Below are 57,671 nucleotides of genomic sequence, written 5' to 3'. Positions count from 1 at the left end.
AGATGATGGGGAATTTGGGTGTATACTTATTAGTGGCAGCATCATAATTAAAGTCAGACACTTGTGCGATCCTGTCTGCCACCAGTCCATAATACGCATCTATCGGCTGACCTACGATACGTATCTGGTTGCCGATGGTTGGCGGTACACCACCCAGGCTCGTTACCTTATTTCTAACATCAGACAGGTTGAAAGAGGCTTCGTAGCGGAAATCGCCGGCCTGGTCGCGCCAGTTCACCTGCCATTCCCAGCCTTTATTCTGCACTTTTCCGGCGTTCTGCGGAGGATAAGAAGGTACACCCAATACATCCGGCAAAGGCACGCTCAGCAAAATATTATTTGTATTCTGGATGAAATAATCGAATGAAGTGGAAAGGCGGCCGCGCAATGTTACGAGGTCGATGCCGATGTTTTGTTTTTCCACGGATTCCCACGTGAGGGCTTTATTCGGAATGCCTGACTGGCGATAGCCAATGGTGAGTGCATTGCCCATGGGGAACGTATTGTTCATGGGAGATAATGTTGACAGATACGCATAATCACTTCCCACTTTATCGTTACCCTGTGTACCGTAGGACACGCGTATTTTACCGGATTCGATCACATTACGCAGCTTATCGAAGAAATGCTCTTTCGAAAAAACCCATCCTGCGGAAGCAGATGTGAACCAGTTCCAGCGTACATCAGGTGCAAAGCGGGAGGAACCGTCATAGCGGAAATTCACTTCCGCCAGGTATTTGCCATTGTAGTCATAGTTAAACCGGCCGAAGAAAGATTGCAGTGCATTCTGTGAACCACCGCCTGCATTCAGCTGATTAGCCGTACCGAGGTTGATGGATTCTACATCCTGCGAAGCAAGATCCGTACGGGAAGCATTGAACGAATTGGTGACTGTTTCTTCCTGAGACAGTGCCAGCATGCCCTTCACGCCATGTTTACCGAATGTTTTCTCATATTCGAGGAAGCCGAGCATCGTTTGATAGAGGGATGTATTTTCCCTGTTCTCCACCTTGTTCTGAGGGTTCGTTTGATAAATGAGCGCGTTATCGATAGGGCTGTAATAATCTACTGTTTTGCTGAACATGGAGCGGAAAGAGTTACCCCTGATCAAGCCATACTGGCCCCGCAGTGTAAGCCCCTCCAACAGTTTCAGTGATGCGTTGATATTGCCCGTAAATTCATGCGCGAAGGTCCGGTCCGTACCACCTTCCATCAGGTATGCAACCGGATTGTCCTGCCCGCCGAGGTAACCCCAGCCACCAGTGGTAAAACGTACCGGCGTTAGCGGCAATATCTGGTGTGCTGCGTACAGCGGGCCTTCCCAGATACCGGCAACTGGTGTAGAGTTGTTTCTGTCCACATAACCAGCATTGATATCAAGATGTAATTTATCCAGCAGCGTGGTGTTCATTCTGAAGCGCACGTTGTGACGTTGTGCATTATACTCATCGCCTACCACCATGCTGCCTTCTTTCAGGTAACCATACGATATATAATAATTGAGGTTCTTTGCACCACCAGTGATGTTCAGATTATGGCTTTGCTGTTGTGCGCTGCTTTTATACAGTTCATCTACCCAATCTGTATTCGCAAAATAATTCGGATCAGTGCCGTCTTTTGCTTTCTGGATGTCTGCATCCGTGTAGGTAGCGTTGCGGCCAACGTTTATATTCGCTTCGTTGAGCAGCTGCATATATTCTACCGAGTTCACGAATTCAGGTAATTTGGTAGGTGTTTGCGCACCAAGATATCCATCATAACCGATCACAGGTTTGCTTTCGTTCTTTCCTTTTTTGGTAGTGATCACAATAACGCCGTTCGCGCCGCGTACACCGTAGATAGCAGAAGAAGCCGCATCTTTTAGCACAGAGATACTTTCCACATCGGAGGGATTCAGTACATCCAGGTTACCGCCGGGGATACCATCGATCACCACCAGCGGGCTTGCATCCCCCAAAGTACCAATACCACGGATGCGGATGGTGCTGCCGTTCTGGCCAGGTAATGCGCCATTGTTCACAACCGTTACACCGGGCATCATGCCTTGTAAAGCGGTACTCACATTACGGATAGGGCGGCTTTCAAAATCCCTGCTATTAACAGTGCTCACCGCTCCGGTGATGTTGATCTTTTTCTGTACACCATAACCCACCACCACCGCTTCGTTCAATCCTGCCACATCATCCTGCAGTTGAATAGTGATGGACGTTTCATCGCCAATGATCACTTCCTTTTTCAAAAAACCAAGAAAGGAGATTACGAGCACTTCCCCTTTATTCACATCGATGGTGAATTCGCCCGTTTCGTTGGACGATACAGCCTTGTTCCGGCCTTTCACCATCACAGAAGCACCGATGAGCGGCTGGCGGTTTTTATCCACCACTTTACCTGTTACTTTAAGGAATAGCGAAGCTGCCACCGTCTCAACTTTTTCGGGAGCAGGCGGCAGGAATTTCCGCAAAGGAGCAGATTTGAGGATAATGGTAGAACCATTGGCCGTGTAAGTAAGGTCAAATGTATTCATAATGTTATCCAGCACCGTACTAAGCTTCGCATTACGAACATTGAAGCTGATGCGTTGCTCCGGTGTTTTTTTGCTGGCCAGCACAAAACGTACCTGCGTAACATTGGATATCCTGTCCAGCACCTCCGGCAGGGATATCTGTTCTACCTGCAGCGTCACCGGTTTATCCAGTACCTGGCTGTAAGAGGTAGAAGCCAGTGCCATGCTGCTGCACTGGGCGATAATGAGCAGTATGATGGTAGTATATTTCATAAATGCCCTGATAAAAAGATGTAGATTTCTTCGAGGAAGCGTTTTTTTCATACTTTTGACTAATTAAAATGAATCAATTGCGAGGCTGACGAAAGTTTCCAAGGCTCAGGCAGCACGCAGTAGCAGTAGTTTTAAAAAAATAGCCCTTTGCTGCTTCAACAGTGAAGGGTTTTTTGTTTGTTGATCACCCCATACGGTAATAGATTTTTAGGTTATGCATATTATTAATCGTCACAGCCCTTTCCGGTAAGCTTATAAACACCCGGGCTGCTTTGTAACACTTTCCCATCCAGTGAAATGGCCAGTTGACCGAGAATGGACATCGGTGTGTCACCCGGTGCCACATCCACATAGATCAGGCATTGGAGCAGGTGATCATCTGTTTGTATCCTGATATCGAATTTCCGTTCCAGGTCGTCTATCACCTCTGCCAGCGGACTCTGGCGGAAGGAAAGTTTGTTGTTCATCCATGCAGTATCTACATGGTTTTTCACTGCCAGATGGCCGTTGAAAGAGGTAACTTCCTGACCGGGCAATAACACCACCCCGTCCTTGCTTTCCATTTGCTGCACAGCCACTTTACCGCTGATCAGCGTTACTTTGGATTGATGATCGCCGGGGTATGACTTTACCACGAAACTGGTCCCTAACACCCGCGTACTCAATTTATCCGTCTGAATAATAAAAGGTTGTCCCGTATGCGTCACTTCAAAATAGGCTTCGCCCGAAAGCCGGATCAGCCTTATGCTATCGCGAAATTCTTCCGGATAGCTGATGCTCCCTTGTTTATTTAATAATACGGTAGAACCGTCCGGCAATAAGATGCGCTTCATATCGGCTTTACCTGTTTCCACCATCAGCATTTTCACGGGAAATAGCTGATGACGGATCTCTGCCCGGTAAATGCCCAGCACGATGGAGATGCCCATCACCACTGCTGCCACACGCAGCCAGGTATAGTTAAAACGTTTCCGGGTGGCGGTACGAACAATGTTCTCATACAAACGATCTTTCACTACTTGCTGTGAACCCAGCAGTTGTTCATCCCATTGGGGTACACGGCCTTCAAGGGAAGCGCATGCATCGAGGAAACGCAGTTCTTCTTCAGGCGTAAGCGTACCTTTCAGATATTTATCTGACAGTGCTAAAAATTCAGATTTATTCATGACACCTATATGTGCTTATGAGAGAACGATACACCTAAGCGGTAACCGGACTTCATATTTTCTTAACACAGCAGGTTTATTGCCATAGGGCGGGTAGTGTCATCAGCACCCAGAATAAAAAATCACCGGTATGCAGCCTGAGCCTCTTCAGGGCATTGGTAAGATGGTTCTCGACAGTTTTGGTGGAGATCTGGAGATGTGCGGATATTTCTTTAATAGAGAGGTAATGCTTTCTGCTGAGGATGAACACTTCCCTGCATTTCTCGGGAAGCTCTTCGATATAGTGATCCAGCAACGCATGCAGATCTTTTGAAGTAAGCTGATCTTCCAGCTCTATACGTGAGGTGGCCAGCTCTATTTCTTCCGGAAGCTGGATAGTTACTTTGCCTGCCTTGATAACTTTGAACACCTGGTAACGTACAGCTGCGTGCAGATATGCAGGGACAGATTGAATGGAATCTATATCCCGTTTCTGCCATAGCTCTACCATTACATCCTGTACAATGTCTTCACTCGCCTGTTGGTCCTGCAGAATGCTATATGCAGAGAGGTACAGTTTAGACCAGTATTTGTTATAAATATCTTCGAAGTGTGCCATTTATGTTCCAATGCGGAGCACAAAGCAACGACTTGCATATTATATACTTAAAATGGTAAGGTTAATTTTACCTTAAGAAATTGGGATGTAACAAAAAAGAAACCCGGCACCATCATATCTGCTTTAAATATTTTACATATAATACGTAGAAATTCAAAAAATGATCCAATTTGACCATATATTGAAACGTTTTGACTAACTGCCTTGCTTATTTTAGTTGCAAATTCGCCCTCGTCTCACAAAAGACGGATACCATAATTATTTAAAACTGAACAAATTTATTATGACAGTGTTGGCTCAGCATTTCAGATTGGCTGTTATTCTTGTATGTAGTTCCCTTCTATCTATGGCCTGCCTTGCGCAGGAACAAAAAGCACCCAGTTATCCGCTTATCACCCATACCCCCTACTTCAGTATCTGGAGCAGTTCGGACAAACTGAACGGATCTGTTACAAAACATTGGACGGGAGCAGATCATTCCCTGGTCGGCATTATTAAAGTAGATGATACTTATTATCGTTTCCTCGGAAAGGAAACCAATGAGTTTATCACCGTATTGCCCGCTGCAGACGAGACGGCGTATGAGGTAGCTTATACACTCAGCAATCCCGGATCCGGCTGGTTCGAAACAGGATTTAATGATAAGGAATGGAAAACAGGCGGAGCGCCATTTTCAGACGACAGGCGGAAAGCAAAAACTCGCTGGAATACAGATGACCTCTGGGTAAGAAGAACCTTTACCCTTGGTAATGATGTAAACTTTGATAACCTGTTCCTGAAAATTAATCACGACGATAATATTGATATCTACCTGAATGGCAAACCTATTTATCATAAAGAGGGTTGGGTAAATAATTACACCTTCCTGGACCTGCAGGAACAATTAAAAACCAACCTGAAAACAGGTAAGAACGTACTTGCTTTTCATGTACGTAATACTGCCGGTGGTCGTTTCCTCGATGCAGGTATTGCAAGAAAGATAGAAACAACAGACAGCAAACTGATCAGGGAAGCAGCACAAAAGAACGTGGAAGTTAAAGCCATGGAAACAAAATATAGTTTCAGCTGCGGAAAAGTGGACCTCGAATTAACCTTTACTTCTCCCTTGCTGTTGAAGGACCTCGCACTGTTATCCACTCCTGTCTCTTATATCAGCTACCAGGTAAAGTCCAATGACGGTAATAAACACCAGGTATCTGTTCTCCTAAGCGCAAGCACGGACATCGCCGCCAACCAGCCTACACAGCAAATGACGGCAAAAGCAACGGCTACAGGTGGTATAAAACTGTTGCAAACAGGCACTGTGGAACAACCTGTATTGATGAAAAAAGGAGATGATATCCGTATAGACTGGGGATATTTTTATGTAGGTGCCTCTAAAGATTATTCCCAACAATATATTGCCGCCAATGAGAAAACCGGCATCAGCCAGTTTTTAAAAGGCCAGTACAAGGGTCAGACTGAAACAACCGGAAAACGTTTAAGTCTTAATACAGTGGTATCCTTTGGCCAGGTGGGTGCTACACCCATAGAAAAATTCATGATGCTGGGGTATGATGAAGTTTACGCTGTCCAATATTTTGGTACAAACCTTCGCCCCTGGTGGAATAAAAATGGTGATCGCAACTTTTCCACCTTAATGAATACAGCGGCTGTTAATTACAACACCGTGATCAAAAAGGCGAAGTTATTCCAGGACACTATTTATACAGATGCCCTTAAAACCGGAGGAGCCGCTTATGCCCAACTGTGCGAACTGGCTTACCGTCAAAGTATTGCCGCGCATGGATTAGTGGAAAGTCCTCAGAAAGAACTGTTGTTCTTATCCAAAGAGAATTTCAGCAATGGTTGCATTGCCACCGTGGACCTCACCTACCCTTCTGCCCCTTTATACCTCGCCTACAATCCAGAGTTAGAAAAAGGCATGATGAACGGGATCTTCTATTACAGCGAAAGCGGTAAATGGACCAAACCTTTTGCGGCTCATGACCTTGGCACTTATCCGCTCGCAAACGGACAGGTATATGGTGAAGATATGCCGGTGGAAGAAGCCGGTAATATGGTGATCCTGGCAGCTGCCATAGCCAAAGCAGAAGGTAATGCAGGTTATGCAAAGCAACACTGGGCCACATTGACAACATGGGCCAAATACCTGGACAAGGAAGGTTTTGATCCGGCCAACCAGCTTTGCACGGATGACTTTGCCGGCCACCTCGCCAGGAACGTGAACCTCTCCGCCAAAGCCATCATGGCATTGCGCAGTTATTCTTTCCTTGCCGGTATGCTGGGCCATACAGCAGATGCAAAGTACTACCTGGATCGCAGCCGCTCCATGATGGAGAACTGGATAAAACTGGCAGACGATGGAGATCATTTCAGCTTAGCTTTTGAAAAGAAAGATTCCTGGAGCCAGAAATATAACCTGGTATGGGATAAAGTGTTGGATTTTAATCTCTTCCCAAAAAGTGTATTTGAAAAAGAAATAAGCTTTTACCTGACCAAACAAAAAACATACGGCCTCCCGCTGGATTCCCGGAAAACCTATACCAAATCCGACTGGATCATTTGGACGGCTGTATTGACTAAGAATAACACGGAGTTCGAAAAATTCATCTTACCACTTCAGAAATATGCTTTGGAAACAACCAGCAGAGTGCCTTTGGGTGACTGGCACGAAACAACCAATGGGAAACAGGTAGGGTTCCAGGCAAGAAGTGTGGTAGGAGGTTATTTTATGAAGGTCTTAAATGATAAACTGAATAAATAACAGCTTATATTAGTCTGTCATGCAAAAACTCCTAATAGCTTTAATTATTCCACTTACAATTTCTGCAAGCGCCCAATCTCAGCAAACGGCGCTTGCAGATTATGTAAATACACTCCAGGGCACCAATTCCCGTCATGAATTAACCAGGGGGAATACCTATCCAACCACGGCCCTTCCCTTTGGGATGCATACCTGGACACCACAGACAGGCAATAACGGAGATGGATGGAAATACCAGTATCACAAGAAAAGTATCAGGGGCTTTCAACAGGCACATCAATGCAGCTCCTGGTCAAATGACTATGCTGTTTTTTCACTGATGCCGGGTATTGACAGCCTCACGGTAAATCAGGATCAAAGGGCCACTAGTTTTGAGCATGAAAATGAAATAGCCAAACCCTACTATTACAGCGTAATACTTAATAATAAGGTCCGCACCGAAATGGCGCCCACAGAACGCGGCGCGCATCTGAGATTTTCATTTCCCAAAGGGCACAAAGGAAATATTGTGCTGGATGGCTATACCGGCTTAAGTGGTGTTAAGATATACCCGAAAGAAAAAATGGTGACCGGGTTCGTCAATAATGGCAGAGGATTTAAGAAGGGATGGAAAAGTTTTTTTGCCCTGGTGTTTGATACACCCTTTACCGGTTATGGTACCTGGGAAAATACAACAGGGGCTGTGCAACCGGGAAACCTCCAGGGCGAAGGAAAAGGCACAGGCTTGTACCTTCAGTTCAAAGAGGGCACTACTGTACAGGTTAAAACAGCTTCTTCCTATATCAGCGAAGAGCAGGCAAAACTTAACTTATCCAGGGAATTGGGTGATCACAAAACGTTAGAGCAAACTAAGGCAACTGCAAAAAAGATCTGGAATGAACATCTGTCACAGGTCCTGGTAGAGGGCGGTACGGAAGCAGATAAAGCCACTTTTTATTCCTGCTTTTTCAGGGCCAGTTTATTTTCGAGGAAATTCTATGAGCTGGATAAAAACGGCAAACCTTATTACTTCAGCCCATATGATGGTACAGTACACGAGGGCTATATGTTCACCGATACCGGCTTCTGGGATACATTCAGGGCACAGTTCCCACTGAATGCATTACTACATCCCCAAATGCACGGGCGGTATATGCAGGCCCTGCTGGATGCTCAAAAACAATGCGGATGGTTGCCTTCCTGGTCCTTCCCCAATGAACAGGGCAGCATGATCGGCAATCATGCCATATCATTACTTGCCGATGCCTGGGCAAAAGGAATACGCACCTTTGATCCCGCCGCCGCACTGGAAGCCTACTATCATGAAGCCAACAACAAAGGCCCCTGGGGCCCTGCAAACGGAAGAGATGGTTACGCAGCATACAATCAGTTAGGTTATGTGCCCTATCCCAAATACAGGGAAGCCACTGCCAAAACACTGGAATATGCGTACGACGATTTTTGTGCTTACGCACTCGCTACAGATACAAAACAGGAAAAATACCTGCAGGGATTTAAGGAAAAGATGTTTAACTACCGGCACGTTTATGATAGCACTACCGGTTTTATGCGTGGCAGGGATGAAAATGGGAAATGGCTGAGTGATTTTGATCCCGTAGAATGGGGTGGCCCCTATACAGAAGGGAATGCCTGGCATTGGTTATGGTCTGTATTCCATGATATTAACGGCCTTAAAAAGATGCTCGGCGGAGATGAGGCTTTCTGCGCCAAACTGGATGCCGTATTTACAGAACCCAATAAAGTAAAGGTGGGCACTTACGGCGGTATGATCCATGAAATGACGGAAATGGTGATAGCCAACATGGGGCAATACGCCCATGGCAATCAGCCCATTCAGCATATGGTATACCTTTATAACTACGGAGGCCAGCCATGGAAAACACAGTTGCATGTACGGGAGGTGATGAAAAAACTATACAATGCATCTGAGGATGGATACCCCGGTGATGAAGACCAGGGACAAACATCCTCCTGGTATGTATTAAGCGCACTCGGATTTTACAGTGTATGCCCCGGAACAAACGAATATGTACTGGGAAGTCCCGTGTTTAAGAAAACAACCATCAGGCTCGAAAACGGGAAAAAATTCATCATAACAGCCAACGGTAATTCAGACGAAAATGTATACATGCATCATGCCCTGCTGAATGGCAAACCTTATTCCAAAACATATATTACCTACCAGGATATAGTCGCAGGAGGAACCCTTTCCTTTGACATGAAGAACACAGCGGACAAACAAATAAAGCTGCAGCCGGAAGACCTTCCCTATTCAGTATCAAAGTGATAGCACAGATGGTTGGGTAAATGTGTTTTATTCTTTAAATTGTATACCATGGAAGGGGTCAACCAAATTCTAAAACACACCAAACCAGGTATCCTCATCGTTGATGATAACGATGATATCCTCGACTATCTGTCGCATGACATGGGAACGTCCTATGCCGTCTATACCGCAAAAGATGGCGAGAAAGCCTTTTCCCTTTTACAACATGAACCTATACAGTTAGTGGTGAGCGATGTGATGATGCCCAGGCTGGATGGATTCGAACTATGTGAAAAGATCAAACTTACTTTAGAGCTCAGTCACATACCGGTTATATTATTAACCGCGAAGAATACCTTACAGGCCAGGATACAGGGATTGAAAGCAGGAGCCGATGCTTATATAGAAAAGCCTTTTTCATTAGATCATTTATATGCGCAGATAGAAAACCTACTGGCCAGCAGATCGAAGCTAAAGCAATGTTATGCCCAGTCACCCCTGGTGCATATAAACAGTATTGCGCACACCCAAATGGATGAAGCATTTGTGGAGAAGCTGGTCAGCACCATCCTTGCACACCTGGATGAAACACAACTGGATGTGGAGCGCCTGAGTCTGCTGATGAACATGAGCAAACCTACACTCTATCGAAAAATAAAATCCATCTCTGATCTGTCTCCCCATGATATCATTAACCTCACCCGCTTAAAAAAAGCCGCTGATCTGATCAACTCCGGTAACCACCGGGTAAATGAACTGGCGGAAGAAGCAGGTTATAATTCCCCGGGCCAGTTCAGAAGGAATTTCTATAAGTATTTCAAAATGTCCCCCTCCGAGTACATTGATAAAGCCATCACACGTTCTTATCAATTAAGGGAAGGATCAGTGTAAAAACATTACATCGCTCTTCCACACTATATTCCAAACTACCCTTATGCAGCAATGTTATAGATTTAGCCAGCGATAGCCCTATGCCGGTTCCCGCAGTCATGGTATTACCGGATCTGTAAAAAGGCTCAAAAATACTTTCTCTTTCTTCTTCCGGGATAATATCACCATCATTCATTACACAAAGGATAGCATTTTCGCCTGATGGGTTTGATTGAAGGGTCAATGTAATTTCGGAGCTGCAATATTTAATAGCATTGTCTATCAGGTTACTCACAATTTTGATCATCCCATCTTCATCGATATTGCAAATGAGCACCGGATCTTTGATCATAAGCTCACAGGTGTTTTTCTTCTTGTTGATGGCGGGTTGAAAACTACCATATATTTCTTCTATAATAGGAACGATATTCCTGGCGCTCAGATGTAAAACATAATTTCCCGATTCTACCATCCTGAAATCCAGCAATTGATTGGTTAAAGTCAATAACCTGTCTGTATTCTTATTCATCACCATTACCTCATGCTCCATTCCCGGAATAGCAGACACATTTTTAAGGATCTTACTCATCGGCATTTTTATTAAAGTAAGCGGTGTTTTTATCTCGTGCGCTACCTTCGTAAAAAAGTCAATCTTTGCCTGATACAGTTCCTTTTCCTTATTCAGGGTAAAGATCTCCATCAGGCGGAGTTGCTGTTCTTTATAACGTTTGCTATAATATTTTGTCGAAAAATAGATAATAGCAATAGTGATCAACGTGTAAACAAAATAGGCAAGCCCCGTTTTCCAGAAGGGCGGCGTTATATTTATCTTAAAGGATGTTTCATTGGATGCCCATATGCCGCTGCTATTGGTGGACTTTATCTTAATAGTATAGTTGCCCGGTGAAAGATTATTAAAGTGAACGATCTTGTTCTTATCCGTAAAGTTCCAGTTTTCATCAATTCCTTCAAGCATATAAGCATACCTGATATTATCCGGCGCAGTGAAACTGAGTGCTACAAAATCAAGACTGAAAGTGGAATTATTATAAGGCAGCTGAATATCCCGTTTATGCAGGAAGAGGTAATCGTAGAACAGGTGCCTGGAGTTGATGGCGGCATCTTTATTGAACACCTCCAGCTGCGTGAGATAAATAGGAGGCACATGATCAACAGTAGTAAGGTTTCGCGGATTAAATCTTATAAGACCTTTCAGGCAGCCAAAATAAATATTCCCTTCCTTATCCTTAAAGGAAGAACGATGGTTGAATTGATCACTTAACAATCCATCGCTTTGTTTGAAAGTTTTTATCTGCCCGGCTTTCTGATCAATATAAGCCAGCCCCATGGAGGTAGCCGCCCAGATCCTGTTACGATCATCTTCCACCGTACTATAAACAATATTACTGGGCATACCGGATTCCGTATTATACACCTTCACGGCATGATTGGCGGGGTTCATCCTGAAAAGGCCGGATTCTGTACAGATCCAGAGATGATGGTCTGTATCTTCCAGTAAGTTTAAGATCTTGTTGTTATCAAATGGATAATTCCCATTTACCTGCACAGACAATTTTCGGGCCTTCTGACCCGTATCAATGTAATAAATACCATTACTGTGTGTACCCAGCCAGATACGTCCTTTGCTATCTTCCGTAATGGCGGAATAAAATTCATCCCGTACAAGGCCCTCCAAATAATGAAACGTCCCTGTTGCTTTATCAAAATTGTACACACCATTAGAGGTACCTACGATGATGGCACCGGTGGTAGTTTTATACAGGATATTGATATAGTTGCTGTTTAACCCGTTGTTAGTGTATGCTGCGTAATGCTGTATGATCTTGTTCTTCTTCAGATCAAAAACATACAGCCCGTCTTTAAAAGTGCCGATATATAAGTTATCGCCATCAGCCAGGAGTCCATGTATGTTACCGGGTCCATTATTATAGTTAACAAAAGATCTCTTCTCAGGATCAAATACAGCAATCCCCTTATCCTCAGAACCTACCCATATCTTACCATATTGATCCTGTACCATTTCGCGCACTACATTCCCCTCAATAGCGTTGGAGGCAGATGTTGGAAAGAACTTTTCAAAGGCGATGGGATGATGTGCGTAATAGTTGATACCACCGAAAAAGGTACCTACCCAGATACCCCCTTCTTTGTCTTTACAGATCGAATAAATAGCATTATCTGTCAGGGAATACTGATCATGCGGCACTTTACTAATGTGCTGTATAATATTAGTGCGGCTGTTTAAAATATACAGCCCGGATTCCGTGCCGATCCAATAGTCCGTGTCATTTACTTTCAACAGGCTTCTTACAAACAGGCTGGCGCTTTTGGCCGGGGATAACGCAATGGAAGTCCATTGCTGATCACGCATGCTGAATCTGAGCAATCCCGTTTGTGAGGTACCGATCAGCAGGCTTTCATGCTCGTTGTCTTCACAAATAGTTTCAATGGTATTGGCTGTGCGCACAACTTTATCAGAAGTGTAATAAACAAAATCATTACGCGGCATATCATACTTTGCCAATACACCATTGGCACAACCCAGCCACAGCGTACCATCTGCAGATCTATACAACGTCGTGATATTTTGTAACGCCGGTGCCCGGTAAACATCAATGCGTTTTGTACCGATATTATACTTGTATAATACTGTTCCTTCAACAAACCAGATATTATTATCCGCATCCCCATGGATCACCCTTACCAGCTGTCCTTTTGTAGCAGGCAGTTTCGTGAATGCCCCGGTTGCTGTATCAAAATAAAACAACCCCTTAAGAGTTGCTACCCATAAGGTTCCTTTCACATCCTCGTGTAAGTGAAAGATCGGGTTGTTATTAAGGTTGTTGGCCTCTCCTATTCTGAAGGTCTTGAAATTGTATCCGTTGAACCTGTTTAATCCATCCCCCGTACCAAACCACATAAAGCCATCCTTGTCCTGCAAAGAGGTGATCACAGAATTGTTGGACAGGCCGTTCTCTACCTCATAATGCCTGAAATAGATGGGTTGCGCACTGCATTCATGCAGCAGTAAAAATAGTATCACCGTACAAATGAAACGTTTTGGCATAGCGTGGAGGCTTATATGTCATCTATCTCTTAGTTGATTATCAATAATTTAAAATAAGACAGGTTTGCCGGATTTTGAAACTGCGGGGAAGCGATAACGCAAGAATGATACAATATAAATCTTTTTTGATTCGAAATGACCGTATGCAAATTTCGACAACCTGTACATTTACTTTTAAATACCTGACTAGAATACCTGTGCAGAGTTTTCCGCGTAATTAACATCACAGCTCGTTATGAAAAAAATCCTGACAATGCTTCGAAGAAGCATTCCCCTTGCCGTTACCGGCAGTCTTTTATTGGCTGCCTGTTCCAAAAACAAACAGTCTGACACCGTTGTTAAATTTGATCCTTCCAAACCAGTGACGCTGCAAAGGTTCACACCTGACAGTGGCGGAGTAGGAACACAGATGATCATTTATGGTGAGAACTTCGGAAGTGATCCGGCTATCGTAAAAGTATTTATCAACAATGTACCAGCGCCTGTTGTAGGTGTAAAGAACAACTCCATTTTTGTACTGATCCCTTCTCAGGCAGGCCAGGGACCGGTAAAGGTAAAAGTTGGCGCCGAAAGCAGTGTGAAGGAAGTGATCTCAGCAACTGACTTCAATTATCTTTTCAACCCGGTAGTAGGCACGCTGGCCGGCTTTACAGACAGGGACGGAAGAACCGCTATCGTGGATGGCGATATTAATAAAGCACAGTTTGAAGAACCTTACTGGCTTGCTTTTGATCAGCATAAGAATCTTTATGTGCTGGAAGAATTCAGAGGATTAAGGTTCATCGATTCCGCACGCACCACTGTAAAAACCCTGTTCAGAACGGGCAACGGCCTGGACAGGCCCAGGACCCTGGCATTTAACCCCACTTTTGACACCCTCTATGTCACGAACGACCAGTGGGATGAACGTGGGCTGAGCACTGCCATCCTCACGCCAGAATCCGGCTTTACAAGATGGAATGCACTGATCCTTTCCCAAACAACCAACGGAGGTGACGCCAATCCTAAAACAGGAGACTTCTTTTTTAACTCTTATGCAAAAGGAGAAATGTTTAAATGGGACCGTGTTACAAAATCTTCCAGGTTAATGTACCGGGTAGATGATGTGAACTGGGAGTTCAATATCCAGTTTGCACCCAGTGGCGATTTTGCTTACATCGTAGTAGTGAACCAAAGTTATGTACTGAGGACCAAGTACAACCGGGAAACCGGCATGCTGGATGCACCGGTGCATTTTGTGGGAGGAAGAGGCCAGCATGCTCACCGTGATGGGGTGGGCGCAGATGCCCGGTTTGATCATCCGCAGCAGGGCACCTTTGACAAGAATAATAATTTCTACCTCACAGATGTCTTCAATCATTGCATCCGGAAAATAACACCGGAAGGTGTGGTGAGCACTTTTGCCGGCAGGCCCCGTGAATACGGTTATGCGGACGGTCCCCTCAGAAGGGCGCAGTTCGACAGGCCACAGGGCATCGTGCTGGATGAAGCCACGGGTACTTTTTATGTAGCCGACCAAAAGAACCGCAGGATCAGAACAATCTCCGTTGAATAAATTAATTGTCTTTATAATGAGAATTTTTTACTTATCACTGATCTTCATCGCTTTTTCAACCACCGCATTCTCACAACAAACAATAGAAGTTACCGGTATCGTTACAGACTCGACTAATCTGCCATTACCGGGCGCTAATATCGTTGTGAAGGACAGAGTAGGGCTCGGCACCATGACCGACCAGAATGGCCGGTATAAGATCACCGTAGAGCCTTATCACACACTGATGTTCTCCTTCATAGGTTTTACCACCAAAGAGGTAGTTGTACGCGATAACCGCATTGTGAATGTAGTAATGCAGGCTTCCAACACCAATGCCCTGGAGCAGGTGGTGATCACTGCCACCGGACCACAGAAAAAAGTAACCGTTACCGGGGCTATTACAACGGTGAACCCTAAAGACCTCCGAACGGCCGGCGCCAATATCACCAATGCGCTGGCAGGAAATGTGGCTGGTGTAATTGCCATGCAACGATCCGGCGAACCCGGTAGTAACCAGTCTGAATTCTGGATCAGGGGTATTTCCACGTTCGGGGCCAATAGCGCGGCTATGGTAATGGTAGACGGTTTTGAACGCCCTTTCAACGAAATAAATATTGAGGATATAGAATCCTTCTCTGTATTAAAAGACGCTTCTGCCACCGCCATATATGGTAGCCGGGGCGCCAACGGCGTAATACTGATCACCACCAAAAAAGGAAAGACCGGTAAAATAAACATAGACGGAAAAGCAGAACACACTTATAGCACACGTACCCGCACGCCTAAGTTTGTAGATGGAAATGTATACGCAGCTTTAGTGAATGAAGCCAAAATAACAAGGAACCAGGAACCCACATACACCGCCAATGAACTCGAGATCCTTCGCCTTGGCCTGGATCCTGATCTCTATCCGAATGTGAACTGGCAGGATGAAATGCTGAAGAGTGGTGCAAACATCAACAGGGCCGCATTGAATATCAATGGCGGCGCCACCATTGCCCGGTTCTTTGTTTCCGGTAGTTATGTAGATGAAGGTGGTTTGTACAAATCAGATGCTTCGCTGAGAGAGTATAAGACCAATGCCAACCTCTCCCGCTGGAATTACAGGATCAACCTGGACCTCGATGTTACCAAAACCACTTTATTCCGGATAGGCGTAGCTGGTTTCCTGGAAAAGAAAAACTATCCCGGGCTGAAAGATGATATCTGGTATTCCCTGATCGGTCAGTCTCCCGTATCCATTCCAAAAGCATATTCCAATGGACTCGTTCCTGCTTATGGTACCGGCAACAGAACAAATCCCTGGGTACTGGCAACACAAACAGGCTACAGGGAATACTGGCGGAACAAGGCAGAAACCAATTTCGTATTGGATCAGAACCTGGATTTTATCACGAAGGGATTGAGGGCCACAGGCCGCATGGCATTTGATGCCAACAATGAGAATAATATCAACAGGAAAAAATGGCCGGAGCAATATAATGTAGAAAAAAGAAGGGACCGGAACGGCAACCTCATCATGCACCGCATCTCTGGTGAATCCCCCATGTTCCAGGAAACCAGTGCCGCAGGCGAACGTGTTTCCGTATACGAACTGGAATTAAGATATAGCCGCGCTATCCAAAAACACAGGATCGAAGGACTGGCCAAATACTTCCAGCGCGAGCAAAGGCAAACAGTGAACCTCGGCGCAGATATCATCAATGGCATTCCCCGCAGGAACCAATCCTTGTCCGGCCGTTTGATGTATGGATATGATAACCGTTACCTCCTTGAATTCAACTTCGGTTACACCGGCTCTGAGAACTTTAAACCCGGCCATCAGTTTGGCTTCTTTCCCGCTATTTCTGCAGCCTGGAATATCTCCGAAGAGAAATTCATTAAAGATAATTACGACTGGCTGGAGTTCCTCAAGGTGCGCTACTCCTATGGAGAAGTCGGTAACGATAATTTTGGCGGAAACCGCTTTGCTTACCTGAGTACCATAGGTCCGGGAGATGGCTACAATTTTGGCGAAAGCATTAGTCCTAATGCTTATACTGGTTTGTATTACCAGCAGGTAGCCTCCGAGCAGCTTACCTGGGAAGTAGCCCGCAAACAGGACCTGGGTATTGAAATGAACCTCTGGAAGAATTCATTCTCCATCACCATTGATCTGTTTAAAGAAAAAAGAGAAAAGATCTATAAACAAAGATCACATCTGCCAGCTATGGTGGGTATCGTCAGTCAACCATGGGCCAATGTGGGCATCATGGAAAACCAGGGCTTCGATGCACAGTTCAACATAAACAGAAAGATCGGCGCCGTAGACATCACCATGAGAGGCAATATCACTTATTTCAAAAACAGGGTGATCGCCTTTGATGAAGAAGCCAATAACCTGCCTTACAGGATGACGCAGGGATTCAGGCTCAATCAGGCAAGAGGCCTCATTGCACTGGGTTTATTCAGGGATTATGAAGACATCAAGAACAGCCCTAAACAAATGTATGGCGCCTACCAGCCCGGAGACGTTAAATACAAAGATGTGAATGGAGACGGTCTCATCAACGATGATGACATTGTTCCTATCGGCGCATCCCGCGTGCCCAGCCTGATCTACGGCGTAGGCGCATCAGTAAGATGGCATGGCATAGACTTCAATTTTCACTTCCAGGGCGCGGGAAAATCTTCCTACTTCATCGACGGCCCCAGTGTATATCCATTTGCAGATGGCGGATGGGGTAATATCCTCACAGATGTAGCCGCACCTGGTAACAGATGGATCGAAAAAGAGATCTCGGGCGATCCTGCAACGGAAAACCCCAATGCCAAATATCCCAGGCTCAGTTATGGTGGCAATGCCAATAACTACCGCGCCTCTTCTTACTGGTTACGCAATGGCGCGTATCTGCGTTTAAAGAATGTTGAGCTCGGTTACACCCTGCCACAAAGCATCACCAGGTGGGCGCATATCAATAGCGCCAGGTTCTATCTCATGGGACAAAACCTCCTGGTATGGGATTATCTGAAACTCTGGGACCCGGAACTCGCCAGTGGCAATGGTATGAGTTACCCTTTAGCTAAAACGATCACCGGTGGCCTTACTATCAACTTTTAATCAATGATCATGAACAAATATTATAAAGGATGCCTGTCCCTCGCTTTATGCGCAGGTATCCTGTTCCTCCCCTCCTGTAAAAAGTACCTGGATATGGACCACTTTTTCAAAGACCGGATGAACACAGATTCGCTTTTCACCAACAGGGATTATTCTGAACAATGGCTGGCCAGCACCTACAGCCACCTGCGCAGTGAAAATGCCGATGTTGCCAGTAAAGGCCTCACACCGTTCAATTTCATTTCCGACGATATGTTCTTTGGAGACAGGGACGATAAATACCGCAAGTACAAAAACGGAGAGTACGATGAAACCTGGGACCAGTCATCCTGGTCATCCTGTTACCAGGGTATCCGCAAGGCATCTATCTTCATCCATAATATCGACAAGAACCGGGAAATGACGCAAGAAGAAATATTGGAAAAGAAAGGAGAAGCACGTTTTCTCAGGGCCTATTATTACTGGCTCCTGTTAAGGAAATACGGCCCTATTCCACTTGTTCCCGATGAAGGAATTGATTACACCACAGAGTATCAGAATTTATCTCAGCCAAGGAACTCTTATGATGAGTGTGTGGATTTCATTACAAAAGAATTCGCGATAGCCGCAAAAGACCTTCCGCTGCAACATACCAATCGGGAAGCTGCCCGCCCGACAAAAGGCGCCGCACTGGCTGCTCGCGCAAAGGTATACCTGTTCGGAGCAAGTCCCCTTTTCAACGGAAATACGGAAATGTTTGATCTCGTGGATAACGCCGGTCGCAAACTCATCACCCAAACATACGATGAAGTAAAATGGGCGAAAGCTGCTGCCGCTGCTAAAGATGTGATAGACCTGAATGTTTACAAACTATTCACCGCGCCCTTTAATTCCCAGGACCAAAGCGCCACACAGCCGAAAACAATTATTCCACCCTATGATGCACGTTATTCAGACAAGGCTTTCCCCCTGGGATGGAAGGATATTGATCCCTTTCAATCCTACAGCCAGCTCTTTAACGGCGCTTTAGCTTTTACCGCCAATCCTGAGATCATTTTCTCCCGCGTTACGGAACAAAGTTCCGAGGGAATAAGCCAGATGGTGCTGCACCAGATACCTTATTCTTTGAAAGGCTGGAACACACACGGCATCACCCAGAAACAGGTGGACATCTATTACATGAACAATGGGGCCAATGTACCAACAACCCCGCGCGTAACAGGTTTCACCGTAAATAATACGGACTATAAGCCCCTGCCGGCAAAGGTATCTTTACAATACGCCGCCAGAGAGCCCCGCTTTTATGCCTCCGTTGCTTACAACGGCAGCATGTGGGAAGGCACCAGCGCCAGAAAGGTAGAAGACAGGTATAAGCAGGTTTTCTATTACAGGGGGTACTCCGATGGCAAGCAGCCCTCCTCCCCCGCATTCCACATCAGAACAGGCGTAGGCATCAAAAAATATTACAACCCCTTCGACTCTTTTATGGAAGGCGGATTTGTAGTACCTAAAATTGAACCGGCTATCAGGTATGCAGAAGTGTTACTGATCTATGCGGAAGCACTGAACGAATTAAGTGGCAACCACAGCATCCCCAATTACCTGGGCACCGGAAATATTTCTGTAGGAAGGAATGCGGAAGAGATCAGCAAATACCTCAGCCAGATACGCATAAGAGGCGGTGTTCCCGATTTTGACCAAAGCATTTATGCTTCCAAAGAAAACATGAGAAAAGCCCTGAAAAGAGAAAGGCAGATTGAATTATTTGCAGAAGGACATCGCTATTATGACCTGAGACGCTGGAAAGACGCACCTATTGAAGAATCCACACCAGTAATGGGTTGTAATATGAACATGACGGAAGATCAAAGGGACCTGTTCTATGTGCCGGTTGCCATCCCTTCCATGCCCACCATCTTTGTAAAGAAGATGTATCTCTGGCCCATCTCACACGGTGAGTTAAGAACGAATAGAAAACTGACTCAAAACCCCGGATGGACAATATTCAATTAAAATCTAACACCATGAAGTATTTATATTATCTCTGCTTGTTGATCGTGATCAGCGCATGTAACAAGGAATGGGAAGAAGAACTCTTTACAAAGTATGTTGCATTTGGCAAAAATGGTGTAGTGCAGGTATACGTGAAATACAAGGAGCAGGGAGGTAACATCCCCTTGAAGATCCCTGTTGTATTAAGTGGTTCCACCACCAATAATACCGATATAAGTATCTCGATTGCCCTGGATAAGGATACGCTGACCAATTTAAACTTCGACAGGTTCCGGCTTCGGGAGGATCTTTATTTCAAAGAACTCCCCGCTGAATACTATAGTTTTAAAACGCTTACTGCCACCATCCCCAAAGGTTCAAACACGGGCTATGTTACAGTTGATCTGAAACTGGATGGGATTGATCTGGTTAATAAATATATCTTGCCATTAGAGATCGTTTCATCTTCCGCCTATACGCCTTCTATATTGAAGCACTATAAAAAGTCGCTGATCACCATCATACCATTTAATGATTTTTCCGGAAGGTATTCTGTTGCCGGTGCTGTTTGGGACAGAACAAAAAATGAGAATGGCCAGACGGCGCTGACCACCCCTTACAGGAATACATGGGTGGTGAATGAAAAAGCTGTTTTCTTTTACGCAGGTGTAACAGAAGAAGAAGCTGTAGACAGGGCTGGCTATAAGATCAGTGCTACATTTAATGCGGACAGCACCGTTACGTTAACCTCCGGTAATCCTGCCATTCATTTTGTGCAACAAAAAGGCACTTACACGGTGAGTAAAAGGATGGATGAAGTACAACCATATCTTGAGAAAACATACACAACCGTATACCTGGAATATCACTATGATGATATTACAAATCCGGCATTCCCCTTAAAATACCGGTTTGCAGGATCTATGGTATTGGAAAAGGTGAAGAATATTCAGATCCCCGAAGAAGAACAGCAGGTGCAGATCCCGGATTAGTTTACACGAAACAGCCCTGTAGGTCAAATGATTTACAGGGCTGTTCTTTTTAATTATTTATTCAGTAATTTCTTCAAGGCCATAATCCCTCCTTCATTCTTCGGATTCAGTTCCAGTGATCTCTTATACATCATCACCGCATCTTCACGCGCGCCTGTTTCCATCAGCGCTTCTCCATAGCTATCATAAGAATTGAAGTTGCCGGAATCTAGAAAAGTATTCAGCTTAAAAGTCTCCAGGGACATTTGCTGATGACCTTTAAACGAAGCCTGATACAGGAAATCATATCCCAGGAAATTCATTTCTTTTGTACTGAAATAATAATGCGTCGTATCAGCCATAAACAGATGAAGCAAAGCCGCCGCATGATCAGCACCCTGTTCAATCAGTGCTTTAGCATAGGTACGCACTGCAGACTTCTTCAGATCTATTGACATGGCAGGTTTGTTGTTCAGCATATAAAAGCAGGAAGTAACATTTTCTCCAAACCTGCTCGTGCCATTTGTATAAGCCACTATCGTCTGTTTCCGGCTGAGGTTGCGATAATAAAAAGTGGCCATGCCGAATTTGAAGCCTCCATGCCCCACACCTTTCCCGAAACCAGGCTGGTTAAATATTTCCCAGCCTAATCCATATTGGCCGGTACCTTCGCCCAGCATAGTGTCCATTTGTTCCGAATGCTCCTTACCATTATTCAATTTCAAAGGTGTTATCGCTTCTTCCACAGTGGATAGCTTTAGCAGTTTACCACCGAAAAAGGCCGCATCAAATTTCAGCATATCACCCACAGTAGTGATCACATTAGAGGGGCCAATGCTGGCCTGGTTATTATACTCACTATAACGATACCGTTTTACAGTACTCACAGGAACAGGCACCGAATCATAATAAGTGGGCATTACCTGGTGTATCACCCGGCCGGTATCATTAAAGTTAGTGTTTCTCATCCCCGCAGGTTTGAAGATGTAAGTATCCAGGTAAACAGGAAAAGACATACCGGAAAGCTTTTCTACCAATATGGCCAGCAAGGTATAATTCGTGTTGCAGTAACGAAACTGATCACCAGGTTTGAAGTAAAGCCCTTTGTTCCATTTTTGCAACAAAGGCATTACCGAAGCATTTGTGATAACGGAATCAGGATATTGTTTTATAACAGCTTCATAAAGTTCCAGGTTAGGTAACCCGGAGGTATGTGTAAGCAAATGCCGGATGGTGATATCCTGAAAAGGAAACTCCGGAAGATATTTAATGAGCGGATCGTCCAGCTGCAGCTTCTTCTTATCCCTCAGCTGAAGCACAGCGGTAGAAGTAAATATCTTTGAAATGGATGCCAGGTTAAAGCGGGACAATGGATGATTGGCCTTAGACTGTGAATACGATGCATACCCGGCGGAAAACACATACACTTCCCGGCCGTTTTCTGACAGCGCGATATTGCCGTCATAAAGCCTGTTCTCAGAAAGTGTGGAAAAATAGCTTTTTATGGCAGCCATTCTGTCCTGCGCCGGCAAGGACGTATATAGCAATAATAAAAGGGCAGTAACAAAAGATCTCATGCTGCAATATTATAGACCACCTGCTGCTACCTGCCGGGAATGTTACCAAACCGGTATATTATGTGATGAAGCATAAAAAAAAGGTTGCCATCCAAAGACGGCAACCTTTTTATTTTATATCTAATGGCGGTTTAAAGCATATCCAATATTCCTTCATTTTCAATAATGATCATCCCCTGCCTGTCCTCCGTAATACCTTTCTGCAAGGTATACGTATACCTTGGCACAGCACCCTCCATCACCGTAGGCAGGAACTCAAACTGAATACGATCTCCCTGTGCCTTCAATTCTTCCCCTACCTCAAAAATATGCGTGGAAATTATAAAGAAACAATCACTGAAAGCAGTGAAGGCACCGGTTACCGCAAGCGTTGCATCATAAGCATCTTTTACATTCGTACCTTTAAAAAGCTCATCGAAGATCACAAACAGGTGTTTCTCCGCATCCACTTCTTCCGCCACCTTTTTTACCCTTAACACTTCTGCATAAAAATGACTGTATCCCCTGTTCAGATCATCGGGCACATTCACAGAAGAGTATATCCCATCAAGAACAGAGAACTGCAGCTCATCGGCTGCCACAGGGAAGCCCATATGCGCCAGGTACAACATGATCCCTGTTGCCTTCATCAACGTAGACTTACCCGCCATATTTGCCCCTGTAAGGAACAACACATTACTGGCTCCATTAAAAGCAATAGCATTCGGCACTGCTTTCTCCACCCTGGGATGCCTTAACCCTTTTGCCACCAGGGTATTTTTAAGTTGAGGCAAAGCAGTAGCATAAGAAAAGTTTTTCTCTCTTGCTATACCGGATACGGTGAGGTACACATCTATTTCATACGTTAGTTCCAATACGTTCTTCAACACATTATGAAATACATGTACAAAGAGGTAATGCAGCCTGGCTACCTGAAGAAGGGATCTTTTTACCACACCCTGTTCAGCCAGTACTTCTGTGAGGCGCTTATCCTTTATAATACCCTGTACAGCCTTTGCCCAGTTTTCCCAGGGTGTACCTTTATCCTGCCCTTCCCTTTCCAGCTGACTGAGCAGTCCTGCACAACCTTTCAATACATGGATGCAGGTATTGATCCCTTCCAGCTGCAGGCGATAAGTATCTTCCTTCACCGCCACTTCCATCAGTTTTTTCCTGCTTACCTGCCAGAACACAAGCGGTAAACTTCCGCCGCTTCCTTCCTCGAGATAAGCTTCCAGGCGGCTTAGCAGCTGCTCGTCAAATGGGAAAACAGCAGGATGATCCCGGAAATAACCAAAAGCCGCGCTTCTGCTGTTGATCTTATCAGCATCCGTGAAAGGATGCTGAAACATCGCGTCCAGCAGCTTTTCGCCTCCCCTGGTATGCACCTGGTTGAAGAGGCTGAATATGGAACTGGTATTATATTTTCCTAACAGCCCCAGGTCATCCAGTGTTTGTTTGTCTGCAATAAAGCTCATACAGTTCTTTTTCTGGTTAATATATCCAGGATGCCTTCATTCTTAATAATGACCATACCATGCCTGTCTGAAGTGATCCCCGAGGCCAGTTTATGGGTATACACCGGCTTACTGCCCTCCATTAACGTGGGCAGGTACACGAAGTTAATATTGCTGCATTTTTCCTTTAACACCTCACCGGCTTCGATAATGTGCGTGGATACAACGAACATGCAATTCTGCCTGCGCGCTATAGCGGAAGTAATGGCAATAGTAGCCTCGTATGCATCTTTTACATTGGTACCGCGGAACAGTTCATCAAAGATCACAAACAGGTATTTATCGCGGCTCAATTCCCGCGCTATTGTTTTAATGCGCAATACTTCTGCATAAAAGTGACTGGCTCCCTGGCTCAGGTTATCCGGCAGATTGATGGTGGTAAAGATGCCATCCCTTACGGAGAATTCCATTTTAGTGGCAGGTACAGGAAATCCCATATGCGCGAGGTACATGGTAATGCCCAGCGCCTTCATAAAAGTGGATTTTCCGGCCATGTTAGCCCCCGTCAGGAAGATGATATTGCTCGACGGGGTGATGGACAGAGAGTTCACCACTGCTTTTGTTAAAGCAGGATGATAGAAATCTTCCAGTATCACCGTTTGCGCCGTTTTGTTCAATGCAACAGGGAAGGAGAATTTCCTTTCCCTGGCAGTGCGGGCTACGGAGAGGTATACATCCGCCAGGTATATATGACCTAACAGTTTTTTAATGTTCTCCCGTTGCCGGAAACGGAGTACTTTATCGTACTCCGCCATCCTGGCAAAGGAAAATTTCTGTTTGGTATTTTCTTGTAATAATGGTTGTAATTCCACAATGCTTAACAGCTCATCAATAGCAGTGAATGCATCGTAAAAAGGCCGTATTGTATCTGCAAACACACGGGTAGATTGCAAAATGCTGATGAGGCTCACCACACTTTTTTCAATGGCTTTATATTCCGTATCCGCTGCGATCAGGTGATTGAACTTTCTGCTCAATGTATCATCCTGCTCATTCAGCTTTGTCCGCTCATCTGTATTTTGCAGGTACTGCTCTGCTGCATCAAACCATTCACTTTCATAAGGAAAACTGATCTCCTGTTCAGCAAAAGAACGGATCATAGCACTGCGTGCATTGATAACATCCTCCGATGAAAGCGGGGAACGGAACATTTCTTCCAGCAACTCGGATCCGCCACGGGTAAAGGTGCGGTTGAATATGGCATACACCGTATCGCCCCCTCCCTTCCCGAAAATATTCAGATCATTTAACGTTTGCTTATCAGTCATTAAGCTCATTACTTTCTTTTTCTCCTGATGAGTAAAATAGCACTGCCGATCAATAATATGCCGGGGATCAGTCCCATCAATCCGTATCTCACCATCTTCACACTGTCTTTGGTAAGAGAGATCTCGTTATCCGTCGGGCGCGGGCGGCTTACATCAACCGGCACAGTGCCGTAGGACAGCCAATGGAACATACCGGGGATCATGGAAAAGTTGGCTGAACCATAACGTCTGTAAGGTGGCGTCATCCCGCCGTTGCTGATACAATCAGCATCTCCCAGGATCATGATGCGTTGTTCTTTTTTGCCTACTTTCCTGGTCAGTGCCAGGGCAGGATGATAAACACCCATCTTTTCTCCGGACGCAACATCTACCGTAGCAGAGTCGTTCACAAAATCTATTGTTTGCAGTTCATTCCATGATTTCATGGTATCAACAGTCTGCAGCACAGGTGTTACCTTAAAGCCTTTATCTTCTGATTGTACGAGTCCTGCAGCTATTACCATGCCCACCCATTGCCTGCGTTCCAGCATGTTCTCATAGATCGGCGCCAGTGCTTTAGCTTCTTCTGTAGGCACACACATCACTACGTTGGCTGCTACATCCTGCTTAGGCTGCACCAATTGACCTGGTACTGTTTTCACTCCAAACTCTCCAATGAATGATTCCATGATTTCAGATCCGGGCTTGAGGGTGATCACCAGGTTACCACCATTAGCGATGTAGGCATCCAGCTTCTTTCTTTCCACAGAATCCATCGCCTGCTTCATATCGGCAATCACTATGATATCTACTTCCTTAGGGATCTGTTTATCACCGGAAAGGTCCAGTGTTTCCACATCACAACCCTGGTTAGTGAGTGCATAACGGAATGTTTTAACAGAAGAGAACATGGTGTAATCCTTGATCCTCTCTCCTTCAATTTTCCGTTCGCCATGCCCTTCCAGGAATGCGATCCTTGGCAGCTTCATGATCATCCGTTTGAAAACGGCGGTCACTTCTGCTTCACTGGGGAATTTCATCATGTCCTCATAGATCCTCAGCCATGCTTTCTGACCATTTTCTCTTTCTACAAGGCGCACAAATGTGTTGCCTTCGTCCGTGAGATTCACCTTTTTCTTTATTTCCGCTGGTGTCATGAAAAGGTCCAGATCAAGATCCCGTATGTTTGCCTCGCCTTTGGCCATTTCAGCCAGGCTCTTTTTAGGATAAACAAAATTGAGGCGGGGATTATTACTTGGCTTATCGTAGTAGTAAACGTATTTCAGTTTTGTTTCCGGTTTAAAGCGGATGTATTGCTTAAGCCGTTCCTTATCCTCATTTACCTGGGATGGAATGCCATTATAGTATTCCCTGTCCAGCAGGTTTACATAGGTGGTGATTGTCATTCCACCTTCAAGATGACTCATGATCTCCTGGCTGTTAGGCGTAAGGGTATTACGCTTTGTTTCAGTGGCATCATAATACGCCATCAGCATGGGCCTTGAAGTAGCATAACCCAGCATCATAGCACCGGCAACAACCAGGGCATATTTGCTCCATACGGCAGAGAAGGAAGCATGCGTACGGTTGGACTGCAATTTCATGATGCTCAATGAAAGGAACATGCAGACAACGATCGCAAAATACAATACATCCTCACTGCAGATCAGACCACTGATCATCTCATTACAACGGCCGGAGATAGAAAGCCAGTAGGTGATATCCCGTACAAAATTGATATCCTGCCAGATCTTGTTCATATAGCTCAGCGCACCCAGCAATACCAGTGTTCCCAATGCCGCTACTACCTGGTAAGAGGTGAGGCTGGACATGAACAGGCCGATGGCGGAATAAGCCAGCATCAGCAGGTAAATGGATAACAGGCCGGACCATACAGATGGCAGATCAAAATTATCTACCGTGCATAAGCCTATAATAACATATACCAATATGACCCCTATCAGCATAAAGCTGTAGGTCATCATGGCAAGGAACTTTCCGCGGATGATCTGGGATGATGTTACGGGAGAAGAATACAGCAGTTTTATGGAACCGCTGCTTAACTCGCGGCTCATCAGCCCCATGGTTAAGAGGGGCATGTACAGATAGAGGTACTTTTGTATCGTTGCAAACAACCCGCGCTCCCCTGAAAATATATTGGATGTAATAAACGCATTGCCCCAACCCGTGTCCTGGGCCCGTACTACTTCCTGCAGATGTTCAACAAAAGCCATCCCTGTCTGAAAGGTGAATACAACAAGGATCATCCAGGCTATCGGTGAATAGAACAAGGTGAATAATTCCGCCTTGGCGATCTTATAAATTCGTCTCATTTAATATCTTTTATCAGGTTTTTATTTGGTGTTTTTCCTGGACAGTCTGGCAAATACGGCATCTAAAGAGCTCTTTTCAATGATCAGTTCCATCAGTCCCCAACCCTTGTTAACGCTTGATTCCGCTATACGTTGCGCTGTTTTCTTATCCCCGTCATATCCCAGTCTGAAACGGGAAGGAGCCAATTGTTCTATAGACTTTACCCCTTCCAGCTTCAGCAGTTCGTCCTGGGCCGGAGGTGTATCCAGCGATACCACCAGCGTATTCGGTTCAATGTAATTGTCAAACATGTCCAATGTTCCGGAGAACACCATCTGACCTTCTTCTATCATCTTGATCTCCTGGCAGGTGGCCTGTACTTCCGTAAGGATGTGGGTAGACAGTAATACGGAACGGTCCAGTGCAATTTCTTTGATCAGGTTCCGCACTTCTACGATCTGGTTTGGATCAAGACCATTGGTGGGCTCATCCAATACTACAAAGCGGGGATTATGTACAATTGCCTGGGCAATACCCACCCGTTGCTGATAACCACCGGAGAGGTTACGAAGCAGGCGTTCTCTGAAATGCAGCACACCGCATCTTTCCATGGCTTCTTTCACAGACTTTTTCACCTGTGTTTTCTCTACCATTCTCAGGTCAGCACAGTAGGTGATGTATTCTTCCACCGTAAAATCCTGGTAAAGCGGCAGTTTCTGCGGCATAAAACCAATATTCTTTTTGGCTTCTACCGGGTTATCTTTCAGATTGATCCCGTTAATGAACACCTCTCCCTTCGATTGCTTTAATACACCACAGATGATATTCATGGTAGTGGATTTTCCGGCACCGTTGGAACCGAGCAGTCCAACAACTCCCTGGCTGCGGATCTCAAAATTTATATCTCTTACTGCCCACTGTGATGTGTAGCGGTGAGATAAGTTTTCAACTTTTACAATGGCGTTTTCCATTCATTACGGATTGTTTAATAAAATAAAATACCGGTATAAGCTTTCGCTTACACTATAATTAAGCATGATGTTGCGGTGGAAAATAACTGCCCCCGAAGGGGCAGTTATGTCAGGGATCAATAGGTGGCATTGCCTATAGCACGTACGTCTATATTGTATTTTGTTTTGTAATGATTAACCAGGATATCAAACTTCTGCTTTATCAGCGGGTACGCCAGGTAAGGTTGCAACTGTGCATCCGTTCTTTGTGTAATGGCTGTCATAAAGGAACTGATGTCACTTGTTTTTGCAGCGGGCCATGAATAAGAAGCGAAATACCATTCAGCCGGGGCGCCGCTCACTGCATTATACGAGGCGGGTAAAAACCCCCTGGCCCTGAAAGCATCAAGGTTTGCAGGATTAGCCGCATTAACAGGTGATGTGGGTGCTGTTGCTGCGTAATTGCTGACGTTATAGAATGCTGCAGGAACATCCAGGATATTCGCACTGATATAGTAATTCCATATAACACCGATCAAAAGGTTCTTTTTCGCCAGTTTTTGTGCAGGCGTCATGGTGCGTAAGGATGCGTTCATGCCCGCAAAGGTGATGGACTTGCCTACTACTTTATAATCAAAGTACAGGTATTCCATTCCGGCAGGCCATCCCGTACCGGCTCTGCGCTGCTTGATCGTATCCGCCATCATCACCCTGTATGGAATGCCCTGCGATTTTTTGAATGCTTCCGGCAGGAACTTCAACCATATATCCTCCAGCAAATTCACCATATCGCCTGCGTAAGCAGGAGCACCCAGCACAACAGTATCAGCCTTTGTAGTTCCGGTACTGGTTGACTGCGTCCAGTCAAAATCCTTTTGCGTAAACACATACAGGAAATACGATCCATAATTATCGTACAGCTGCTGGATCTTAGCGTTCGCTTCCGCGGAAGCATTCCCCTGCGGCAATACATAATCCACTTCAACAGGTATCGGCGCACCGATCTCTACATCCTTTGTACAGGAGAATAAGAACATGCAGCAGATGATCAATATATTCTTCATGTTATTGTTGTATAAGTTATTAAACATTAATGTCCCGTTCTGTCTGGCATGGTAGCGGATGGATTCTGCTTCAGCGCAGGATTTCTCAGCACCAGGCTGTTGGGGAAAGGCAATACATACATTGGGTCCTTTTCTGCAAGGGTATATTGCTGGATAGGTTCTCCCAACTCGCTCTGATAACGGTGAGAGATGGCAGGCATACCATAACGGCGCAGATCAAACCAGCGGTAACCTTCATTACAGAATTCCTTACGGCGTTCATCTCTTACAGCCTGCAGGAGATCTGTTTTGTTTACGATGCTGGTATCCCTGTAACCTACAATACGGTTACGGCGCAGGTCGTTCAGGTCCTTCAGGGCTTCCGGCAGTTTATCCAGCTGCACATTGGCTTCTGCCCTGTTTAAAACTGCTTCCGCCGTACGGATGGTTTGCACAAGCGTAAAGCCGTCCTGCAGGTATTTTCCGGGGAGCGGAATAAAGGTGCGATCCTGGACAAGGAAACCATATTTCCAGCGTATATCCGTCGTATCAAACGTTGCGCGGAATGCAGCAGAAGGAATATAGGTGGAACGGTCTGCATGCGGATCACCACCAAATACCCATTCCACTTCCGGATTTAAATAAGAGAGCCAGTAAGGAGTAGTTCTGCCGGTGAGGTCTGATAACATGCCTCCTTGTTCAAAAACTTTGTCGGCTTCTGCTTTACTTTCGGCCCATTTTTCCATATGGAGGTATACCCTTGATAAAAGAATATGAATAGCCGGTTGGTTGATATGATAATCCCTGCGTGCAATAGGCAGCGGATCCATCAGCCGGGAGGCTTCTTTCAGGTCGTTCACAATTGTTTCATACACCTGGGCAACCGTAGCTCTTCCCATATATTCAGACGTAACGCCCGAGGTTAACTTCAATGGTACGCTCAGCCCTGCCGGGTTACTGTTATACGGTTCTCCGTAAACGTTTACGAGGCGGAAATAATAAAAAGCCCGTACTGCCAGCGCTTCTGCACGTACCCTGTCTTTTTCCTGCTGGCTGCCGATGGCATTGTCAATATAATCCAGTACGGCATTACATCCTTTTATCCATAGATAGTGTTTGTAATAGGCCGTAGATGCCGGATCTTCACTGATATTGTCCCCCAGGCCATTCTGATCTCCCAGTCTGGGCTGCCAGGTATAATAGAGATAATTTAGTTTAGCGCCGGGCGTTCCTACCGGAGAGCCATTGCCATTACCATATTCAATGAAAAAATCCACATCATCATCCATGTAATAGAGGAAATTCAAAGGTTCCTCATATGGCATATAACCAGATCCCATCAACAATTCCCTGAAGTCTATCGTAGTTTTAGGAATTACCTCACTCTGGGATTTTTCTTCCAGGAGTTTGGAGCAGCTGCTGAAAGCAAGCAGGCCGGCGATGATGAAAAAATAGAATAATTTATATTTCATGCGTTGCAAGATTAGAAAGTCATATTAAAAGATAAGGACGCTGATTTGCGTGCAGGCCATCCGGCTGTTTCAGGATCATATCCTCTCCATTTCTCATCAAATACAGTCAGGAACGGATTCGTCATACTGAGTGATGTGCTCAAACGTTTTATACGCAAAGTTTTCAGCAGCGCTTGTTGAAACTCATAGTTCACTGCAATGGAACGGCAACGGATAAAATCAGCATTTGCCACCATGTAATCAGATTGATTATATAAATTATATGCAGAAGCCCTTGCAGGGTTCAGCGTTGGCAGCGTGATCTCTGTAACAGAGGGCCTTCCGGGAGGCACGGCAGGAATATTCGTATACAACTCATCTCCGGGTTTCTTCCAACGGTTCTGCAATTCCCTCGGAACATTTTGCTCCGGTGTGGGAGCACCAGTATTGTTATAGAAAACAGGCACGCGTTTCTGTGCACCGAATGCCATAGCAAACTGAGCAGACAATGAAATATTCCTATACCTGAACAACGTATTAAAACCACCCGTAAAATCAGGTTCCAGTTTACCGGACCTCACCAGGTAATCCAGGTCATTTTCTGTTGGTTTAATATCCATGTTCCTGAAAAGAGGCACACCATTGGTCTTATTCAGACCGGCATATGCATAGGAATAGAAGGTAGAATAAGACTCTCCGTTCACGATGGCCGTTCCATTCAGATAATCCTCTCTTGTGTTCACCCTTTCATTTTCTTTCAGCACATTCCTGGCAAGACCGGTATTCACTGAAAACTGCCAGGTGAAATCTTTTGTGCGTACAGGTGTTACGCTGATCATCAGATCATACCCGGTATTTTCCATCAGGGAACCGAATACAATAGCTGAGTTCATACCGTTCTCAACAGGTATTTGCCGGGATGCCAGGATATTGCTGCTTTTCTTAAACCAGTTAACAGTGGCAGAAAAACGGCCGTTCCACAGGGAGATATCAGCACCCAGGTTCCAGGTTTTTGTTTTCTCCCAACCCAGATCAGGATAAGGCAGCGATTTTATATTGAGTGTATATTGTTTGAAGATGCTGCTAAGCCCTCCATCTGTAGCTATCAGGTAAGGAGAGATGGCTTCTACTGCATTTCCCTGGTAACCATACGTGGCAGACAGGTCTAATGCATTCAGCCATTTGGCACGTTCCAGGAATTTCTCATTGCCAAGGCGCCATCTGCCACCCACAGACCAGGTAGGCTGAAACCTTTTGTTCTTATCCTGGCCAAAACGGTTAGAGGCATCCAGTCTTGCATTAAAGTTGAACACGTAACGCTGATCAAAACCATACACAGCGGAAAAGTATTCACTCAGGAAATTGCTTTCCTGGTTAACGATCCTGGAATTCAGCCGCATATTCTCATGCAGGTTGCCTGAAGTGCCGCCGATCGCCGTTGGAGCCAATGGAACCGGCGCATAACTTTCACCGCGATAGCGCAGGTAGCCATAACGTGTACCCACATTTCCTTCCGTAAGGGTAGATCTCGCTTCTACCCCACCCTGCAGGATCATATTATGGCGGGAACCAAACAGTTTGTTATATACAAGGCTGTTCCTGAATGTGTATCCTTTATTGCTGGAATTTTCCAATTGTGCCAGCCCGCCAAAAGGCAAACGGCTTGCCAGTTCTTCCGTGGAGTTGGAGAGTACACTTCCAAACTCATACCCTCTTACCTGTGTGATATAGTGGGATAATTCCGTGGCATATGATTTTACATTAGAGGCAGCGGTAGTATAGGATAACAATCCCTGGTACTCCAGCCCTTTCAATACCTGCAGCCTTACGTCAACAGTGGAAGCCAGCGTAGTAGTGGTATTCTTGTTCCCCGTATTATCCAGTTCGTTCTGTATGTTATACTGGTAACTGAGTTTGTTGGGGATCGCGGTGCTGCCCTCTCCTCTTTTCTCATGATAGAAGAGTGTTCCATCCTCATTATACATCGGAATGGTCCTGGAGGTATTATAGGCATATTGAAACGGGTCTACACCGTATGCAAAACCATCTGTTTCCCGGATGCTTCCATTCAGCATCAGGTTAACAGTAAGGCGGCTGCCAAAGCGGAGTGTTGTATTGGAAGATGCGGAGAAAGTTTTCAGATCATTTCCTTTGGCTTCACCTTTCTGCTGCTGCATACTAAAGGAAGTTCTGTTCACGATCTTTTCCGTACCGCCGGAAATGCTGACGTTATGGTTCTGACTAAAAGCATTACGGAATAAAAGGCCAAACCAGTCTGTGTTCTCACTTTCCATCTTCCGGTACCTTTCATTAAAAGTAGCCTGGTCAATTGCCTTATCCTGTAACTGCTGGATCAACCCACCGTAACCGATAGGCAGGATATTGTAAGTATAACTGTCGCGGCCCTGGTACACTTCTTTGGAAAACTGCATCAGCTCCTGCGAGTTCATCAGGTCAAACATGCCATACGTGGGCCTTTGGCCCACAGTTAAGTTATTGCTATAGGAAACCGCCAACGTACCCGGACGAGCTTTTTTGGTAGTGAGTACGATCACCCCATTTGCTGCCTGTGAGCCATAGATGGCAGTAGCAGAAGCATCTTTCAGTACGGTGATACCATCAATATCGTTAGGGTTCAGCCAGGAAATAGCATTAGAGGCTAAGAGGCGCATTTCGCTCATATCTCCTGCCAATGCTCCACTTCCGCTGGGAAGTGGCAGCGGATCACGCTGGATCACACCATCTACTACCCAAAGCGGTTCCTGGTTGCCCAGGATCGTAGAAGTACCACGGATCCTGATCTTAGGGGTAGAACCCACCTGGCCGGATTGCACCATTACAGACATACCGGGCACTACACCCTGTAACATCTGGTCTATACTGGTTTCCCCGGCAATCTTTATATCGTCTGCTTTAACTGAATAAACAGCGCCAACATACATTCCCTTGTTAACGTTCATATATCCCGTTACCACCACATCCTGCATTTCCAGCTCTTTTTTGCTCAGCGTAACACTGATGTTCACGCTGTTCCCTTCGGAAACTTTTAAAGCGCCGGATTGCGATTTATTAACGGCAAAAGCGGTATAACCATTTGCTGTTTTGCGGATGCCTATCTCCATGGATTCATAACCCAGCATGGAAATGATGAGCACACCATCTTCCGGTACCCTCATCAGGGAAAAAGTACCATCTGGTCCTGAACCTGTTCCACTGCTGTTATTTTTTACGCGTATGGAAGCACCTTGCAGTGGCTCGCCGGTAGCGGAGCGGATAACACCCGAGACGCCGGCTGGCGGTGCCGGGATCTCCAGGAAGTTAACGGCAGGAACTGCCTTGCGGGACAATACGATCGTTTTATCCCTGATCAGGTAGCTAACCGGGAAATCTTTTAATACAACATCCAGCAGGTCCTTCAGTGGCATATCACGAACAGACAGTGATACGTTCTGGGCATCGTTGATGGTGTTGGTGTTACTGAAAACAACGTAACCTGTTTGCTGCTTAATAGCAGTAAATACTTTTTTTAAAGGTATAGTTCTACCGGACAGCGTAACGGTTTGCGCAAGAGTAGAGGCGTTTGCCTGCAACAGAAAGGCTGTTAATAAAATGACAGTAAGTCGCATAGCCAATAAGATTTTGGTAAAGGCCCTGTGTTCCCCCGGTCGATCGGGTGGGCAATAGCATTTTTTTTGCATAAATTGCAAGAGATTTGGTTGTTAATAAATGTGAATTGCAAAAACCGTTTAGAGGTCAACTAAGTCTTATACACCGTCGCGGCCGCAATCCGTGACGGTTTTTTTTGACATAGTCTGCCCTGTCTATCCTGGCATGGTTAGGATAGTCAAATACAGCCCCTTCTGTAATTCTTTAGCTACTTATTTAGTACGATCAGTTTACGCCCCTCCACTCTAAAATCGACTTCTGTTCTTCTTAATATTTCCAGCAAGTCCGCCAATGCGATCTGCCGGCTCATTTCTCCGAGGAACCGGATATCCGGTATTCCATTCTCGTATACGACATCTATATTATACCAGCGTTCAAGCTGTCTCATGACTTCTTCTAAGTGGGCGCCTTCAAAGTTGAACAGGCCATTCTTCCAGGCCATGATCTTTTCCACGTCTTCATCATTTACGCCCTGTATCTCTACGTCCTTTTTATTGATACCAAGCCTTGCCTGCTGGCCGGGTTTCAGGATCACACCGTCATTATCCCCCTGGGCAGGCGCTATTTTTATACTCCCGTTCAGCAACGTGGTATTGATGGCTTCTTCATTCTCGTAGGCATTTACGTTAAACAACGTGCCCAGTACTCTTATTTCTGCTTTATTATTGACGTTTACAAGGAAAGGTTTGCTGGCATCTTTTGCCACTTCAAAACAGGCTTCCCCGAACACTTCCACCTTTCGCTCATTTTCAGCAAAGGCGGTAGGATAACGGATGGAACTGGCTGCATTTAACCACACTTTGGTGCCATCAGGTAAAGTAACCCGGAACTGCCGTCCTTTTGGCGTGGTCATTTGATTATACTGAATGCCTGAAGCGTTTTCATTAGCGGGATCATATACCAGTTGCCCGTTCTTCAGTACTACTGAAGCCCCGCTCTGATGAGCGACCACACCATTACCCATACTATCCAGCACTACTTCCCGGCCATCGGCCAGTGTGAGGATGGCGCCCTGTTTACCAGGCGCAATAGTATGATCAGCCGCCACAATCACTTGTGCGGGCTCTTTCTTATTAACAAGGAAGTAAGTGCCTCCTGCCAGGAGCAACACGGCGGCGGCAGCCGTCCATCTCCATCTGCGTAAGAAATGAATACGGTGAACGGTTGGTACAGGCGCAGTTACAGGTGTTTTAAATTCCTTTACCTGCTCACTGATCTTCCTGGAGATCCTGTCTGAATCATAGGCATAGAATCGCTGTAAATTGGCTGTCAGTTGCTGCTGATCATTGATCTCATCAAAGAGTAAACGATTACTGTCGGATGAGTGGAGCCACTCTTCCAATGCATTCTTCTCTTCAGCATTCAAGCTATTTTCCAGGTGTTTGCCGATGAGGCCGGCTATGTGATCTATGTTTTCAGTCATGCTAATACTACTAAAACAACTAACTCTTCTTTTTATACCGCCCTGTTCAAAAAAAAATTTAACGATGCTGTAATAATAGTGCGAAAGCGAGCCCTGACAGGGAAAGGAGCTCATTTTTCAGGAGGGCCGTGCGCAATAATCCCATTCCTTTTGCTTTTTGATTCAAAACCGTCTGATAAGCCATATTCAGTTCCGCAGCTATTTCCTGCGCCTTTTTCCCCTCAATAACAGACAGGCGCACTACCTGCCGGCATTGGGGTGGTAATTTTTCAATCTCTCCGAAAATAACCTGCATCACCTCTGTTTTGATATAAGCTTTTTCTGCATCTATGGCAAACCGGTCTGCGCCTCTTTCAATGGAATGATGGATATCCTCATGCCTTTTTTGCGCTTTGAGATAATTGAGTGCCGCATTTTTTGCTGCGGTGAAAAGAAAGGCCTTCAACTGGCCCAGGGTGGGGAAGTTTTCTTTCTTTTGAAAGGCATGGATAAAACATTCGGAAACAATATCCTCTGCTGCCATGGTATCGGCAATAAGCTGTTCCGTAAAAAAGCAAAGCGGCCGCAGGTATAGCTCATAGATCTGATGCAGTGCTTTGCTATTGCCCTGCTGAAAAGAAGAGATCAGCGCCGTTTCCTCATATGCCTGGTTGATTGACAAGGTGTATTCCTGTATATTTTAGCACTAAACTACTATATAATAAATAAAAGGGTCGCAGATTTTTAAACCTGCAACCCTTTCATGTATGATGATCAACTATCAATTCCCCTGGATCATTTCGGCATCGTTCAGCTTCCACTGGTTATCATAAAAGCCTGCCATCTTCACTTCATCCACACCGGTCATGAGCATTTTAGCTTTATAGATCATGAAATCCGGGAAACCACTGGCGCCTGCAAAATACTGGTTGGCATAGGCCGCTTTCATCCCTGTTAAGCCACTTCCCCCTACTACCCCAACAGATGCAATATCAGAACCCGTGAGCGGCCATACGAAACCTGCACTCAGGTCTTCACCCGTCCATTGTTTGCCGCCTGCTGATACTTTATTACGTTCTATTTGTATCGGGCAATTACTGAGCAGGATATTCCATGCCTTATTAATGCTTTTGTTGCCGTAAATGATCACACCCCTGTCCTTATATTTATCCAGTGCATAGTCTTTATCAGCAATGATATCTACCGCGCCATTACCGCGATAATACCAGGTTTCAGCATCGTACCGCGCTTTATTGAAACTCCACTCATTCTCTTCTTTAGAGCCTCCGGTGCTATACACAAAGATCATCCGGTTATTAAAAGCATCTTTCAATGTTCCGTAACGGTGAGGACCTTTTTCAGCAAGTGAAGGCTGGCTATGTACAGCCCATTTGCCATTTGTATTTAAAAGATAAAGCGGGCCATTCGTTGTATTATGCGTGATCTCCGTTCCATCAATGGAAAGCTTCACATCAGATCCTGAAGCAAAATCGGAGAGGTCCAGCCGGAGTACACGAACGTTTTCGGTACTGCCACTGATCGTTTTGCCGGTTCTGTTCCTGTCAAGTTTAATACGGCTGTATTGCAGCGGATGTTGCTGCTGCTGTATAGAAGCCCACCTGAAGGAAGCAGAGATGCCCGGGTTGGAAGTTATAAAATCAATTGTATGTACAGCCGTGTCTAATGGGCGGTTATGCCATTTGAAAAAATCGAAGATGGGTTTCCAGTCAACGCTGATATCGCCGAACCAGTGCTCTCCTCCGGGGTATTCATAATAGCTGAAGTCTGGATGGAATTCACCCAGCAGCTTGCGCATTTGCCGTGCATAGTTCACCGAAACTGTACGGTCCGCATCACCATGAAACACATATACGCCAAGCGGTTTATAATTCTGCACGAGTTTGATCACATCGCTCTGATTGCCTGAGCGCAGCAACATCTGTTCCATGGGGGAATTGCTGCTATCCGGTACCAACCCGTCCGCAGAGCCGTAACCTTTCAATGTAGGGTAACCGGCGCTTGGAGCAATAGCCGCCCATTTATCAGGGTAAGTGGCGCCGAGGAACCAGGTACCGTGGCCACCCATAGAGTGACCGGTGAGATAAATATGTTGCGGATCAGGTTGAAACTCCTGCTTTGCGATATTCAGGACTTCCAATGCATCCAGCCTGCCCCAGTCTTCCCAGTTGAATCCCCTGGGCCGGCGGTTCGTAGCTGCCACCAGCGTTCCCCAGTCCTTGGACTGGTAAGCCTTGGCCTGCCCGATAGCTTCCACTCCTGCACCATGTACAGAAAGGAACAGTGCCGATCCTTTTTTAGGCCCGTTCAGTTGCGGCGTTACGGCAAAATATTGCAGGCTACCGTCTATCTGGCTGATAAAAGTGCTGCTGTATTTATCGGCAGGCGTTACCGCATCCACCGTTATTTTTGTTTCATCCACTATCTTACCCTTATCCAGCAAGGTTATACTGCATTCCGGTTTTCCGGCGGCATTTACAGCACTGCCATCAAAAGAGAACGGTACTTTCCGGGAACTCATGGATGGTATGGAAGGGATGGTTGTAGTAACCTGCTTCCCTTGTACGGTAACACGGAACTCCAGGCCCTTCCATTCTTTGGAAGAACTGTTCATCACCACAACGGCTCCCTGCAACGCATCATTCTTCCCACCGATCACAATAGCCGGCATGGTAGGATCTTCTGTAATAAGGGAAAGCGATTTGGCAGGAAAGCTGAGGCTGGCAGTGATCATGGCGCCACGCACATAGATCTCGTTCAGGCCCTTTTTCAGTTGTACAGGGATATACAGCCAACCGGAACTATAGGGATCACCGGTATGCGGTTCTCCGTTAAAATATAAGCCACTGTTCCCTTTAATGTTCAGCAAAGCAGTTCCTGCCTTATCTGATTGATAAGTAAGATACATATAAGCGCCTCTGCCGAAAGCACCTCTGCCACCACCACGACGGAACAGGCGGTTGGCGCTGTCTGCCGTAACGGCCTGCCATACCAGTGGCTGTCCGTTATCGCCATTTCCAAAGGAGGCTCCTTCTGCCGGCGTTTTCAGCTGACCGGTATAGAGTTGATAAGCGAGATGATCTGTGTAGAGCGCTTCTCTTCCGTAACGTTGAGGGCTGGTAACCATCAGAGCATTTTTGAATTGATAGGTATCCTGGGAGAAAGCAGGCGCTTGCATGCACATTAAAATGAGCAGCAGGGCGTATTGGATCTTATTCATGCAACAAATAAATTAATCAGGTGATCTACTCAGAAAATTCTTTCACCTTTATTTTTTTACGATTAGTCTTGTATTCTTTTACTTTATTTTCCATCACCAGTGCCACCGCGCCGATCAACTCGGCGTGATAACCTAATGTTGAAATGGCGAGTTTGGTATTAGCCGCCAGCCGTGGGATAGTATGTTCATTCAGGGCCTGCTGCACAGGTGCTTCCCATACCTTGCCCGCTAAAGTACCACGGCCGCTTAACACCACACATTCCGGGTTCATCAGGTGAATAAGGATGGCCACCGCTTTCCCGATATCATAACCGGTGTGTGATAACAGTTCTATCACAAAACGGTCTCCCTTGTGAATGGCCCGTACAATTGCTTCCCAATCCGTTTCCGGATGGCCGCTCGGGAATTTGCTTCCCAGCGCTGAAATGCTGCCGGATTGCAAACCCTGTGCTGCTTTTTCAATCACCACCAGCAGGGAAGCCTCTGTTTCAAGGCATCCGCTTTTACCGCAACTGCACAATTTATTGTTATCGAAAATGGGGATATGGCTGAACTCTCCTGCAAATCCATCATGCCCTCTGAACAATTCGCCATTCAATATCATACCCAATCCTATCCCCCATCCTATGTTCACCACCACCGCATTCTTCTTCTGCCGGGCAGCTCCGAAATGGAATTCCGCCAGGGCTATGAGACTGGAGTCATTATCAATGTATACAGGCATATTCAGTTCATCCGTCAGGTATTCCGTAAGGGTCTTGTTCCCGGCATGCAGGAAAGAGTAATTGATCCCGTTTTTAAAATCTACAAAACCCGGCATACCGATGCCGGCACCCACGATCTTTTTCTTGTCCACACCAGATTCTTTGATCACTTCCGCCATTTTTTCCGCCAGCCTTACAACGGCCTCCGGATTGTTGTTGAGCGGGAGTTCAAATTCCTTCACAGGTGTAACGGCCTTATTTTCAATATCCATTAAGGTGATGCGGGTAAACATCTGGTCCATGGACACAGATAATATATAAATGGCATCGGGGCGCAGGGCATAGATAACCGGGCGCCTCCCACCACTGGAAGGAGCATAGCCGGACTCCGCAATGGAGCCATCTACTATCAGGTCATCGATCACCTTCATCACATGGGGGATGCTCTTTCCCATTCGTTCACTCAGATCAGTAGATGAAAGTTTACCTGAAAAATAAAATTCTCTTAAGGCCAGTGTCTTATAATAATTTTTATTTACCATATGCACGAATCGCTATACATTGTTTATAAAAAACACATTATGTTCTGGCAAAAAAACAATTAAATATCTCCAAATGCAAACACGATCAAAATTTTAACACTATTAAATTTTCACTCATCTATTCTAGTTCCATCAGTTCATCTCCTGCCTGATACTGTGCGTAGATCAGCAGCAGGGTGAACATCTCATCCTCCGATTTCATGCTTCCCCTCGAGAAAACGAATTTCGGCGGGTTATTCGGATTCAGCGGATTGTTCTTCGTATTGTCGTAAGTTCCTTTCATATAAATGATGGAGCCCCGGGGGATCCTGACCGGCTTTTTGAACCGGTACAGTTCCTGCCAGCGGAAGTCCCATTGTGGTATATTGATCAAACGGATGGTATCGCCGGCGGGCGTCACTACATATGCTTCAAAAGATTTGCCTAAAAAGTGCATGTGTGGCCAAACGTATAGAAGAGATTGCTCTTCGGGTGTTTTCATTTTTAAAGTGAAGGTCCTTTCTTCGTTTGGTGGGATCATGAAAATGGGATCAATGTCCCGCTCTCCTACTCCGCCGGAACCAAGGCTGATGATGCGTACCGGTCTTTTTATGGGTGCGTCTTTGAAATACAGGTTCACGCCTATTACAGATTCTTCATCTGCTGCGATGGCCGCATAATGCGTGGTGAATATCACTACCCCCCTGCGTGGAAGCGTCCAGCCAAACTCGTTGGGATAATATTCAGTTGAAGAGCCGGGGATCCATCCGGTATAGTAAACCATTTGTTGTTTATAGTGGTCAAAGGCTCCCCTTTTTTCGATCTCTTCATCTGTATTTATGATATTGGTCCCTGCATGCACATCAATAGCATTATCAGGTACGTTGTAGAACCCGTAATTGATATGATGTATTATTTTCCTGTTGTTGGTCACAAACTCCACCGCCTCTATACTTTTTTCTGCCGGTAATTCAAAAGGTACCTTGAACTCTATGAACCGCTCCTTGTTATTTCCTTTTACGAGAAAGGATGCCGGATATTTCAATACCAGGTCCGGTGCCCGTTTATTAGCGGCAGTATTCGTTACCGGCTTATCTTTGGATGCTTTCCCTTTCGGCGCTTTATTATCTATCCATGCCAGGATCTTCGTTTTCTCTTCTGCAGTAAGCCCGCGTTGATTGGCAAAACAGGAATACAGCGTATCTGCCCGCCATGGGGGCATATAACCTGTAGACACTACTTCTTTGATGAAATTAAGCCGTTTGGTAAAATCCTCATATTTCAAAAGCGGGAAAGGGCCTGCTTCTCCCGGCTTATGGCAACCGGAACACTTCGTTAGCAGTATCGGCTCTATATCATGGAAAGTTTGCCCTCTAAGGCTTACCGATGCACAGGTGAATAATATGATGAATAATGATCTGCGCATAGGGTCATTTATTACTGATAAAGCATCCTACTGCTTTTGTTTGAGAAGGGTTAACTTCTTTATGCTGTAAATAATTATCAATCGCATTACGGAGGTAATGCTGCTCTGCCTGCCGTTTCTTTTTGCCTAAGCTGATGGCCCAGTCGTCAATGGCCCCTTTGTACAAAAGAACACCTTTACTGTCATATAAAAAAACTTCAGGTGTGATGGTGGCATGGGTATAACTTACAAGTGCCTCATTTTTATCGCGCAGCAGCGCAAAGTCGATGGCATATTTTTTCTTAAAAGAAACTATTTCATGTTCACTGTAATAACCTGCGTTCGGGAGAACGCCTACGATCTGCAGGAGATCTTTTTTGCTTTTTTGAATATCATTTAAAACCAGGGTATAATTCTGGCTCAGGGGGCAATCCGGTGAAAGGAATACAATGGCGGTCAATTTTTTATTGATACCAGATAAGGGAAGGGATGCTCCTTCAATCGCCTTTATTTTAACTGGCTGTTGTGCATTTAATGTTAGAAAGAACAGGCAGCCGCAAATAACCAAAAGAGGCTTCATGGACAACAATTTATTATGGCTTTCTTATTTTAGATACAGTGAATTCAGATCCCAATTGATCTGAATTCACTGTATAAGATAATCAACTATTTTTTATCCCACCAAACTCTTCCTGTGATATCAGAAAGATCACCCAGTTCAGGATCTGCCTGCATGGCTAAGACAGATGCTTTTCTGTTATCGTAGTTGAGATCAGAGATAGGTGGAACGAATAAGCTCCATCTTCTTGGCATGATCGCTTCTATGCCACCAGATCTGATCTTTTCAGCCTGGAAAACCACACCGGTCTGGCTGGGGAAACCTGTTCTCTTGATCACAGCCCACATCTCATTAGGGTTTCTCCAGAAGTTGAAGTACTGTTGGATACAGATCTGTTCAATGCCTTTTGCAGGATTGTACACGATATCCGCCTGGTTTTTATAAGCAGTAACTTCTGCTGGTGTGAAAGCGGTGTAACCTGGTACCTTTGCATCTTTGCCCCATTCATCATAATCAGCTATAGATGCTTCGATACCTTTGTAATACCAATCAGCAGCTGCTTCTCCAGTAACACCTCTTGCTGCCAGTTCTGCTCTCATGAAGCAAACATCTGCATAAGTGATCACAGGGAAATTCACCAGACCAACGGATACAGAAGCATTGAACATACCCTGATTGATGTAAGACACATAAGCGGTAGTACCAAAAATGTAATTGAAATAGAATCGCTTGTCTGCTTCTCCTACGGCATCAGGGCTGGTAGGCCGGCCGCGATATTCCTGGTATACTTCAGTAGCTGCGATAGTACCGTTAGCCTTGTAAGTATTAAAGTCTGCCTGGGTTAAAGCTACCTTGGCATATATGTTCCTCATGCGGGGATCTGTAGTTTTATACATAAAATCCACCGCTGCTTTCTGACCGGAAATACCTGCTGCCAGGTTATAGTTACCACCGTTGGCTACGTTAGGGCCACCTTTGAAATTCCAGTTGAATTCCCTGGCGTTAATAGGGCCCACATTATCTGCCAATACTTCATCAATAATGGCTTTTGCTGCTGCCGGTTTTCTCTTCAGCATACGCATAGCAATGCGCATTCTAAAAGAATTTGCTGCCATTATCCAATTAGTGGCTTCTGTACCAACACCACGGAACCACAGGTCACTTGCACCTAAAACTTCCTGCTCAACACCCGTCTTCTTCAATTCGGCTACACTTGCTTTCAATTGGTTATTCAAAGTATCATACAGTGCTTCCTGGGTATCATACTTTGGCTTGAATATCGGCGGCTCAGCATATCTTGCCTGAAAAGCTTCAGAGTAAGCGATGCTCCCCATGATATCTGTTACATTAAAGGCGGCAAGTGCGGCAGGGATGTAGGTGATAGCCCGCATATGCTGATACTTTGCGCCTTCTGCCGGAGGCATTTTATCAATGATATTCCTCATCTCCCGCATGGAACCACCAGCACCTATTGATTCCCTTGTATACAGGTTTTCATACCTGTAAGGGAAGGTGGAAGCAGAAACAGGTGTTCTGAAGCGCGTGATAATAACCCCATTGCCGCCAATTGGCACCCAGGCACCGATCCAGTATTCCATGTTACGGTGAATATCATAATACGCTTCAAAGTCATTTGCATGTATGGCAATGGGTGCAGTAGGGAAAACCGCTTTGGGATCTACCCTGTCTACCTGCACTACGTCCGGATCAGAGTTCACTTCCGCAAACTTATCACGGCTACAGGAAGTTGCCAAAAGCGCCAGCAGGCAACCGGCTTGTAATAATGTCTTCCTCATAAAAATATTTTAAATATTCTGATTGTTATAATTTCTATACGCTGAAATACCTTCTTAGAAGTTTGTATTCAGAGAAAATCCAAATTGTCTGAAATAAGGCGTACCACCATTCTCAATAAATGCACCGCTGCTGGTAGAACTCAGGTTATCCGGGTTCACACCGTCAGGAGCGCTGTTATACAGGAAGAAGAGGTTACGACCTATCACGGAGGCCCTGAGATTATTCAGTTTCAATTTATTAGCAATACCCTGAGGCAGGTCATAAGTCAGTGATATTTCACGTACAGATACCCATGAAGATTCAAACATACTGGCTTGTCTGATACCGAACTGCCATCCATAAGTACGGTCATAATAATCAGGAGCAGGGTTAGGCTTGATGAATTTTTTCTCTAATGCCTCCGCTACCGTCATACCACCAACATCATGTTGCACACCATCTCCGCTCACATTAGCAGGTATCACTGTGCCTGCTGCAAATACACCTTGTGGCACAATACCGTCGAAGCGATCTCCAGGAGCCTGACCATTGTAGTTGGATTTGCTGGTATATTTCAAACCGCCCAGATCTGTAGTACGCCCGGGTAATGTTCTGTTTATCATACCATACTGTGAGCCAAATGCCAGTGTAGTAGAATAAACATCCCCACCGATCTTACTATCCAGGAATACACTAAGGGCAAGTCTTTTATAGTTAAAAGTATTACGGAGGCTACCCAGGAATTTAGGAAGCGTGGAACCGATCACAGGATCAGTAGTACCACCCATTAAACCATTATAGCTACCGGCTCTCAGGTAATAAACTACCGGATCACCCAATCTGCCACCTGCTGCATCGAAACCTACTACCGGCAAACCGTTCAATGGGCTGCTTGTATTGTTGCCGCTACCATCTTTTGCCTGATAAGAAGCATAAGCATAAGGAGCACGGATAGCACCATACTCTCCGCCCGGCTGACCTACTGAATAGATGTTATCTCCTTCATCCAGCATTGCAAACTTGGCACCTAATGCTAAACTAACGATCGTATTTCTGTTGCGTGTATAGTTAAAGAGAACGTCCCATGAGAAATTCGTTGTTTTAACAGGTGTTCCGAACAGTGAGATCTCTATACCCTGGTTCCGCACCTTTCCACCATTCACCAGTGCTTTTGAAGCACCTGATTCCGGAGGGGTTAAAAATGCCTGGATCTGATTCTTTGAATCCTGCCTGTATACGGTAACATCACCACCAAGCCTGTTGGAGAACATCTTAAATTCTAAACCGGCCTCCATCTTTGCGTTACGTACAGGTACAAGGTTTGGATTTCCCAATGTACCTGATGTGAAACCATACCTGAGGATACTCGCGCCACTGGCATCTGTATAAACGCCGGCAGATGTATAGGAACCTGTACTGGTATTGTATGCATCTGTACCACCACCCGCTTCTACATAAGAAAGACGCAGTTTACCAAAATCAACGGCTTTGGGTAACTTGAACAGATCGGTGAACACAAAAGCCAGGTCCGCACCAGGATAGAAGTAGGAATAATCGCCATGCCCATCAGGGTATACAAGCGAACTGTTCCAGTCATTACGGCCATAAAGGTTCAATGTCAGGTAATCCCTGAATCCGATGCTGCTTTGAAAGAACAAAGAACCTGTTTGTAATTCCTTCTCTTTTTCTTCCCTGGTTTCCGGTCTGTCCCTTGAGTTGATAAGACGGAAAAGATCAGGCGTAACCAAACCATTCGCGCTGGACCAAAGACCACTTTGTTTAGACTGATTGAATTCACCACCACCTTGTACCAACAGGTCAATAACACCTAATTTCTTTATAAAATTCAAACTGCCCCTGTGGCGGTATTGTTTAACGGATATATTACTGGTTGTATAATCACCACCATTAAAACCTGCATCTTTACCTCTTACTTTAGCAGTATAATCTGTTCCAAATGTGCTGAGGGATGTACTTCCTTCAAAACGAAGCCATGGAGTAAGGTCAGCTCTCAGGTTCAAACCTGCTCTCAGACTATTTTCCCTTTGCTCATATGCATTCTGCTCAAGGGCCCAGAAAGCGTTGGAAGCATCTGAGATATCCCTGTTTGTATAACCACCTACAGTGGTATCCACATAATTACTTCTCCAATAATTTATATCATAGTTCCTTGGTACGCCGTAGCTGGTGGCATACAAAAGTGAATTGCCACCCTGAAAAGCAGGGTTTTTGGTTACACTCGTTGTATAGGAAGTATTCACATCCAGCAACACGCCTTTACCAGGACGGTGTGTACCCCTGAAGCTGAAGCTATTTCTGTCCAGACCATTGTTAGGCGTGGCAGACTTTGCGCCGAGATTAGAGTAAGAAAAACGGAAAGTAGTTTTATCATTACCGCCGGAAATTCCAATATTCGTATTACGGTTAATACCGGTTTCATACAGGTCCAGCACATCGTTGTAACCTGTTGTATTAGCACGGTATTTACCAGAGAAATCTTTAAACATCTGGCCTTTCATTTCAGGACCAAAACCGTAATAATAATAGGTGGGATCAACCTCCAAAGTATCGTTCAGGCCTTTATTCCAGTCATTGCCATGGATACCTCCTCCAAAACGATTTTGCAGGTCTACTGTTTTATAAGCGCGCTCAAACATCATAGAATGGGAGAAAGAAACACCCAATCCTTTCTGAGAAAAACCTTTTTTTGTTCTGATCAGGATCACGCCATTGGAAGCTTTGCTACCATATAACGCAGTAACGGCACCACCTTTCAGTACAGAGATGGACTCAATATCATCCGGGTTGATGTCTTTCAAAATGTTACCAAAATCCTGTTCACCACCGCGGTTAGGCAATACCACATTATCGTCCATCACAATATCATCCACTACTATCAGCGGTGTGTTTTTATACGGGTCCAGGCTGGCACTACCCCTGATCTGAAATCTTACAGAAGCCTGCGGACCACCCACGTTTGGAGAAACCTGCAAACCTGCTACCATACCTTGTAAAGCAGCAATAGGGTTCACCGCTGCGGTCTTCCGGATATCATCACCGGAAACCTGTGTAACAGCGTACCCTAAGTTCCTTTTAGCCCGGCTTTCACCAAACCCTGTAACCACTACTTCATTTAAACTCCTGGAATCTTCCTGCATCGTTACATCAATAGATGTGTTTGCACCTACAGCAACTTCTTTCTTTGCAAACCCAACGTAGGTAAAAACAAGTGTGGCAGAAGGTGCCACAGACAAACGGTAGAACCCGTTAGCGTCCGAAAATGTGGCGTTCCTGGTTCCCTTTTCCAGCACCGTAACGCCAATAACTATCCCACCCTTACTGTCCGTGACAGTACCGGTGATAGTTTGTTTTTGTTGCGCTAGCAGGGAGGACGTGGCGCTGAATAGCAGCAACGTCAGCATTAGAAATGCATGAGATGTTCGCATTGCAATTAGAATTTTGGTTTGACTATAAATAAAAACTTCTCAGATAATTTGTCCTGGAATCATTGCCTCTGGTTGAGGAAGGCAAGTATCATTAAACGTTAGAATTGTGTTAAATCCCGATCTACTTCATGGTATTGATTACGAAAGTAGGAAATACTTTTGAAAAAAAATAAGAAGTCCAATCTATTTTTTATAATCCTATCATGTCTTTAACAAACTACTAGACAAGTTAATAAGGGGTCAAACAGCTGTAACCGGGCCTTCAGCACATAAAAAAAGAGGCCCGAAGGCCTCTTAAAAGTGAAATATTTGTTAAAGCTATTTTTGTCAATCCAGCCAGATAGGTTGGGTAAATGCTCCGTTTACTGCCACATCCCATACCTCCACCCTCACCCATTTCCTGTTCTTCAGGTCGGGTTTAAAGGTAAATTCCTTCTGCCCAAAGGCTTTTGTCTGATCCAGGCTGATCCGCTCCTTGTATACTTTGACCCCATCTCCGGAAATGATAGTTACATGGTTCAGGGGGAACGTCCAGTTAATGTTCATCGTTATTTTAGTATGATCAGGAGACAGTTTACAGGAGGGGATCAGCACCTCCCCGGTTGTTACAAAGAATTTCCCCTGCTGCATGGCATCCAGGATGGGCTGCCAGCTGTCTTCATATTCAGGTAGTTTATCTAACTGGAGATAATTCACGTTCAGGTGGGCATACATTTCGTTCTCCGGCTTAATGGTAAAGAGGTCCGCTTCCGCCAGCACATGCTTTTTCCCTCCCCAGTTGGCCATATCATCCAGCAGATCGAGTACACGAATACCTAACCGGTCTATAGAAAGGTCGGCTGGCATTGCTTTCCAGGCCGCACCAAAAAAGCGGTCTGATGTGAAGAAGGGTTCCTGCCTGTATTTATCCGGGAAACCGGTGGAACCCTTTGTCCTGGGATGAGCCGTCCAGGCTAAGCCGTTCTCCACTTCCAGGAGCTTCAGCATCTCTTCTTTATTGCCTATCCGGTATACCTTTCCGTATTGCGGATCCGTTTCCACAAAAGGCGCATCCCCCTTGCGGGACATGATCCAGTACACGGGTTTAGGGAAGAAGTTCAACCAGTGGCCACCATAGAATTCATTGGGTTCTTCTCCCGGCAGTAACAGAAAACCATCTTTAGAGAATTGCTTACACATATCAAACAGCGTTTTCAGTTCCAGCAACCGCTGGGCATCCGGCCCTTTGGGATGTGCCGTGTAGTGAAACTCCGCGAGGTGAACGATGTTGATACCAGTACTCCTGAATACTTTCATAAAATCAGGATCTTCCGGTAAGGGTTTACCCTTCAGTATCTCGTTCATCACAACCTCATTATGGAAATGGCTGCTCATGGTCTTATATCCGGGCAGCGGCACATAAGTATCTCCGTGTGTAAACTTTTTCACTGCTTCCAGTGCGCCGGTAGCATTCTTTGCATCCAGCAGGCAAAAGAAGTTCAGGCGTTGCTGTGTATTAGGCGGTGCGTTAAACCAGGGTACCCAGCGGTTATCGCCCATAGGATCCTGCCTGATCCCTAATCCAAACCCTGTAGCTGATTGCCGGTAATCCTTTCCATACCAGGTGAACTTCAAATTAAACGCTTCATCCAGCGGATAAAAATATTGATGCGGTGCAGGGAATACTGCGAGGCTGCCTTGTTTGTTTTCCCCGATAATGGTCCTGTATTTTACAGCCAGGTTCACACTGCTGTCTGCCACAGCTGTTGCGGATTGCATACGGCCCTCCGTATCTGACCAGGCAATGTTATCCCATACTTTATCTTTACTCACCAATCCTGCATCATATAAGATAGCAGTGGAATCAACAGCAGTAGACATGACTGCGGCCACATTGAACAAAGGACTTCCATTATATATAGTGATCTCTATGTTACCGCTGAATGGCCCTGCCGAGATCTCTCCTATCCTTACTATTGTACGGGAGCCAACACTGAGCACACTTGCTTTCTTCCTGTTCTGCTGCGCTGTAAAAGTTTGCCTTGGCAGCTTATTCGTTTTATCGAAAAAAATGTTCCAGCCATTCTGTGATACAAGATCTCTCTTACCTGTGGTGAGCAGAAAAACAGGATCCAGCTGCCGGGCCAGTTCAGTTGCATTTAACTGTAAACTCCGCAACAAAGCGCCCTCCCGGTTAAGATTAAAAACAAGCTTTCCCTGCCGGGCATCTCCTGCCGGCCATGTAACTGTTAACTGATCACGGCTCACTGCGGCTTTTGCTTCTCCTTTTTTATTGAATGCAGAAAGATCTACGGGCACCTGTGCATTAGCGTGGAATGCAACCATTACTATAAACAGCAGTCGGAGTCGATGCATGTGGAATTATTTAAGGGTTTCTCCAAGATAATAAAAGATCGGCTTTTGTTTTTTATTACCCTTCATAACGGTGATTATCGCTTTCTTCAATTTTTAACTACATTTAGCAGATAAAACCGCATAATTGGGGGCGGAATGTTCTGAATGCATTATAATACTGAAACTGACAACGAACAAGAATTGCTCAGGCGCCTGGCTGAGGGGGATAACAGCGCCTTCGATATCATTTTCAGGAACTTCTACCAACCGCTTTGTTATTTCGCAGAAAAACTAACGCAGGAAGCCGCAGTGGCCCAGGACATGGCAGCAGACTGTTTCTTCAAGATCATGCAGCAGCGCAGGGAATTCCCTTCCATGGCTGCCCTCCGTTCCTTTTTATATACGATCGTCCGCAACAATTGCCTGGACTATATTAAAACACAAAAGCGCCACACGGCAGGTAATATTGAATTTGGCCTGCTGGCAGAATATACGGACGAGAGCATAGAACGCCGGATCATTATGACGGAAGTGCTCGCCTCCATTAACCAAAGCATCCAGGCGCTGCCGGACAAGTACAGGGAAATCATGGAACTCGCCCTTGTTGAAGGGATGAAGAACGAAGCCATCGCTGCCCACCTGGGCATTGCCCACCAAACTGTCCGGAATCATAAATCTGCCGGGCTGAAACTTTTACGCCTTGCCATTGCCGGCAGGGACGATCTATCCTCCCTTCTTCTTTTCTCCTGTTTGTGGTATCTCGAAAGATTTTAAAAAAATCTTCCGGCTGCCGGGTACAAAACATTCCGGTAGTCGTTCTAGTGTTATCAATCCATTAAATAAACCCAACGTATACATGCAGGACAGGCCATTTTATATCAGCCAGCTTATTAATAAGCAGCTCAGGGGAGAACTTTCCCGGGAAGAAGAAACCGTGTTGGCGGAATGGCTGGCTGCTGCGCCAGAGAACCAGGCTTTGCTGGATGAACTGCATACGGAAGGCCGTATTGGAGAAGAATTACAGCAGCTGCGAAAGTTTGATCTGGAAGAAGGGCGCAGGATCATTGAAGGGAAGTTGAAAGCTGCCACACCGCGTGTTTCCATTTTCCGCCGTTACCGGATAGCTGCGGCCGCCGCTGTACTATTATTACTGGCAACGGGTACATATATGCTGCAGCAACGCAGTAAGCAAAACGCTGTTCCTGTAATTGTGCAGGATATTGCACCGGGCACAGATAAAGCGATACTCACCCTCGCAGACGGATCAAAGGTAACGCTGGACAGCAGCGGCAACCAGGTGCTCCAACAGGGAAGCGCCACTGTACGCCAGCATGGCGGTCAATTATTATATGATGCACATGATGATAACATAACCGTAAGTTATAATACCCTCACCACTCCTCGTGGCGGGCAATTCCGGATCACACTGCCGGATGGCACAAGGGTGTGGATGAATGCCGTTTCTTCTTTACGCTTCCCTACGGCTTTCACCGGTAAGGAAAGGAATGTGGAAGTGACGGGGGAAGCCTACTTTGAAGTAACGCAGGATGCAGGCAAACCTTTTATCGTACAAATCAATAACCAAACGAAAGTAGAAGTACTGGGTACACATTTCAATGTGAACGCCTATACAGATGAAGCTGCACTGGAAACCACCCTCCTGGAAGGACGGGTACGGGTACAGGGGACCATTTTGCAACCAGGCCAGCAGGCCCGTGTAACAACGGATGGCGCTGTGAAAGTAGTAAAGGATGTGAATGTAGATCAGGTAGTTGCCTGGAAGAACGGTGCCTTCAATTTCGAGGATAAAACACTGCCGGAAGTAATGCGGCAGCTGGCGCGCTGGTATGATGTGCAGGTAGTGTATGAAGGTAAGATACCAGACATTGTATTTTCAGGGGAAATGGGCCGTGGGCTTAGCCTTTCTCAATGCCTTACTATCCTGGAAAAGATGAATGTGCATTTCCGGGTAGAAGGAAAAACGCTTGTTGTTATGCCGTAAACTTTAGAATAAACAAAGGCCATAAAAAAGCCGCTATGGAAAGTGGGTTTCCGCAGCGGCTGAATAATGGCCTTTAAACAGGAAAGTCCTGGTGGGACAATTTATTTATTAACCAAGATCAATGCAAAAGTATGCAAAAAATTGCGCTTTGTAGGCGGATTCCTCATGCCTTGACATGCCGTTCCTTTACCAGCCCGGTGGTACAAAATACCCGGGGCTCGCGGTATGCAACCAAAATTCTGAGAGTGATGAAATTAACGACATTCTTACTAACGCTCGGGCTGATGAGTGTATACGCCAAGGGCGTATCGCAGCAGGTGACTTACTCCGGCGAAAAAGTACAGCTGACGGATGTATTTAAAGAGATCAAAAAGCAAACCGGCTTTTTCGTGATCTCTGAAAAGACCTTGCTGAAAAATGCACGGCCTGTTACGGTGAGCGCTGTAAAGCAGCCGCTGGAAGTATTCCTGCAAAATGTATTGCAAGGTCAGCGCCTTAGTTTTACGATCGAGAAAAACACGATCGTTATTTCTGTGGAAACCTCACCAGGTAATAATGTATGGTTGCCGGCCACTCCTGTGCAAGCCGCCGCACCTGTTACGGGTACAGTATACGGGCCTGATGCCAAACCACTGCAAGGTGTAAGCATTATGATCAAAGGCACCAATACCGGCGTTTCTTCCGATGATAAAGGAAGGTTCAGCATTAATGCCACACCAGGCCAGGTGCTCATTGTTTCTTATGTGGGTATGCAGCTGCAGGAAGTTAAAGTAGGCACTGCAACGGACATCACCGTGACCCTTAAATTAAGTCCCACCAAACTGGGAGATTTTGTAGTAACGGGCTACAACCCGGTACGTAAAGAAAGTTTTACGGGTAACGCCATTCGTATAGACCAGGAGCAGATATTAAAAGTCGGTAACCGGAACGTGTTGCAGATACTACAGGTATTCGATCCCTCCTTCCGCCTTGAAAAAAACAACCTGATGGGCTCCGATCCTAATACGGTGCCCGACTTTTATATCCGCGGCCGTTCAGGCATTGGCTTAAAGGAACTGGATGCATCCAGCGTTTCTGCAGCTGCGCTGGTGAACAATCCCAACCTGCCCATCTTTATCATGGATGGTTATGAAGTAGGTGCAGAGAAAGTATATGACTATGATCCGAACAGGATCAAATCCATCACCATCCTGAAAGATGCTGCAGCTACTGCTATCTATGGTTCCCGCGCGGCGAATGGTGTGATCGTGATTGAAACAGTGCCACCTGCACCGGGTAAATTATCTGTTAACTATAACGTAGTTACTTCTCTCACTTTACCAGACCTTTCTGATTACAACCTGATGAACGCCAGTGAAAAACTGGAAGCGGAAAGACTGTCTGGTGTTTATAGTCCTGCTACCGGCACTACCTCTGCCCTGCTGGATGAATACATCAAGAAACGTAACCAGGTGGCTAAAGGTGTGAATACGGACTGGATCGCACAACCACTCCGGAATGAGTTCAACCAGAAACATACCCTGTATGTGGATGGCGGTAGCGACATGGTACGCTTTGGTTTCCTGATGAAATACGATAAACAGAACGGCGTGATGAAAGGTTCCTCCAGGGAACGTTCCGGCGCAGGTTTCACATTGGATTACCGTGGTAAAAAATTCCAGGTACGCAACGATGTAACGTATGATATCGTGAACTCCGTTAACTCACCATATGGCAACTTCAGCGACTATACCTTAAAAGCGCCTTATGATGAAATGATGGATAAGAATGGCATCATTCAGAAGAATACCAACACCTGGCATAGTGGAGAAACATCCCTGCTGAACCTGGTGAACCCGCTGTATGAAGTGATGAAAACCAAAAACTTTTCCAAAAGCGGTTATCAGACATTAGCGAACAACCTCTCGCTGAACTGGAACATTATGCCGCACTGGCAATTACGCGGTCAATTGGCATTATCTAAATCCATGAGCAATACAAAGGATTTTGTTGATCCTGCTTCCGGCCGGTATGCAATCACTGCTACTACCGATTTTACAGACATTGGTTCTTTAGCACTCACCAGTTCTGATGTGATCACCATCAACACTAACCTCTTCACCAATTATGTGAATACGATCGGCAACCATAACATCAACTTCTCCCTCGGTCTGAACACCAATGAAATGACCCAGGATGGAGATGCTATGGTCTATACTGGTTTCCCTTCCGGTACGCAGAACACTCCCAATTTCGCCAGCAAGCTAAAAGAAAAGCCGGTATATTCCGATAACCATACCCGCCTGTTCGGCTCTTTCCTGGCATTGAACTATTCCTATAAAGATATTTACCTGTTAGATGTATCTGCCCGTCTGGACGGATCTTCACAGTTCGGAACGGAAAGGAAATACGCTCCTTTCTGGTCAGTAGGTGCCGGTATCAACCTGCATAAATATGCTTTCCTGGCAGATCATCCTTTCATCAGCCGCGCACGTATCACTGCCAATATGGGGCAATTGGGCAAAACCAACTTTCCTCCCTATGCTGCCCAGGATATGTATCAACGTTCTCCGAACTGGTACAGAACGGGTGTAGGCGCTTCCCTCATTTATTTAGGGAACACCGGCCTGAACTGGGAAAAAACAAATTCTTACGACCTGATCTTCGACATGGGATTCCTGAAAGACCGGATCACGGTGAATGTGGATCTGTATAACAAGATGACGAACGATCTCGTGAATGATGTAGACCTCCCGTTATCATCTGGTTTTAAAACCTATAAAGACAATATCGGTAAGATACAGAACCGTGGTATAGAGCTGGCAGTAAGAGCAGAGATCATCCATCAAAAAGATGTGCTGGTAGCCGTGTACGGAAACTTTGCCTCTAACAGGAACACACTGATGAACGTTTCCCAGTCCCTGAAAAAATACAACGACCTGGTAAATGCCCAGTACAATGGTTATACAAATGGTGTTGGCAACAAACCCGGCAACCAGGGCAGGTTCTCCACCCCTCACGTGAAATATGTAGAAGGCCAGTCCATCACAGCCATGTATGGCATGAAATCCCTGGGCATCAACCCCATGGACGGTAAAGAGGTATTTATGAGGCCTGATGGCACCATCACTTACGATTGGAACGCAGCAGACCAGGTAGTAATAGGAGATCCTACTCCCAAAGGCCAGGGTGCTTTTGGCCTCAACGTAGGTTACAAGCAGTTCACCCTCTTTGCTTCTTTCATGTATGAATATGGCGGACAGGAATACAATTATACATTGGTGAACAAAGTTGAGAATGTAGACCTCTATAACAAGAATGCAGACAAACGGGTACTTACCCAGCGCTGGATAAAACCAGGTGATGTTACCATGCTGAAGAATATTGCGGATGCTGCCTGGACCACCCTGCCAACTTCCCGTTTTATGCAGGATTACAATGCACTCACCGTTAACTCTCTTAGCCTTGGCTACAATTTTAAAAGGGACTGGTTAAGGCAATACCATATCAATCTGCTGAAGCTGCAGCTGAGCACCAATAACCTGGCTACTATATCCAGTGTGAAACAGGAAAGAGGGCTGAGCTATCCTTTTGCCAGAACATTTGACTTCTCCTTAAACGTAACATTCTAAAATATTACAGTATGAAACGTACGATATTACCGGCTTTGATGAGTGTGTTATTATTTTCCGGCTGTAATAAATGGCTGGATGTAAAACCCTCTGCACAGTCCAACGACACACAGATCTTTGGAGATGCAGATGGCGTAAAAACGGCCGTGAATGGTCTCTACCAGGGGATCTCTACCGGTGACCTTTATGGAAGAGAACTTACCTGGGGCCTGAACAGTGCATTGGGGCAGGATTACAATGTAACCAAGATCAGGAACGAACATGTGCAGGTTACCAACCTGGCGTTCACCAACTCTGCCCTCGTGCCTGTTATTTCCGGCATCTGGGCAAATTCCTTTAATGTTATTGCTAACTGCAATAAAATAATAGGAGAAGTAAAAGGGAAAGAAGACGCCTTCTTCCCGCAAGGGCTTACAGAAAAGAACCTGATACTGGGTGAAGCCATTGCCATACGCGCGCTGATGCATTTTGAAATGCTGCGCCTGTTTGCACCGGCTCCCCTGAATGACAGAGCAGGCAGATACATGCCTTATCAGTCAGTGTACCCTACCCGCTTCTCTCCTGCTTTATCTACAACAGAAATTATCCAGCGCATCACGGCAGACCTGGATACCGCCCAGCAGCTGGTGTCCGCCAACGACACTATCCTGAACAAAAACGCTATGAGTGGTGGTTTGAATGCCTTGCTGAGCGGCAGTGTTAGTGCCAATGGAGGCCTGTTCTTCTCTTATCGTATGAACCGCCTGAACTTTGTGGCTATCCATGCGCTCATGGCACGTGTTTATCTTTACGCAGGAGATCGTGTGAATGCAAAGAAGGAAGCAGAGTTTGTGTACAGAGGATACGGCCCCGCAGGCAGGAACAAGTGGTTTGCTTTCACTTCAGAAGTGAACTCCAAAGGTCCGAACCGCTATATAAAACTGGCAGACGATATTCTTTTTGCAGCATACGATCCTAATCTCGCCCCCGCTATCAGGACCTACAAAAATACGATCACTAATCCCAGTGTCATGTATGCGATTGCAGATGTGCCTGCCTGGTTCCCTCCTACAGAGCGGGACTACAGGGCCAATATCATTGCTGCGGATAATTCATCCGACAAATGGATTGAGCTAACAGGTACTACCGGCAACAATATCATTCCACAGAATTTTATCATGCCGGTGGTCCGCCTTTCGGAGATGTATTATATCTACAGCGAATGCCTGTATGAAGAAGGCAGTACCAGCGATGCACTGAAAATACTGAACGAGATCCGCATTGCACGGGGCAAGACCACCAATTTCACAGATGCCTCCCGCGAAGGATTTTACACGGAACTGTTTAATGAATACCGCAAGGAGTTCATCGCCGAAGGGCAGACAATATTTGCCTACAAAAGATTGAAGAGACCTATGATGATCGGTACGAAACGGATAGAAATAGACAACCGCTTTGTATTACCGTTACCGGATGGCGAAATCAATTTTTAACCTGCAAACAAAACAACCATGACTAAAAGATATATCACAGCCCTGGTTTTATGGATGGCCGCCATGAGCGCCTGCAAAAAACAGGACATACCCACTTATAGCGGAGAGCGCTATGTGCAATTCGTAAACGCACAGCAGGATACCGCATCCCTTTCCTTTTTCTTTTACCCTAACCAGGGCCAGGTGATCCTGAAGTTACCGGTGAAGTTAACGGGTATGATGACCACTGAGGACCTGCATTATAAGATTGAAATAGATACTGCCACTACTGCGTCAGCGGACCATTATAACCTTGCCCAGGAATTTGTGTTCCGCAAAGGCATGGCTACTGATACTGCTTTCCTTACC

33 protein-coding genes (2 of these 33 cut by a window edge) are annotated in these 57,671 nt (G+C 45.6%); 12 read left to right on the top strand and 21 right to left on the bottom strand.

Going from position 1 to position 57,671, the window contains the following annotated elements:
• From GFS24_RS00640 to GFS24_RS00630, 3 genes are all read right to left on the bottom strand, one after another.
• A protein-coding gene (locus GFS24_RS00640) for a SusC/RagA family TonB-linked outer membrane protein (RefSeq protein WP_173002923.1) crosses the window boundary here: on the bottom strand, positions 1–2,776 show its 5' portion. 578 nt of this gene lie to the left of the window's left edge; only the first 2,776 of its 3,354 coding nucleotides appear in the window; its start codon is at positions 2,774–2,776; its stop codon lies off the left edge, out of view.
• Positions 2,777–3,000: 224 nt separating this feature from the next.
• The gene (locus GFS24_RS00635; protein WP_153657640.1) at positions 3,001–3,942 is read right to left on the bottom strand and encodes a FecR family protein; all 942 of its coding nucleotides are present in this window, start codon (positions 3,940–3,942) and stop codon (positions 3,001–3,003) included.
• A 76-nt stretch (positions 3,943–4,018) separates the two neighbouring features.
• Positions 4,019–4,540: an RNA polymerase sigma-70 factor gene (locus GFS24_RS00630; RefSeq protein ID WP_153657639.1), complete on the bottom strand. Its 522-nt coding sequence runs from the start codon at positions 4,538–4,540 to the stop codon at positions 4,019–4,021.
• A 283-nt stretch (positions 4,541–4,823) separates the two neighbouring features.
• Between GFS24_RS00630 and GFS24_RS00625 the strand changes: the two genes are divergently transcribed.
• Genes GFS24_RS00625 through GFS24_RS00615 form a run of 3 tightly spaced genes read left to right on the top strand, consistent with a single transcriptional unit; the run spans position 4,824 to position 10,464 of the window.
• The gene (locus GFS24_RS00625) at positions 4,824–7,307 is read left to right on the top strand and encodes a glutaminase family protein (protein ID WP_153657638.1); all 2,484 of its coding nucleotides are present in this window, start codon (positions 4,824–4,826) and stop codon (positions 7,305–7,307) included.
• A 19-nt stretch (positions 7,308–7,326) separates the two neighbouring features.
• Positions 7,327–9,594 carry a GH92 family glycosyl hydrolase gene (locus GFS24_RS00620; protein WP_153657637.1) on the top strand — a complete coding sequence of 756 codons (2,268 nt, stop codon included), beginning with the start codon at positions 7,327–7,329 and terminating at the stop codon, positions 9,592–9,594.
• A gap of 48 nt (positions 9,595–9,642) precedes the next feature.
• Positions 9,643–10,464 carry a response regulator gene (locus tag GFS24_RS00615; protein ID WP_153657636.1) on the top strand — a complete coding sequence of 274 codons (822 nt, stop codon included), beginning with the start codon at positions 9,643–9,645 and terminating at the stop codon, positions 10,462–10,464.
• Here the strand turns inward: GFS24_RS00615 and GFS24_RS00610 are convergent.
• Positions 10,427–13,531 carry a two-component regulator propeller domain-containing protein gene (locus GFS24_RS00610; RefSeq protein ID WP_153657635.1) on the bottom strand — a complete coding sequence of 1,035 codons (3,105 nt, stop codon included), beginning with the start codon at positions 13,529–13,531 and terminating at the stop codon, positions 10,427–10,429. The genes GFS24_RS00615 and GFS24_RS00610 overlap by 38 nt on opposite strands.
• A gap of 253 nt (positions 13,532–13,784) precedes the next feature.
• Between GFS24_RS00610 and GFS24_RS00605 the strand changes: the two genes are divergently transcribed.
• From GFS24_RS00605 to GFS24_RS00590, 4 genes are read left to right on the top strand one after another with little or no spacing between them, the layout of a single operon-like run.
• Positions 13,785–15,086 carry an IPT/TIG domain-containing protein gene (locus GFS24_RS00605; RefSeq protein WP_173002922.1) on the top strand — a complete coding sequence of 434 codons (1,302 nt, stop codon included), beginning with the start codon at positions 13,785–13,787 and terminating at the stop codon, positions 15,084–15,086.
• A 16-nt stretch (positions 15,087–15,102) separates the two neighbouring features.
• The gene (locus GFS24_RS00600; RefSeq protein WP_153657633.1) at positions 15,103–18,168 is read left to right on the top strand and encodes a TonB-dependent receptor; all 3,066 of its coding nucleotides are present in this window, start codon (positions 15,103–15,105) and stop codon (positions 18,166–18,168) included.
• A gap of 9 nt (positions 18,169–18,177) precedes the next feature.
• On the top strand, positions 18,178–20,160 hold the full coding sequence (locus tag GFS24_RS00595) for a RagB/SusD family nutrient uptake outer membrane protein (protein WP_153657632.1): 1,983 nt from the start codon (positions 18,178–18,180) through the stop codon (positions 20,158–20,160).
• Positions 20,161–20,171: 11 nt separating this feature from the next.
• Entirely contained in the window at positions 20,172–21,131 is a 960-nt protein-coding gene (locus GFS24_RS00590; RefSeq protein ID WP_173002921.1) for a DUF4973 domain-containing protein, read from the top strand.
• 53 nt (positions 21,132–21,184) lie between these two features.
• On the opposite strand, the gene GFS24_RS00585 is transcribed toward GFS24_RS00590, so the two are convergent.
• The 17 genes from GFS24_RS00585 to GFS24_RS00505 all read right to left on the bottom strand — a co-directional run bounded on the left by GFS24_RS00585 (position 21,185) and on the right by GFS24_RS00505 (position 50,259).
• The gene (locus tag GFS24_RS00585) at positions 21,185–22,687 is read right to left on the bottom strand and encodes a serine hydrolase domain-containing protein (protein WP_153657630.1); all 1,503 of its coding nucleotides are present in this window, start codon (positions 22,685–22,687) and stop codon (positions 21,185–21,187) included.
• Between the two features lie 131 nt (positions 22,688–22,818).
• Positions 22,819–24,144, bottom strand: coding sequence for a DNA mismatch repair protein (locus GFS24_RS00580; protein ID WP_153657629.1), 1,326 nt, complete (start codon positions 24,142–24,144; stop codon positions 22,819–22,821).
• Positions 24,141–25,460 carry a DNA mismatch repair protein gene (locus GFS24_RS00575; RefSeq protein ID WP_153657628.1) on the bottom strand — a complete coding sequence of 440 codons (1,320 nt, stop codon included), beginning with the start codon at positions 25,458–25,460 and terminating at the stop codon, positions 24,141–24,143. Before GFS24_RS00575 ends, GFS24_RS00580 begins: the two co-directional genes overlap by 4 nt.
• Positions 25,460–27,763, bottom strand: coding sequence for a Gldg family protein (locus GFS24_RS00570; RefSeq protein WP_153657627.1), 2,304 nt, complete (start codon positions 27,761–27,763; stop codon positions 25,460–25,462). The genes GFS24_RS00575 and GFS24_RS00570 overlap by 1 nt, the downstream gene beginning before the upstream one ends.
• Positions 27,764–27,784: 21 nt before the next feature.
• On the bottom strand, positions 27,785–28,714 hold the full coding sequence (locus GFS24_RS00565) for an ABC transporter ATP-binding protein (protein ID WP_153657626.1): 930 nt from the start codon (positions 28,712–28,714) through the stop codon (positions 27,785–27,787).
• A gap of 116 nt (positions 28,715–28,830) precedes the next feature.
• Positions 28,831–29,757: a hypothetical protein gene (locus GFS24_RS00560; protein ID WP_153657625.1), complete on the bottom strand. Its 927-nt coding sequence runs from the start codon at positions 29,755–29,757 to the stop codon at positions 28,831–28,833.
• 26 nt (positions 29,758–29,783) lie between these two features.
• Positions 29,784–31,208 (bottom strand): RagB/SusD family nutrient uptake outer membrane protein, encoded by a 1,425-nt coding sequence (locus GFS24_RS00555; RefSeq protein WP_153657624.1) that lies wholly within the window; start codon positions 31,206–31,208, stop codon positions 29,784–29,786.
• Between the two features lie 11 nt (positions 31,209–31,219).
• The gene (locus GFS24_RS00550; protein ID WP_153657623.1) at positions 31,220–34,813 is read right to left on the bottom strand and encodes a SusC/RagA family TonB-linked outer membrane protein; all 3,594 of its coding nucleotides are present in this window, start codon (positions 34,811–34,813) and stop codon (positions 31,220–31,222) included.
• 248 nt (positions 34,814–35,061) lie between these two features.
• Complete coding sequence (locus GFS24_RS00545; RefSeq protein WP_153657622.1) at positions 35,062–36,276, bottom strand: FecR family protein; 1,215 nt, start codon at positions 36,274–36,276, stop codon at positions 35,062–35,064.
• 58 nt (positions 36,277–36,334) lie between these two features.
• Positions 36,335–36,937 (bottom strand): RNA polymerase sigma factor, encoded by a 603-nt coding sequence (locus GFS24_RS00540; protein ID WP_153657621.1) that lies wholly within the window; start codon positions 36,935–36,937, stop codon positions 36,335–36,337.
• A 99-nt stretch (positions 36,938–37,036) separates the two neighbouring features.
• Positions 37,037–39,493 (bottom strand): prolyl oligopeptidase family serine peptidase, encoded by a 2,457-nt coding sequence (locus GFS24_RS00535; protein WP_153657620.1) that lies wholly within the window; start codon positions 39,491–39,493, stop codon positions 37,037–37,039.
• Between the two features lie 25 nt (positions 39,494–39,518).
• Positions 39,519–40,652: an ROK family protein gene (locus GFS24_RS00530; RefSeq protein ID WP_253906369.1), complete on the bottom strand. Its 1,134-nt coding sequence runs from the start codon at positions 40,650–40,652 to the stop codon at positions 39,519–39,521.
• Positions 40,653–40,857: 205 nt separating this feature from the next.
• The gene (locus tag GFS24_RS00525; RefSeq protein ID WP_153657618.1) at positions 40,858–42,144 is read right to left on the bottom strand and encodes a cytochrome c; all 1,287 of its coding nucleotides are present in this window, start codon (positions 42,142–42,144) and stop codon (positions 40,858–40,860) included.
• Between the two features lie 4 nt (positions 42,145–42,148).
• Positions 42,149–42,703: a redoxin domain-containing protein gene (locus GFS24_RS00520; protein ID WP_153657617.1), complete on the bottom strand. Its 555-nt coding sequence runs from the start codon at positions 42,701–42,703 to the stop codon at positions 42,149–42,151.
• 86 nt (positions 42,704–42,789) lie between these two features.
• Positions 42,790–44,478 (bottom strand): SusD/RagB family nutrient-binding outer membrane lipoprotein, encoded by a 1,689-nt coding sequence (locus GFS24_RS00515; RefSeq protein ID WP_153657616.1) that lies wholly within the window; start codon positions 44,476–44,478, stop codon positions 42,790–42,792.
• A 54-nt stretch (positions 44,479–44,532) separates the two neighbouring features.
• Positions 44,533–47,904, bottom strand: a complete 3,372-nt coding sequence (locus GFS24_RS00510) for a SusC/RagA family TonB-linked outer membrane protein (RefSeq protein ID WP_153657615.1) — start codon at positions 47,902–47,904, stop codon at positions 44,533–44,535.
• Positions 47,905–48,231: 327 nt separating this feature from the next.
• Positions 48,232–50,259 carry a hypothetical protein gene (locus GFS24_RS00505; protein ID WP_153657614.1) on the bottom strand — a complete coding sequence of 676 codons (2,028 nt, stop codon included), beginning with the start codon at positions 50,257–50,259 and terminating at the stop codon, positions 48,232–48,234.
• Between the two features lie 144 nt (positions 50,260–50,403).
• On the opposite strand from GFS24_RS00505, the gene GFS24_RS00500 reads away from it, so the two are divergent.
• From GFS24_RS00500 to GFS24_RS00480, 5 genes are all read left to right on the top strand, one after another.
• Entirely contained in the window at positions 50,404–51,012 is a 609-nt protein-coding gene (locus GFS24_RS00500) for an RNA polymerase sigma factor (RefSeq protein WP_153657613.1), read from the top strand.
• A gap of 82 nt (positions 51,013–51,094) precedes the next feature.
• Positions 51,095–52,240 (top strand): FecR family protein, encoded by a 1,146-nt coding sequence (locus tag GFS24_RS00495; RefSeq protein WP_153657612.1) that lies wholly within the window; start codon positions 51,095–51,097, stop codon positions 52,238–52,240.
• Positions 52,241–52,488: 248 nt separating this feature from the next.
• Complete coding sequence (locus GFS24_RS00490; RefSeq protein WP_153657611.1) at positions 52,489–55,851, top strand: SusC/RagA family TonB-linked outer membrane protein; 3,363 nt, start codon at positions 52,489–52,491, stop codon at positions 55,849–55,851.
• An 11-nt stretch (positions 55,852–55,862) separates the two neighbouring features.
• Positions 55,863–57,323 (top strand): RagB/SusD family nutrient uptake outer membrane protein, encoded by a 1,461-nt coding sequence (locus tag GFS24_RS00485; protein WP_153657610.1) that lies wholly within the window; start codon positions 55,863–55,865, stop codon positions 57,321–57,323.
• 18 nt (positions 57,324–57,341) lie between these two features.
• Positions 57,342–57,671, top strand: partial view of a DUF4843 domain-containing protein gene (locus GFS24_RS00480; RefSeq protein WP_153657609.1) — the start only. The gene runs 369 nt beyond the window's last position; only the first 330 of its 699 coding nucleotides appear in the window; its start codon is at positions 57,342–57,344; its stop codon lies beyond the right edge, outside the window.

Origin of the sequence: Chitinophaga sp. SYP-B3965 (assembly GCF_009647655.1) — a bacterium.
Lineage (GTDB): Bacteria > Bacteroidota > Bacteroidia > Chitinophagales > Chitinophagaceae > Chitinophaga.
The sequence above is the reverse complement of the archived record's forward strand: the minus strand, read 5'-3'. Positions and strand labels throughout refer to the sequence as shown.

Coding starts and splice junctions, on each gene's coding strand:
- GFS24_RS00635 (WP_153657640.1), bottom strand. CDS start 3,942: ATGAATAAATCTGAATTTTTAGCACTGTCAGATAAATATCTGAAAGGT.
- GFS24_RS00630 (WP_153657639.1), bottom strand. CDS start 4,540: ATGGCACACTTCGAAGATATTTATAACAAATACTGGTCTAAACTGTAC.
- GFS24_RS00625 (WP_153657638.1), top strand. CDS start 4,824: ATGACAGTGTTGGCTCAGCATTTCAGATTGGCTGTTATTCTTGTATGT.
- GFS24_RS00620 (WP_153657637.1), top strand. CDS start 7,327: ATGCAAAAACTCCTAATAGCTTTAATTATTCCACTTACAATTTCTGCA.
- GFS24_RS00615 (WP_153657636.1), top strand. CDS start 9,643: ATGGAAGGGGTCAACCAAATTCTAAAACACACCAAACCAGGTATCCTC.
- GFS24_RS00610 (WP_153657635.1), bottom strand. CDS start 13,531: ATGCCAAAACGTTTCATTTGTACGGTGATACTATTTTTACTGCTGCAT.
- GFS24_RS00605 (WP_173002922.1), top strand. CDS start 13,785: ATGCTTCGAAGAAGCATTCCCCTTGCCGTTACCGGCAGTCTTTTATTG.
- GFS24_RS00600 (WP_153657633.1), top strand. CDS start 15,103: ATGAGAATTTTTTACTTATCACTGATCTTCATCGCTTTTTCAACCACC.
- GFS24_RS00595 (WP_153657632.1), top strand. CDS start 18,178: ATGAACAAATATTATAAAGGATGCCTGTCCCTCGCTTTATGCGCAGGT.
- GFS24_RS00590 (WP_173002921.1), top strand. CDS start 20,172: ATGAAGTATTTATATTATCTCTGCTTGTTGATCGTGATCAGCGCATGT.
- GFS24_RS00585 (WP_153657630.1), bottom strand. CDS start 22,687: ATGAGATCTTTTGTTACTGCCCTTTTATTATTGCTATATACGTCCTTG.
- GFS24_RS00580 (WP_153657629.1), bottom strand. CDS start 24,144: ATGAGCTTTATTGCAGACAAACAAACACTGGATGACCTGGGGCTGTTA.
- GFS24_RS00575 (WP_153657628.1), bottom strand. CDS start 25,460: ATGAGCTTAATGACTGATAAGCAAACGTTAAATGATCTGAATATTTTC.
- GFS24_RS00570 (WP_153657627.1), bottom strand. CDS start 27,763: ATGAGACGAATTTATAAGATCGCCAAGGCGGAATTATTCACCTTGTTC.
- GFS24_RS00565 (WP_153657626.1), bottom strand. CDS start 28,714: ATGGAAAACGCCATTGTAAAAGTTGAAAACTTATCTCACCGCTACACA.
- GFS24_RS00560 (WP_153657625.1), bottom strand. CDS start 29,757: ATGAAGAATATATTGATCATCTGCTGCATGTTCTTATTCTCCTGTACA.
- GFS24_RS00555 (WP_153657624.1), bottom strand. CDS start 31,208: ATGAAATATAAATTATTCTATTTTTTCATCATCGCCGGCCTGCTTGCT.
- GFS24_RS00550 (WP_153657623.1), bottom strand. CDS start 34,813: ATGCGACTTACTGTCATTTTATTAACAGCCTTTCTGTTGCAGGCAAAC.
- GFS24_RS00545 (WP_153657622.1), bottom strand. CDS start 36,276: ATGACTGAAAACATAGATCACATAGCCGGCCTCATCGGCAAACACCTG.
- GFS24_RS00535 (WP_153657620.1), bottom strand. CDS start 39,493: ATGAATAAGATCCAATACGCCCTGCTGCTCATTTTAATGTGCATGCAA.
- GFS24_RS00530 (WP_253906369.1), bottom strand. CDS start 40,652: ATGGGAAAGAGCATCCCCCATGTGATGAAGGTGATCGATGACCTGATA.
- GFS24_RS00525 (WP_153657618.1), bottom strand. CDS start 42,144: ATGCGCAGATCATTATTCATCATATTATTCACCTGTGCATCGGTAAGC.
- GFS24_RS00520 (WP_153657617.1), bottom strand. CDS start 42,703: ATGAAGCCTCTTTTGGTTATTTGCGGCTGCCTGTTCTTTCTAACATTA.
- GFS24_RS00515 (WP_153657616.1), bottom strand. CDS start 44,478: ATGAGGAAGACATTATTACAAGCCGGTTGCCTGCTGGCGCTTTTGGCA.
- GFS24_RS00510 (WP_153657615.1), bottom strand. CDS start 47,904: ATGCGAACATCTCATGCATTTCTAATGCTGACGTTGCTGCTATTCAGC.
- GFS24_RS00505 (WP_153657614.1), bottom strand. CDS start 50,259: ATGCATCGACTCCGACTGCTGTTTATAGTAATGGTTGCATTCCACGCT.
- GFS24_RS00500 (WP_153657613.1), top strand. CDS start 50,404: ATGCATTATAATACTGAAACTGACAACGAACAAGAATTGCTCAGGCGC.
- GFS24_RS00495 (WP_153657612.1), top strand. CDS start 51,095: ATGCAGGACAGGCCATTTTATATCAGCCAGCTTATTAATAAGCAGCTC.
- GFS24_RS00490 (WP_153657611.1), top strand. CDS start 52,489: ATGAAATTAACGACATTCTTACTAACGCTCGGGCTGATGAGTGTATAC.
- GFS24_RS00485 (WP_153657610.1), top strand. CDS start 55,863: ATGAAACGTACGATATTACCGGCTTTGATGAGTGTGTTATTATTTTCC.